Annotated in this window: 38 protein-coding genes (1 of these 38 running past the window's edge); 12 read left to right on the top strand and 26 right to left on the bottom strand. The window is 53.1% G+C overall.

The window, feature by feature from the left end; translation table 11 throughout:
- Nucleotides 1-237: 237 nt before the first annotated feature.
- The 4 genes from C6I21_RS16125 to C6I21_RS00015 form a co-directional block, all read right to left on the bottom strand.
- On the bottom strand, nt 238-441 hold the full coding sequence (locus C6I21_RS16125) for a hypothetical protein (RefSeq protein ID WP_142393186.1): 204 nt from the start codon (nt 439-441) through the stop codon (nt 238-240).
- Nucleotides 442-634: 193 nt separating this feature from the next.
- On the bottom strand, nt 635-2,377 hold the full coding sequence (locus tag C6I21_RS00005; RefSeq protein ID WP_181185995.1) for an N-acetylmuramoyl-L-alanine amidase: 1,743 nt from the start codon (nt 2,375-2,377) through the stop codon (nt 635-637).
- A 219-nt stretch (nt 2,378-2,596) separates the two neighbouring features.
- On the bottom strand, nt 2,597-4,627 hold the full coding sequence (locus C6I21_RS00010) for an S-layer homology domain-containing protein (RefSeq protein ID WP_105957375.1): 2,031 nt from the start codon (nt 4,625-4,627) through the stop codon (nt 2,597-2,599).
- Between the two features lie 30 nt (nt 4,628-4,657).
- Entirely contained in the window at nt 4,658-6,910 is a 2,253-nt protein-coding gene (locus C6I21_RS00015; RefSeq protein WP_105957376.1) for an S-layer homology domain-containing protein, read from the bottom strand.
- A gap of 367 nt (nt 6,911-7,277) precedes the next feature.
- On the opposite strand from C6I21_RS00015, the gene C6I21_RS00020 reads away from it, so the two are divergent.
- Both C6I21_RS00020 and C6I21_RS00025 read left to right on the top strand, forming a co-directional pair.
- Nucleotides 7,278-9,476, top strand: a complete 2,199-nt coding sequence (locus C6I21_RS00020; RefSeq protein WP_105957377.1) for a 5'-nucleotidase C-terminal domain-containing protein — start codon at nt 7,278-7,280, stop codon at nt 9,474-9,476.
- Between the two features lie 384 nt (nt 9,477-9,860).
- Nucleotides 9,861-12,056, top strand: a complete 2,196-nt coding sequence (locus C6I21_RS00025; protein WP_105957378.1) for a 5'-nucleotidase C-terminal domain-containing protein — start codon at nt 9,861-9,863, stop codon at nt 12,054-12,056.
- Between the two features lie 458 nt (nt 12,057-12,514).
- Here the strand turns inward: C6I21_RS00025 and C6I21_RS00030 are convergent, their stop codons facing one another.
- From C6I21_RS00030 to C6I21_RS00070, 8 genes are all read right to left on the bottom strand, one after another.
- The gene (locus tag C6I21_RS00030) at nt 12,515-13,339 is read right to left on the bottom strand and encodes a carbohydrate ABC transporter permease (RefSeq protein WP_105957379.1); all 825 of its coding nucleotides are present in this window, start codon (nt 13,337-13,339) and stop codon (nt 12,515-12,517) included.
- Complete coding sequence (locus C6I21_RS00035) at nt 13,339-14,268, bottom strand: carbohydrate ABC transporter permease (protein ID WP_105957380.1); 930 nt, start codon at nt 14,266-14,268, stop codon at nt 13,339-13,341. The genes C6I21_RS00030 and C6I21_RS00035 overlap by 1 nt, the downstream gene beginning before the upstream one ends.
- 78 nt (nt 14,269-14,346) lie before the next feature.
- Complete coding sequence (locus tag C6I21_RS00040) at nt 14,347-15,762, bottom strand: ABC transporter substrate-binding protein (RefSeq protein ID WP_245411494.1); 1,416 nt, start codon at nt 15,760-15,762, stop codon at nt 14,347-14,349.
- 188 nt (nt 15,763-15,950) lie between these two features.
- On the bottom strand, nt 15,951-17,486 hold the full coding sequence (locus tag C6I21_RS00045) for a response regulator transcription factor (protein ID WP_105957381.1): 1,536 nt from the start codon (nt 17,484-17,486) through the stop codon (nt 15,951-15,953).
- On the bottom strand, nt 17,476-18,969 hold the full coding sequence (locus C6I21_RS00050; protein WP_105957382.1) for a sensor histidine kinase: 1,494 nt from the start codon (nt 18,967-18,969) through the stop codon (nt 17,476-17,478). The genes C6I21_RS00045 and C6I21_RS00050 overlap by 11 nt, the downstream gene beginning before the upstream one ends.
- Before the next feature lie 208 nt (nt 18,970-19,177).
- The gene (locus tag C6I21_RS00055; RefSeq protein WP_105957383.1) at nt 19,178-20,512 is read right to left on the bottom strand and encodes a stalk domain-containing protein; all 1,335 of its coding nucleotides are present in this window, start codon (nt 20,510-20,512) and stop codon (nt 19,178-19,180) included.
- A gap of 1,853 nt (nt 20,513-22,365) precedes the next feature.
- A complete protein-coding gene (locus C6I21_RS00065) occupies nt 22,366-23,727 on the bottom strand; it encodes a stalk domain-containing protein (RefSeq protein WP_105957385.1) in 1,362 nt (453 codons plus the stop codon).
- Nucleotides 23,728-23,854: 127 nt separating this feature from the next.
- The gene (locus tag C6I21_RS00070) at nt 23,855-24,352 is read right to left on the bottom strand and encodes a ComEA family DNA-binding protein (RefSeq protein ID WP_181185996.1); all 498 of its coding nucleotides are present in this window, start codon (nt 24,350-24,352) and stop codon (nt 23,855-23,857) included.
- Between the two features lie 356 nt (nt 24,353-24,708).
- On the opposite strand from C6I21_RS00070, the gene C6I21_RS00075 reads away from it, so the two are divergent.
- Nucleotides 24,709-25,224: a hypothetical protein gene (locus C6I21_RS00075; RefSeq protein ID WP_181185997.1), complete on the top strand. Its 516-nt coding sequence runs from the start codon at nt 24,709-24,711 to the stop codon at nt 25,222-25,224.
- Here the strand turns inward: C6I21_RS00075 and C6I21_RS00080 are convergent.
- A complete protein-coding gene (locus C6I21_RS00080; RefSeq protein ID WP_105957388.1) occupies nt 25,203-26,702 on the bottom strand; it encodes an S-layer homology domain-containing protein in 1,500 nt (499 codons plus the stop codon). The two genes, C6I21_RS00075 and C6I21_RS00080, sit on opposite strands and share 22 nt — an antisense overlap.
- Before the next feature lie 275 nt (nt 26,703-26,977).
- Between C6I21_RS00080 and C6I21_RS00085 the strand changes: the two genes are divergently transcribed.
- The 4 genes from C6I21_RS00085 to C6I21_RS00100 all read left to right on the top strand — a co-directional run bounded on the left by C6I21_RS00085 (nt 26,978) and on the right by C6I21_RS00100 (nt 33,603).
- Nucleotides 26,978-28,156 carry an acyltransferase gene (locus tag C6I21_RS00085; RefSeq protein ID WP_105957389.1) on the top strand — a complete coding sequence of 393 codons (1,179 nt, stop codon included), beginning with the start codon at nt 26,978-26,980 and terminating at the stop codon, nt 28,154-28,156.
- Between the two features lie 145 nt (nt 28,157-28,301).
- Nucleotides 28,302-29,657 carry a M14 family zinc carboxypeptidase gene (locus C6I21_RS00090; protein ID WP_105957390.1) on the top strand — a complete coding sequence of 452 codons (1,356 nt, stop codon included), beginning with the start codon at nt 28,302-28,304 and terminating at the stop codon, nt 29,655-29,657.
- Nucleotides 29,658-29,691: 34 nt separating this feature from the next.
- Nucleotides 29,692-31,272, top strand: a complete 1,581-nt coding sequence (locus C6I21_RS00095) for a stalk domain-containing protein (RefSeq protein ID WP_105957391.1) — start codon at nt 29,692-29,694, stop codon at nt 31,270-31,272.
- A 312-nt stretch (nt 31,273-31,584) separates the two neighbouring features.
- Nucleotides 31,585-33,603 (top strand): putative bifunctional diguanylate cyclase/phosphodiesterase, encoded by a 2,019-nt coding sequence (locus tag C6I21_RS00100; protein ID WP_181185998.1) that lies wholly within the window; start codon nt 31,585-31,587, stop codon nt 33,601-33,603.
- 61 nt (nt 33,604-33,664) lie between these two features.
- Here the strand turns inward: C6I21_RS00100 and C6I21_RS00105 are convergent, their stop codons facing one another.
- From C6I21_RS00105 to C6I21_RS00150, 9 genes are all read right to left on the bottom strand, one after another.
- Complete coding sequence (locus tag C6I21_RS00105) at nt 33,665-35,680, bottom strand: beta-galactosidase (protein ID WP_105957393.1); 2,016 nt, start codon at nt 35,678-35,680, stop codon at nt 33,665-33,667.
- Nucleotides 35,681-35,692: 12 nt separating this feature from the next.
- Nucleotides 35,693-36,535: a carbohydrate ABC transporter permease gene (locus tag C6I21_RS00110; protein WP_181185999.1), complete on the bottom strand. Its 843-nt coding sequence runs from the start codon at nt 36,533-36,535 to the stop codon at nt 35,693-35,695.
- A gap of 23 nt (nt 36,536-36,558) precedes the next feature.
- Nucleotides 36,559-37,449: a carbohydrate ABC transporter permease gene (locus C6I21_RS00115; protein WP_105957394.1), complete on the bottom strand. Its 891-nt coding sequence runs from the start codon at nt 37,447-37,449 to the stop codon at nt 36,559-36,561.
- A gap of 180 nt (nt 37,450-37,629) precedes the next feature.
- Nucleotides 37,630-39,021 (bottom strand): extracellular solute-binding protein, encoded by a 1,392-nt coding sequence (locus C6I21_RS00120; RefSeq protein ID WP_105957395.1) that lies wholly within the window; start codon nt 39,019-39,021, stop codon nt 37,630-37,632.
- A 202-nt stretch (nt 39,022-39,223) separates the two neighbouring features.
- Nucleotides 39,224-40,447: an ROK family transcriptional regulator gene (locus C6I21_RS00125; RefSeq protein WP_105957396.1), complete on the bottom strand. Its 1,224-nt coding sequence runs from the start codon at nt 40,445-40,447 to the stop codon at nt 39,224-39,226.
- A gap of 74 nt (nt 40,448-40,521) precedes the next feature.
- A complete protein-coding gene (locus C6I21_RS00130) occupies nt 40,522-41,004 on the bottom strand; it encodes an MgtC/SapB family protein (RefSeq protein ID WP_105957397.1) in 483 nt (160 codons plus the stop codon).
- Nucleotides 41,005-41,470: 466 nt separating this feature from the next.
- Complete coding sequence (locus C6I21_RS00135; protein WP_105957398.1) at nt 41,471-42,196, bottom strand: ABC transporter ATP-binding protein; 726 nt, start codon at nt 42,194-42,196, stop codon at nt 41,471-41,473.
- Nucleotides 42,197-43,837 carry an ABC transporter permease gene (locus C6I21_RS00140; RefSeq protein WP_105957399.1) on the bottom strand — a complete coding sequence of 547 codons (1,641 nt, stop codon included), beginning with the start codon at nt 43,835-43,837 and terminating at the stop codon, nt 42,197-42,199.
- Between the two features lie 808 nt (nt 43,838-44,645).
- Nucleotides 44,646-45,875, bottom strand: a complete 1,230-nt coding sequence (locus C6I21_RS00150; protein WP_245411495.1) for a Fe(3+) ABC transporter substrate-binding protein — start codon at nt 45,873-45,875, stop codon at nt 44,646-44,648.
- Nucleotides 45,876-46,088: 213 nt separating this feature from the next.
- Here C6I21_RS00150 and C6I21_RS00155 point away from each other — a divergent pair, with 213 nt between their 5' ends.
- The 3 genes from C6I21_RS00155 to C6I21_RS00165 all read left to right on the top strand — a co-directional run bounded on the left by C6I21_RS00155 (nt 46,089) and on the right by C6I21_RS00165 (nt 47,609).
- Nucleotides 46,089-46,424 carry a metal-sulfur cluster assembly factor gene (locus tag C6I21_RS00155; protein ID WP_105957401.1) on the top strand — a complete coding sequence of 112 codons (336 nt, stop codon included), beginning with the start codon at nt 46,089-46,091 and terminating at the stop codon, nt 46,422-46,424.
- A gap of 109 nt (nt 46,425-46,533) precedes the next feature.
- Entirely contained in the window at nt 46,534-46,944 is a 411-nt protein-coding gene (locus C6I21_RS00160; RefSeq protein WP_105957402.1) for a potassium channel family protein, read from the top strand.
- A complete protein-coding gene (locus C6I21_RS00165) occupies nt 46,941-47,609 on the top strand; it encodes a YqjF family protein (RefSeq protein ID WP_105957403.1) in 669 nt (222 codons plus the stop codon). The genes C6I21_RS00160 and C6I21_RS00165 overlap by 4 nt, the downstream gene beginning before the upstream one ends.
- 691 nt (nt 47,610-48,300) lie before the next feature.
- Here the strand turns inward: C6I21_RS00165 and C6I21_RS00170 are convergent.
- A complete protein-coding gene (locus C6I21_RS00170) occupies nt 48,301-49,755 on the bottom strand; it encodes a DASH family cryptochrome (protein ID WP_105957404.1) in 1,455 nt (484 codons plus the stop codon).
- 115 nt (nt 49,756-49,870) lie between these two features.
- Here C6I21_RS00170 and C6I21_RS00175 point away from each other — a divergent pair, with 115 nt between their 5' ends.
- On the top strand, nt 49,871-50,695 hold the full coding sequence (locus tag C6I21_RS00175) for a carbon-nitrogen family hydrolase (RefSeq protein WP_105957405.1): 825 nt from the start codon (nt 49,871-49,873) through the stop codon (nt 50,693-50,695).
- On the opposite strand, the gene C6I21_RS00180 is transcribed toward C6I21_RS00175, so the two are convergent.
- Complete coding sequence (locus tag C6I21_RS00180; protein ID WP_105957406.1) at nt 50,681-51,424, bottom strand: sulfite exporter TauE/SafE family protein; 744 nt, start codon at nt 51,422-51,424, stop codon at nt 50,681-50,683. The genes C6I21_RS00175 and C6I21_RS00180 overlap by 15 nt on opposite strands.
- 101 nt (nt 51,425-51,525) lie before the next feature.
- Between C6I21_RS00180 and C6I21_RS00185 the strand changes: the two genes are divergently transcribed.
- Nucleotides 51,526-52,464, top strand: a complete 939-nt coding sequence (locus C6I21_RS00185) for an AEC family transporter (protein ID WP_105957407.1) — start codon at nt 51,526-51,528, stop codon at nt 52,462-52,464.
- A gap of 74 nt (nt 52,465-52,538) precedes the next feature.
- On the opposite strand, the gene C6I21_RS00190 is transcribed toward C6I21_RS00185, so the two are convergent.
- Together C6I21_RS00190 and C6I21_RS00195 are read right to left on the bottom strand one after the other, a co-directional pair.
- Complete coding sequence (locus tag C6I21_RS00190) at nt 52,539-56,243, bottom strand: chitobiase/beta-hexosaminidase C-terminal domain-containing protein (RefSeq protein ID WP_181186000.1); 3,705 nt, start codon at nt 56,241-56,243, stop codon at nt 52,539-52,541.
- Nucleotides 56,244-56,886: 643 nt separating this feature from the next.
- A protein-coding gene (locus C6I21_RS00195; protein WP_105957409.1) for a 5-oxoprolinase subunit C family protein crosses the window boundary here: on the bottom strand, nt 56,887-57,671 show its 3' portion. 142 nt of this gene lie beyond the right edge of the window; 785 of the gene's 927 nt are visible here — the last part of the coding sequence; its start codon lies off the right edge, out of view — the gene reads right to left on this strand; it ends in the stop codon at nt 56,887-56,889.

Raw genomic sequence — 57,671 nt, forward strand, 5'->3', positions numbered from 1 at the left:
GTGAAATCAGACTGCACTACAGACGGAAGCTTGCCGCGGGCATGGCCTCAGCCTCCTCGAACATCCTTTGGATGTTCTGCGGGGTCTTCACCTCATGCTCTTCCCGCAGGCGTCCCCGTCTTTCGTTCCGTCTGATTGAGCCTGGAATAAAAAGCATGAATATGGTTAAAAGAATTCCTCGACAAAAAAGACGACCAGATTCAAAAATCGGAAATTGGGCGTTTTTTTTCTGGGAGTTTACTTTCGTTCAATTAAAATCTTGAGATTTTCAGTGGCCTCCGACAAGGCGCTGCGCGTTTTTTTGATGTGATCGCCATGGCAGTGGTTGAGACCGCCACACGGCCATTTTAGATCGCCACGGCAGCAGAAAAGACCGCAGCGCCTGGCGCGGATCGCAACAGACATGCCGGACACCGCCATACCAGCTTCAAAGATCGCCATGATATCCCGTCAGGCCGCCACGCGAAGCGCGAAGACCGCAACGGAATCAGCTGAAACGGTGAACAGGTGCAGGTTTCTTCCCGCTGCCCGATCTCTTCCCTATACAATCCAGCGGACACAAAGAAGGCTCCCCGATACCATTAAAGGTACCGGGGAGCCTTTCGTACGCTGTATGTTCGTGACGCTCACGCAATCAGCGCACGTGATAGAAATCTTCCAGACCGATCTTGATCGCGTCTGCGGCATCCCGCGTAAAGCCGGGACGTTTTACAATCGCTGCATCTTCCGCATTGTCAAGGAAGGCAAATTCAATCAGCGTACTCGGCATCGACGAGCGCCGGATGACCGAGAAGTTCTGCTCTGCCACGCGGCGGTAATGAGTTCCGAGTTTCGCTACCATCGCGTCCTGAATCGCGTGTGCAAGCTTCTCTGAATTCGGTCCGCTGCTTGCTCCATGCCAGAACGTTTCTGATCCTTTCGCTGTTCCGTTGAACGCATTTAAATGCACACTGATAAAGGCATCAGCAAATTCATCGTTGGCAATGTCGGCACGCTGCGTTAATTCGAGGAACTCATCCGTAGTTCTCGTCATAATAACGTCTGCACCGGCAGCTTCCAGAATCCGCTCGGCTTCCAGGCTGATGTCAAGCGCCAGTTCTTTTTCTACAAGTCCATTGGCACGGGCACCCGGGTCTTTCGCTCCGTGGCCGGCGTCAATGACAATCCGCTTTCCTTCAAGCCCCGGCGGAAGGAACGTCAGAAAGACCGAGCCGAATGTTTCGCGGTACACGTAGTGATAGCCGTCAGCAACGTCTACGTGAATTCGCTTCGTGGAACCACTCGTCTCTACGCGGACACGTTTAATGGCCCGTTCCGAGCTGCTTGGTGCATCAATGTCTGTCGCATTTGTCGTGATGGTAAAGCCATCCGCACGTTCCGATACATCAACGGTCGTCCCGCCGATTTTGTACAGGTTCAGCATATCCCGGTTATTTGTGCGCTGCCACTGTGGATTACCGAGAATCCGAAGATCGTTGTTAAAATGCTTCATCTGCAGGTAGTACGTGTGTACAAATCCAGTCTGGTTCGATCCGTAACGGACTTTCGCCCATTCGTTACTGAATCCTTCCACCATGACAACATCGCCGCGCTGCAGTGTACCGACAGAACGGCCTCTTGTAGAGCCGCTGTCACGGACATTGAGTCCGTTCGTGTTAACGACCGCTGTCAAGTTCCCGTCAAAGTCGCTGTCGGATAGGACGTCTTCTCCCGGTGTTACACTCTGGCCGTCACTCTCGATAAACACACGGTTTTCGCTATGAACATAATCTACGTCCGCTTCAAATGTTTCCGCAAAAAAACGCAGTGGTACCATCGTTGTGCCGGAAACGATATTCGGACGCGGATTGACACTCACTTCCGAACCGTCTACATAGGAGCGGCGCGGTGTCATTTCAAACAGCACCGTCTTACCGGCACCTTCTGCTGTTACGGTTTTCTGCTGCTGGTTCCACGTAATGTTAATGCCGAGCGCTTCACTGATCGCCCGGTACGGTACGAGAAGCTGGTTGTTTTCGTTACGTGGTGCTACCGGGAACGCAATCGGCTCGCCGTTTACAACGATACTCGTATCTCCGCGTGAGCCGGACTGCTTATCAACGTAGTATTTGGATACGTAGGCCGTTTCGCGTTTAAAGCTGATTTCATAAAAAATGCCGGTTTCTCTTGAAATATGTACAACATCGCCATTACTTAGTTTTCCTATTACTGTTGATTGATCCAGGTCTGCCCGGTCTCTTACGTTCAACGTGTCCCCGCTGTCCAGACCGGATATCACTCCACGTTCGGCTGCCTGCGCTTCATTCGGTGTCCAGAGTACAAATCCCACTGCCAGCAGTGCTGCCACTACACCAAGCTGAATCAATTTCCGCAGCATACACATCCTCCTCGGTTTCTATACGTGATTTAGCCTTAATATAACATATTTTGCCCAGTCTCTGGCAGAATTCCGCGCGATTCTTTGAGATTCCGCCTTTTACAACGGTTTTCCTTTCAAAAATGAGATTTTAGTCCTGGTGGCTTATGCATTGAAATTTCCCCAGAAAACAGCAGAAGCCAGCCCAGCATGTCTCCATGTCTGACTGGCCTGCTTCCTTTACTGCGGGAACTGCTGACGGTCGATAAACGAACTGTGGATATAGGAGCTGCGGTTGAATCTCGGCACTTCCGAGCTCACTTCGTACCAGGTACTTCCGTTTTCTGCTTCCACCTCATCATGCAGAATGACATAATATCCGGCACGGTCATACGTGTAGCGGATGTCATTTTCCGTTCCCGGACCGGTGCGTACGTTCAATCCGGACGTTGTAATCCGGCCGATGTCATATTTGTTCCGGTCTCTGCTTCCGAGGTAGCGGTCCGCGCGGTACATGTGACCGGCGATTTTCTGCCCCCAGAACATGTCGGACGCGTACTTCACGTTAAAGCCGGCTCCTTTATTTCCGAGGAACGCGCCGGTGTAGCGTGTCGGGTGGTCGATGTTCGTGTAGCCGCGGCGGATGTAGTAATCCGCGAAATAGAATACAGCGTCCTGAACCGAGTTAAATTCATCGGCGTTGCCGTATGGATTGTCGTCGGTAGCACGGAGACCGAACAGGTTGTTTTTATCCTGAGCGATCTGACTTGTGCCCCAGCCGCTCTCATGGATGGCCGCCCCGAGAATAAACAGTGCGTTGATGCCGAAACGGTTCTGTGCTTCAATAAAGGCTTCTCCTTCGCCGAGAAGCTTGCTGTTCCGCCCGCTCGGTGCGTTTGCCTCAATATAGCGGTTCAGATCTTCCGCCGTGTAGCTGGACTGTGTTTTCACGCCCATGGTGTTAAAGTACTGCGGCTGCTCGCCGACCATAATACCGGACGTCGTGTAGAACTTTGAACCGTCCCAGCTGTAGTAGCGCGGTCCTTCGCTGAGAAAGTCCGGCGCCGGTCCGTACACATAGGCGGCATAGCTGTCTGCTGTCGGGTTGTAAATGTGATGGCGGAGCGTGCCGTCGGTGACATCATAATAATTACGGTTTCCGCGGACCTGCTGGGTCGGAATAAGATCCACGGTGTCGACGTCGACATAACCGGTAACCCCGGCGAAGTCCACCCGGATAGACGATCCGTTGGAATCAGCGTAGCGGAGCTCCGAGCCGAAACCGGCCGCTTTAGTCGTATACGTCTGCGCATCAGTCAGCCCGCGGTCGGAATAAATGTAGGTGAGCGCGCTCGTCGGATGGTTTGGACGGACAATGCCGCCGCTCATCCGGACGATATCGCCGTTTTTCAATACGATATTCTCATCTCCGGAAAGCGCTGCGGCAGCCTGGTTGTACGTATCGTATTCCCGGCTGCGGACAGTGAGCTCGCCGCTGCTGCTGATCGAGGCTGTCTGGAATGCACGGTCCGGCTCCGGCACCTCCGGCAGTTCCGGCTCTTCCGGTACTTCCGGTGTTTCCGGCTCTTCAGGGTCTTCCACTCCCGGCGGCGGTTCCGGCACTTCTGCCTCTTCTTCCTCATACTCTTCCACCGCATCCTGCATCCGCACGATAAATGCTGCAGACTGGGCGCGTGTCGCATCTTCTTTCGGGGCAAACCGGAACGCGGTTCCCTGCTGTGCCGGGAAGCCTTGAATAATTCCGTAGAACGCGTTGTTTAATACGCCGTTTACATAGGATGGGCGGACGTCGTTAATATCGATAAAGTTTACATCGGACCGCTCCACCGGAAGTCCTTCGGAACGGAGCGCACGGTCGATCATAACGGCCATTTCTTCGCGGGTAATATTTTGATTCGGACGGAACGTGCCGTCCGGATAGCCGCCGACGATGCCGGCTTCCGCTGCGGCATAGACACTGCTTCTCAGGCCGAAGTCACTCCCGACATCGTCAAATCCTGATTCCTGCTGTGCTCTCGGAAGTCCGAGCGCACGGGCTGTGAATGTGGCAAATTCGGCACGGCTGACGGAGCGGTCGGGACGGTACGTCCCCTGGCCGTATCCTGCCAGCACGCCGCGGTCGATCGCTTCAAGCATTTCTTCTTCCAGACTGTGGCCGCTGATATCGGTATGATTATCTGCCGCCGCTCCCCCTGCACCGGTCAGCATAAGAACCGCTGCCAGCAGGAACATCGTCCATTTTTTCAGCATTCGACGTTTCCCCCTTCTTCTTTCGTAAACTTATCTTGCGGTGACGCGGTCCATGAAGACCGAGAATTCGGCACGGCTGACCGGGCGGGATGGCTGGAACGTGCCGTCCGGATATCCACCGGTAATATTGGACGCGGCTAAAATGCCGATATTTTCATAAGCCCAGTGACGTTCGGGGACGTCCGGGAAGGAAGAGGATGCTTCCCCCTCCAGCTGATACGCTCTCGTCAGAATCGCGGCGAGCTCTGCACGCGTCAATTCGCCTGCCGGCTGGAACCCGCCGTCCGAGAACCCGGTCATGAGCCCCTCTTCCGCAACAGCTGCGATATATGGATACAGCTGACGGTTCGTATTCACGTCGGTAAACGACGGATTCTCTCGTCCGGTCGTATCCAGGTTAAGCTCACGGACGAGCATCGTCGCCGCCTGCTCCCGGCTGATACTTCTCGACGGCTGGAACGTGCCGTCCATGTAGCCGGTAATGACACCGCTGTTGTTCAATGCCAGAATGGAGCTTCTCGCCCAATGGGTCGTGCTCACATCCGGGAAGCGGTTCACCTGCTTGTCTTCATACAATACTTCCAGATCAGAGAAAGCGACGGCACCTTGATTCTGCTTGGAAGCATCCGGCTGTGCCAGATAAATTTCATCAAAGGTGAGCGGCTGCGGTACGTTCTGCGGCAGATCCGCTGTCAGCCAGCGCCAGCCCGTGAAATCGACGCCGTTTTCATCCGTGAAGTCGACCGTGTAGCGTTCGCCCTGACTGTCGTACACATAGCCGCGCATCCAGTGACCGGCTCCATCGCCGTACACCCAGATACCGAGCTGTTCTGCGTTGTCGTGAAGCAGAAACGGTTTCGCGCGCTTCATGTACGCCGCTTTCGTGCCGGTTGAAGACGTCGTGAAATCGTAGCTCAGACGCGTGGAATTCTGATCCGCACGACGCGGTTCACTCGCCCGGCTGTTCACGCCGACTTCCGCTTCCGCACGCACGGTACGTGTGTACCATCCGGCGGCGGTCGTCATGTTATCCAGCTTAAGAAACGGTTCACTCACCTGCGGCAGCGGCGAGCTGTCCTTCACCTGAAGGGTTGTTGATACGCGCCGGTTTTCCGTCGGCTGATTCAACAGCGTTGGGAAGCCGAATCCGGGCTTCATCCCCGTCATCTGTGTCGAGCCGCCGCCGTCCAGGTTAATCGCGCGGTCGGCGCCGAGCTCCACGAGGTAGTCTGCGAGCTCGGTGATCGTCATGCCTGCTGCGTAGCCAGGCTGTCTGCCGTCGGCGGTGACGAAAAATACGTCCGATCCGTCAGCGGAAATACCGACCGCGGTGCGTGGTGCCCGCGTGGACGCCTGTCCCGCATCCGGATTCATCGTAATAAACCGCTCACCGTCTTTGACGAGAAACGGGCCGGAGCCGAACACGGCCGCTGCTTCCTGCCACATCGGCTCAATATCCAGTTCGAGGGACACTTCCTCCCCGATCTGAACATCCTCAAGGCCGTCCAGTGCGGTACCGTGCACGGCGACGACGAAGCCGTCATCCGGAATTTCCGAATTCGTGAGCTCCCACCGGTTCGTTTCCGGATTGCGCTCATTCCGGTCGGTGATCACGCCGCTGTATGTTTCGCCAAAGGAAAGGTCCTCCGTGTTCCCGGCCCCTTCCACCGTTAACTCCATGACGCTTCCGGAAGCGTTTGTGCCCGGTGTATCCAGCACGTGGTCCGGAGTGAAAATGGAAACCCCGTCCCCTTCACGGATATTGTTGATGCTTGCTGCCTCCACCGATGTTCCGTTCAATGTCAGGACCGCTTCCGCCGAATGCTCATCGATCATTGCCGTGCCGTCCTGTGCAAGGCCGAAAGCCTGATCGTAAAAGTTGTATCCTGCGGTCGAGCTGGAATTCCGGCCGAACCGGAGAATATCCCCGTCATCGACGAGAAGGTTCGCCGGAAGGCCGACGTTGACTCCTCCTGTTTCAAAGAAAGAAGCGTTGATGGCGCCGACGACCCGTTCAGATTCCGAGTGGGCGGCAAGCGCCTGATTCAGTACTGTCGATGTCTGCCGGAGCGGCTCCGGAATGCTCAGATCCAGCGTTGTATATGTATCGCCTGTATTCACTTTCAACACGTTCAGTGCCTGCTGCTGTCCGTTGCGTTCTCCTGTTTCCTGGCGCCATTCCACGCCGGGTGAAAGCGGCTCTTCTTTCGTCTCTGCTGCGGCTGTCCCTGCCGATGCCAGCACGAAAAAAGCAGCTGCTCCACCGAGTAAGCTGTTTTTCATCTCTCATCGTCTCCCTTACTTTTCGACTGCTGTCCCACATTATACAAGAAATGAGCGGGATTTCAGATTACAATTAGATGAAATTTCTTCTATCTATTGCGTGTCGTTTTCCGGGACAGATTCACACGAATGATTCAGGCAATCTTGATAACTCATTAAGAAACCATTCATTTCTTTCGGATATGCCACGTGAAGCGGTCCGTTTGTCGAATTTTTGTTCATATTTCATTTATAATAATTGAAATATTGTTCATGTAAGCGTTAAAATTTTTTCAAAATTAACTCGATTCGATTGACTTCTCTCCCATAGTTTTTTACACTTAACGGAGAACGGCCATTTTCTTTACCATTACAGGGAGGGTTTCACATGACGGTTCGATCGAAGAAAAGCAAAGCCTTTGGTCTGCTTGCAGCAGCAGCGTTTATTGCAGGCGCACCGATGGCAGCACAGGCAGATGACCACACATTCACAGACGTCGACGATGACGCGTATTACGCAGTACCAGTCAACGCACTGAGCGCCGAGGGCATTATCGGCGGGTATCCGGATGAGACATTCCGTCCGAATATCAGCTTGACAAGAGAACAGGCAGCTGCTTTCCTATCACGCGCTCTTGGCTATGCCGGAGGCTCATTGGAAGCACTGGAACAATATGATGATGTCGATTCCTCCAATTCGTATAGTGGAGCAATTGCTGCACTTACAGATGCAGGTATTTTCTCCGGATATAACGGTCAGTTTAACCCAAAAGAAGAAATTACCCGGGAACAGATGGCTTCTGTGCTTGTAAGAGCTTACGATCTGGAAGCTCAAACACGGATTGATGCTGATGTAAACTTGGATAATGTGCATGAAGCACACGCCTCCGACGTTAAAAAATTAGCTGATTTAAAAATCACGAATGAGCTTGCAGATTTTATGCCTAAAAACGATGTATCCCGTGCTCAATTTGTTACGTTCCTACATAGAACTTGGGGACTTGGCGATGCTTACCTTTCTGTCCTTCACACAAATGACCTTCACGGACGGACGGACGCTTACCCGCAGATCATTTCTGCTGTCGATGAGCTCCGCGCTGAAAACCCGGATGCCCTTCTTCTGGAAGCAGGAGACATTTTCTCCGGTACACTTTACTTCAACGAGTTCCGCGGCCAGGCGTCTGCGGCGTTCATGGAGCTGCTTGAGTACGATGCATTCGTTCCGGGCAACCATGAATTCGACCTCGGCGATGATGATGGCTATCACGAAGATCTGGCTGCGTTCTTTGAAGCCGGCGGATTCCCTGTTGTAGCATCAAACCTTGATTTCTCCGACGATCCGAACTTCGACGGCATGCAGGATAAATCTATCACATCCGACGCGGAAAACGGCATGATCTACGACGGCATTGTGAAGGAAATTGACGGTGAAGAAGTCGGTATTTTCGGTGTCGATACAGAAGATACGATTACCATCTCCAGCACCGGCGTGGTTGAATTCGAACCAGCGATCGAAACCGCTGCACGCATGGTGGAAGAGTTTGAAGAAGCCGGCGTCGACAAGATCATTGCGCTGACGCACATCGGCTATGATACGTCTTCAGATGCCGGCAATGACATTGAGCTTGCACAGACAGTCGACGGCATTGACCTGATCGTCGGCGGTCACAGCCACACCCAGGTCGCTCCACCGGATGTTATCACTGAAGATGCAGAAGGCAACGAAAAAGATCCGACCGTCATTGTTCAGGCAGGAGAATATGGCCAGCTCGTTGGTGAAGTCCACCTGAGCTTTGATGAAGACGGCGTTGTAAATCCTTATTCTGTTACTGGCCAGCTGAATGCGGTTGAAGATTACGAAGCGGATGCTGCCGCTGCAGAACTGCTACTCCCATTCACAGAGGATATTGAAGAGCTGCAGAATGAAGAAACCGGCGTTATTGCAGCAGAAGAATTCCCAAGCCCACGTGTAGATGATCCTGGAAATGACGCTAATATCAGTGTTCGAAACAGTGAAACAGGCCTCGGCAACCTGATTGCCGATGCGTATCTTGCTGAAGCCCGCAATTCGTACGAAGACACGACGATTGCCTTCCAGAACAGCGGAGGTATCCGCGCTCCACTGGATGAAGGACCAGTAACGGTCGGTGACTTGATTCAAATCCAGCCATTTGGTAACCGCCTTGCTGTGATGGAACTGACCGGTGCGGAAGTTCTTGAAGCACTGGAGCATGCCGTAAGCAACGCTCCGGAAGAGAGCGGCGGATTCCTGCAGGTTGCAGGCATGCAGTTCACGTATGACAGCAGCCAGGAAGAAGGCAGCCGTGTACAGTCAGCGGAAGTCATGATGGACGGCGACTACGTGGACCTTGATGAAAACAGCACGTACCGCGTTGCAACGAACAACTTTACCGCTGCCGGCGGCGACGGCTTTGATGTCTTTGCTGCTGCGGATGCGGACGGACGGGTCGACATTGTCGGTAAAACCGACTGGGAGATCCTCCGCGACTATGCGCTGACGCTTGGAGAGTCGATTTCTCCACAGATCGAAGGACGCATTGTTGATACAGCTTCGGACGATAACTAATCGTTAAATAAAAGAGGATCCGGTCGCCTTGTCCGGATCCTCTTTTTGTTTTGATTCGATGTCACTAACAAATATAAAGCTATTCCCCGTTTATCGATGTTTTTCCCTTCCATTTACCTCCCTTTTTATGAATTCTTCCCGTATGATTTCATATCCATGCAATAAATACCATTTATACCCATAAATAAAGGACCCTTTTGTATGCTTAGATTTTGTATAGTTTCTGCCCGAAAGTCTTTTTTTCTGAGGGGTTTTCCCTTTCGAAATTCATGACTTCTACACACACTTTTCTTTTCCTGGGAAAGTGCATTGACTTCTTCCCCTGCCATCCATACTATTGGAATTGTCAGACAATTATTAAACGAGAAAAGGGGAGGGTGTATAATGTCTTTACGTTTTTCGAAAGGCAGCATGGCTGTGCTTCTTGCCGCCGCTGCTGCCATGAGTGCTTCACCGCTGACTGCAGGAGCTGCCGACCATTCATTTAGTGACGTCCGCGATGGTACGTACTACGCCAAGCCTGTGCAGATGCTGCATGAGGACGGAATTATCGGGGGGTATCCCGACAATACATTCCGGCCGAATGAAAGTATTTCCCGTCAGCACGCAGCGGCACTTCTGGCCCGCGCGCTCGGTCTCGGGGGCGGTTCTACATCTGTTCTGGACCGCTATGCCGATGTCGACGGCACGAACCCATTTGCAGCCAACATTGCCGCACTGACAGAAGCGGGCATTATGGAAGGATACGATGGACGCTTTTTCCCGGATAATGAAATCACCCGGGAGCAGATGGCATCCATTATGGTCCGGGCGTATGAGCTTGCTGACAGAGACAACGACGGCACCGTGACGATTAACCTGTCAAACGTCCACACCTCCCACCAGCAGGATGTACAGGTCTTCGCTGACCTTTCACTTACGACAGAGCTCGGCGATTTCATGCCGAAATCGAGCCTCACCCGCGCCCAGTTTGCCACCTTCCTGCAGCGGACGCTCGGCCTCGGGGATGGAACGGAATTTCAGCTGAGCGTTCTGCATACGAATGATCTTCACGGCCGGACAGATACGTATCCGCAGATGATTACCGCAGTCAACGAACTCCGCAGCGACTATCCGGATGCGCTCCTCCTGGAAGCAGGGGACATTTTCTCCGGTACACTCTACTTTAATGAATTCCGCGGGCTGGATGCTGCCGCATTTATGAGCATGATGGAGTACGATGCGTTCGTTCCGGGCAACCATGAGTTTGACCTGGGCGACGACGATGGCTTCCATCCGGATCTCGCGGCGTTCTTTGAAGCAGGGGGCTTCCCGATTGTCGCTTCCAATCTCGACTTCTCTGCCGACCCGAACTTTGACGGCATGCAGCCGGGCGGCATCACCTCGGATCCCGAGGACGGCTCCATCTACGACGGCATTATTAAAGAAGTCGATGGCGAAGAAGTCGGTATTTTCGGTCTCGACACCGAAGATACGGTGAACATTTCCAGCGCCGGCGTGGTGGAATTTGATGATATTTTTGACACCGCTGAGCGGATGGTATCGGAGTTTGAAGACGCGGGTGTCGATAAAATCATCGCCCTCACCCACCTCGGCTACGACACGCGCTCCGACTTCGGAAATGATGTGGAACTCGCGGAAAACGTAGACGGCATTGATATTATCGTCGGCGGCCACAGCCATACGGAAATTGAACCGCCGGATGTCATCACCCGGGATGCGGACGGAAACCTTAAGGAGCCGACCGTCATTGCCCAGGCCGGAGAATACGGTAACAACTTAGGTGAAATCCAGGTACTGTTCGATGATGATGGCGTCGTAAACAAGTACGCCGCACGCGGCGAACTTCATCCGATTGAGGAGTTTGACGCCGATCCGGCAGCTGCGGAGATGCTCGTTCCTTACACGGAAGCGATTGAAGAGCTGCAGAATCAGGAAACCGGCATTACCGCAGGAGAAGCCTTCCCGAACCCGCGCCTCGGCGATGACGGAAATGACGGAACGAGCGTCCGAAACAGCGAGACCGCACTCGGTAACCTGATCTCTGATGCTTATCTCTATGAAGCACGTCAGTTGAATCCGGAAGTCGATATCGCTCTTCAGAACGCAGGCGGTATCCGTACGTCACTTGACGCAGGACCGGTCACTACAGGGGAGCTGATCAGTATCCTGCCGTTTGGAAACCGGCTTTCCATTATGGAGCTCACCGGAGCAGAAATTCTCGCTGCGCTGGAACACTCCGTCCGAAACGTCCCGGATGAAAGCGGCGGCTTCCTTCAGGTTGCAGGTATGTGCTTCACGTTCGACAGCAGCCGCCCTGCCGGAGAGCGTGTACTGGAAGCAGAAATCGACCGCAACGGGGACCATTCGATGATAATGCCGAATGAAACGTACCTCGTTGCAACAAACAACTTTACTGCCGCGGGCGGAGACGGCTTCGACATGTTTGCCCAGGCAAATGAAGACGGCCGCGTCAGCCTGATCGGAAAAACCGACTGGGAGATCCTACGCGACTACGCGCTTCTTTACGAAACCATCACCCCTCAGGTACAGGAACGGATTACGAACATTGCAGAATAACAGCAAAAAGAGCGGGCGCCTTATCCGGGCACCCGCTCTTTTTTGTTGCGGGCAGACAGCTGCAGCAGTCTTTTAGGCACCTTTTTAAAAAACGCCCGCTTCTGACAGAGGCATGTACCACAACCTGCCGCTGAACGTTCGTAACTCATCGGTCGACGTTCGTAAACGGCCGGCGGACGTCCACTTCTTTTAAAAGGTACCACAGCTCTATCCAAAACGTTCATAACTCAACAAAAAGGTCCGCTTCTCCCGAAAAACGTCCACAACGAACAGGAGATGAAAACAGCCTGTAGAAAGAACAAAACGTTCGAAGTTGACGTTCCTCTACTGCCAATAGAAAAGCTGCGTCCGGTATGTTTTCACATCCCGCCGCAGCTTTTCTTCTGCTGAAATGAATTTTCTCCGCCTGCTGGAAACGACGACTGACTCCAGCGATCTGCTGCTTTCCACAGACGTCGTCAGCCTTTGACGGAGCCTGCCAGCAGTCCGCGGACGAAATATTTTCCTACGAAGATGTAGACGAGCAGTGTCGGCAGTGCGGCAAGCAGCGCCCCGGCCATCTGCACGTTCCACTGGACAATCTGGCTGCCGGACAGGTTCTGGAGAGCCACCATGACCGGCTGGGAGCCGGTACTCGTAATACTGACCGCAAACAGAAACTCGTTCCAGATGTTCGTGAACTGCCAGATACAGACAACGACAAAGCCGGAAATCGACAGCGGGAACACGACTTTGGCATAAATGCTCAAAAAGCCGGCGCCGTCCATCCGCGCTGCTTCCATCAGATCGTCGGGAATACTGGCGTAAAAATTACGGAAAATGAGCGTCGTGATCGGCAGCCCGTACACCACGTGCACGAGAACAAGACCGGCTATCGTGTTGTAAAGTCCGATCGACTGCAGAAACTGAATAAGCGGAATAAGAATCGCCTGGTATGGAATGAACATTCCAAACAGAATCGCTGTGAAAATCCAGTCTGAGCCGCGGAACTTCCATTTTGACAGCACGTATCCATTCAATGATCCAAGAAGCGCTGACAAAAGCGTAGCCGGAACGACGAGGTAAATCGTATTCATGAAGTTCGGCGCAAGACGTGAAAAGGCGACAGCATAGGCATCAAACGACACACTCTGCGGCAGTTCCCACATCCGGCTGAGCGAGACATCCTCGAGCGGCTTCAGACTCGTAATCACCATGACGTAAATCGGCATCAGAAAGAAGAGACTCATTCCGATGAGGACCGCGTAGGCCAGCAGCTTTAAAAAGCGGTTTTGTATAACCATCAGGACTCTCCTTTCCGGGCGTTAATCAAATACGGCACGATGATCACTGCTACGAGAACGAGCATAATGATCGCAATCGCCGCACCCTGGGCGAAAAAGTTTCCACGGAACGTCGTTTCAAACATGTAGACACCCGGAACGTCGGTGACAAAGTTCGGCCCCGAACCGGTCATCGCATAGATCAGGTCGAAAATTTTGAGCGACATATGTCCCATAATAATGACGACGCTGACGGTAATCGGCATGAGCATTGGAAAAATGACTTTCCGGTAAATATGAAATTCAGATGCGCCGTCCACACGGGCTGCTTCTTTCACTTCATCCGGAATGCCGCGCAGTCCGGCAAGATACATCGCAAGCGAAAACCCCGTCATCTGCCAGACCGCGGCGATAACGACGGCGAGCATCGCTACCGGAATACCGAATTCAATCCCTCCGAGCGGAAACGGAAAGCCGAAAGCAATCGTCGTACTCGTATACCACTGCGGCACCGACTCAAAGCCGAGCATCGTAAACAGCAGGTTGACGCCGGTGCTCGGGTTCAGCAGCCACTGCCACACGACACCTGTCACAACAAAGGACAGCGCCATCGGGAAGAGGAAAATGTTTCGGAAAAAGAATTCCCCTTTTAAATTGGAATCGATAAACGATGCGAGGAAAAATCCCATCGCAAGCACCCCGAGCAGGAAAAAGAGCGTGAAGAATATCGTATTCCGCATACCGGATAAAAAGCGGTAGTCGTTAAATAAAAAGATGTAGTTACGGAGCCCGGCAAAGCTGAAATCCGGTGTCAGCGTGTTCCAGTTTGTAAGCGACACATACCCGGTCCAGCTGATAAACCCATAGACGAATACTGCGATCGCAATGATCGATGGCAGCAGAAACAAAAACGCGAGCCATTTATCTTTCGATATGCCTTTGGACTGCAAGTCATCTTCCCCCTTTCAATTTCTGCTGAAAAGAAAGCCTGCCCCGCCATCGTACCGGGACAGGCACCTGATTTCTCTCTATTGGATATTTTCTTCCTGAGCGGTCTGAAGCGAATCAATCAGCTGCTCGTGGTTTCTTGATGAAACGAAGATGTTAACTGCCTGATCCGCCTGGGAGACGAATCCGGCCGGTGCTGCCGAGTTGTGAGCGAGACTCGGTGCAAGTGATGCATTCTGGAAATCATCAATCGTTTCCTGGCCGTACTCGTTGTACTGCTCCGGATCCGCGTCCACACGTGCTGGAATGGAACCCTTCAGCGGGTTGAACGTATCCTGTGCTTCCACCGAACCGAGGAAAGTGAGGAAGTCACGGACTGTATCCGGATCATCGACGTCCTGTGGCAGGCCGAATGTGTCAGAGACAATGATGAATTCTCCTTCTGTATCCGGTGTTTCCGCCCAGCCGAAGTCAACGTTAGGCTCGAGCTCCAGGTCTGTGGCAAAATAGCCGGCAGCCCAGTCTCCCATCACGTTCATGGCTGCATCCCCCTGCGCCACCATCTGCGCGGCGTCCTGCCAGTTGCGGGCAGCATGATCATCGTTAATGTATTCAAGCATCCGGTCGAAATGCTCCACCGCTTCAGCTACCTCCGGCGAATCGAATCCGAGCTCGCCGCTCCAGAGCTGATTGTAGCTGTCCGGACCTAATACGCCGAGAAGGATCGTTTCAAACAAATGAAGGGCCGTCCAGCTTTCGGTGTCACCGAGCGCGAGCGGCACGATGCCTTCTGCTTCCAGCTGATCCGCTACATCGTAAAACTCATCAAATGTCGTCGGTGCTTCCAGTCCGTATTCGTCAAAAATAGACTGGTTGAAAAACATCGTATTGGAACGGTGAATGTTGACCGGCACGGAGTAAATTTCACCGTCCGACGTGATCATATCGATCAGATCTTCCGGGAACTTATCCATCCATTCCTCTTCTTCCCAAATATCCGTGATCGGCTCCATTCTGCCCGCTTCCACCCAGCCGGTGTTCAGTGCTGCACCAGCGTGGATCTGAAACGTTCCCGGCGGATCATTTCCCTGCATCCGTGACGCGAGAACGGCCTGCGCATTCGTTCCGGCACCGCCGGCAACTGCTGCGTTAACAACCGATACATCCGGGTTATCGCTTTCAAACTGATCAATAAGTGCAAGCAGTCCGGCTTCTTCCCCGGCTCCGGTCCACCAGCTGAAAATTTCCAGCTCGCCTTCTCCGCCCCCGGAAGCTTCACCGTCTGCATTTTCACCATTTTCTGCTGCTTCATTCTCGTCCGCAGGCTCTTCCGCGTTTCCGCCTGTGTCGTCTGCAGGTTCGTTCTCTGTCTCTGTTCCTGCATTTTCCGGCTCTGCATCCGGATCAATTGATTCCATTTCATTTCCACAGGCTGCCAACGTCACTGCGCCAATCATTGCTGCGGAAACCAATCCGTACCGTTTCCATTTCTTCATAACCAAAAAGCCCCCTTTAAGAAGATATTGAAACCGTTTACATTTTTATCTTAACGGATCCGTCTGCTTCTGTCGGCTGGAAATCCTTTCGACTATCAGCACAAAACAAACTTTCGGACCGCCGGGAAGACGGTCCGCTTTCTGTAGTAGCACAATATGATGAAAACAAGCACAATCGTATAACAGACTTACGTTTCCGGTTCACCATTCTGCCTCTGCCGGTACTGACTCGGGGACAGACCCGTCGTTTTCCGGAACACGCGGCTGAAGTAATTCGGATCTTTATAGCCGACATCGCTTCCAATTTCCTTCAGTGAACGATTCGTCGTCCGCAAATATTCTTTCGCACTGTCCACGCGCAGCTGGGTGATGTAGTCGACGAACGTCCGCCCGCTCGCTTCCTTGAACTGGCGGCTGAAGTAGGCAGGGCTCATGTGCACCGAGGCAGCCGCCTCTTCAAGCGTCATTTCTTCGTCAAAATGCGTTTCGAGGTAGTGCAGAAACCGTTTCATCGTTCCTTCTTTCTGCTGTTCATACTGCTCTTTGAGCTGTGTGAGAAGAAACGTAAGCTGCTTCTCGGCCTGGGCAGCGACCGCTTCTTTCTCTGCGGCTTGAAAAAACATGCCGAGCGGCTGAAGCGGTACCGGCTGCAGGCGCCGGCCGGTCATGACCGACAGTTCAACAGCCTGTGCCCGGGCCTGTTCCGGTGTTACATGGTCTTTTTGCAGTGCTGTTTTCCACTGCGCCATGGAAGCTTCCGCGCCGGCAAAATCCGCGTGGCGGACAGCCTGCAGAAAGGCTTCCCCCGCCTGTTCCAATGCATCATCTGCTCTGCCGGAAGCCGGCTTGTAAAAGTGAAGGACACCCCGATCCGCCTGAGCCGAAGCGGCAGCGGCTTCCTGAAACGCAGCCGGGAGACGGTCCATGCCGCCTGCGGGAGCGGACGCACCGAAAGAAACAGCGCGCGCCCACTCTGTTTCGCGGAGAAGCTGCTTCCATACCGCGCTGACTCTGATGCGGAGCGGCGTCGAGCTTCTTTCCTCCTCATAGCAGAGAAGCGGCAGCTGCTGTCCGGATGCTGCGCCGGCAAGGCAGGGAAGTTTCTGCTTCACGAGCTGCTTGACCTGCTGGTAAAGAACAGCGTCCATCGGCAGCTCCGGGGGAAATGTCATGACGACCGGCAGGGCATCCGTAAACTGAATGCCGAGCATTTCCTGCAGCTGGGTCTTGGAGAAATCGTGGGTATGCGGGTGGACGAGCGCATCGACAAGTTCTTTTTCGACGAGCACCTGCATCTGCCCGGCCTGATCTTTCAGCTGCATCTGCTCCATCCGCTCCCGCTGCTTTTTCTGCCGCCTTTCCGCCACCGTATCGATCGTCTCTATTAACTCCGTTATATCATATGGCTTTAACAGGTAATCCTGCACCCCAAGCGTCATCGCCTGCTTCACATACGTAAACGTGTCATAGGCGGAAATGACAACAAATGAGCTGCCGGGCTCCTGTTCCATAATTGCTTTCATCGTATCAAGTCCGTTCATGCCGGGAAGCTGCATATCCATCGTAATAATATCCGGGTGATACAGATCCGCAAGCTCCACCGCCTGTCTCCCGCTTGAGGCTTCGCCGATGACCTCCATCGTCTTCCACTCTGTCTGGAACAGCTGCTTCAATGCCTCCCGTTCCAGCGGTTCGTCCTCGACAATTAACACTTTATGCTTCACGGATAAACCCTCCTTCCCTGCTTTCCGCCGGAAAACGAATATGCACCGACGTTCCTCTGCCGACGCTGGAATCGATCTCTACCAGACCGCTCCTTCCATAAAACAGCTGCAGCCGCTTCTGCACGTTGACGAGACCAATGCCGGTTAAATGACCTCTGCTGCGTCCCGCAGGTTTGACGTTGTCCGGATGCGTCAGCTCGTCCACCCGTTCTTTCGGTATACCCCGGCCGTTATCCCGCACTTCCGCTGAGACACTTCCATCTGCTTCATCGCGGATTTTCACGGTAATGACACCGCCCTCCTCCACCGATTCCAGCCCGTGAATAAAGGCGTTCTCCACGAGTGGCTGCAGAGTGAGAAGCGGTACCGGAATATTCATGTTTTCCGAATCCACGTCCAGATCCACTCGGATTCTGTCCTGAAAACGGGTTTCCTGAATCTGCACATACCTCGTTAAATGCATCATTTCCTCTTCCAGACTGACCGGCTCTTCCAGCGGCCGGAGCTGATAGCGGAGCATTTTGGAAATCGACACGACGAGACTGCTCGTTTTCGGCGCACCCTCCATATACGCCATGCGGGAAACCGAGTTTAACGTATTAAACAAAAAGTGCGGGTTCATCTGGTTCTGCAGCGACCGGAGCTCCATTTCACGGAGAAGCCGGGTTGTTTCCAGCTGCTGCAGCTCCTGATTTTTCAATTCCCGCTCCAGCCGCGAGCGCTCGCGCATCTCTTCGATCAGCTGGTGCACATCCCGTTTCATCTGGTTGAAAGTGCGGCTCAGTACACCGACCTCATCGTTCGTTACCGGAACATCTTCGACGGTGAAATCGCCCTGGGACAGCGCTTCGGACTGCGTGATCAGTCTCCGGACCGGCTTTAAAATCCGCTTGGACATAAAGAAGGTGACAAACAGGCTGAGACCGAATACTGCGATGGCGCTGTTCACCGCAAGTGTCTGCTGAAACTGCTGTCTCTCCAGCACGCCGGCATGCAGTTCATGATAATCCTCGAGCTCCCGGTTGACGAGCTCCAGGGTCGTCGCTCCGATCCACTCCGACGAGCGGCGCACCTCCTCCCGGTGCAGGAAGTGGGCGCTCTCCATCTGTTCCTCTTTCGTCGAAACCGCCTGCTCCATTTCATGTACGAGGTAGGAAAGCATATAGTAATAATTTTTATGAATGATAGAGTCATCATGTACTGAAATCGTTTGCAAAAATTGATGCTGATTGGCCAGCAGTTCATTTTTTTGAAGGAGGAACTGCTGAAATGTTTCCGGCTCGGTAACAAGCATATAATCGTCAAACGTATCCCGGAGTTCCGACGAGGACTGCGAAATTTCATTCAGGACGAGAAACCGCTGCAGAATATCGTCATACTGTTCCGTTGTCTGCCTGCTGTTATCCTGTATAAACCAGGTTACCGCTCCCATAACGGCAATCATGCCGACGAAAAACAACATAAACTTGTGGTGGATTTTCACGCCGATTCCCCCTTCTTCTTTCCTATGTCTAAGAATACCAGACGCCTGTGCTGCCGCCAATGGGCGGTTTGGGACGATACGCGGGCTGCAGGTATAGCTATGCTTTTTCTCAGGGAAGTCATGAGAGAATGCCGCTTTCAGACAGAGAAAAAGCAGCCGGAGGGGAACCTCTGACTGCTTTTCATTCAGTGGGATATACGTGAAGATGTTACTCGCTCAAGTCATAACCGGTAACGAATTTCTGTGTGAAGTACGGTTCGCTTCCATCAAAGCTGACCCCGATCCCGTTCGTTTCAAATTTCTCATCCAGCATGTTTTCCCGGTGTCCTGCGGAATCGAGAAGGTTGAAATGTGCGTGAACCGGACTGATCTGACGGCGCGCCAGGTTTTCTCCTGCATGCTTCATCAGAATATCATGGTTCCGCATCCGGTCAAACGGCGATTCTCCGTTCAGGTTATCATGGGCAAAATAATCGTTTGCTGCCATATCGTCACTGTGCTCCTGTGCCGGAACGGATGCTTCCTCGTTCCATGTAAGCGGCTCAAGCCCGTTCATTTCCCGTTCCATATTCGTCAGAAGGAACAGCTGGCGCTCGTAGCTTTCACTGAGAGACGCTTCGTTTTCCACCATGCCGTAGAACCCTGGAGAAGCATCTTCTGTCTCCTGCTTCATTACCTGCACGCCGCCGACGCGGTCCTGCTGCCACAGGTCATAAAATACCGTGATGTAATAGCCGTTTGATTCAAACAGATCCCACGTGTCATCGCCGGCATAGTTGTAGTAAAGATCGTCTTTCACGATCCAGCGTTCCGGCGTACCGAGCGCGCTGCGGACATCGGCTTTCGTCAGGCCGTCACCGCCGTTTTCTGCTGTTGCTGCTGCAAAGACAGCCTCCACCTCGGCATCATCGTGGCCGATCATGTAAAAAGAGCTGTTTTCCTGAGTGAAAACGTGCCAGTCAAATGGATACTGGCTGTCCAGCTGTTCCGAGGAAACAAGGGTCTCATCAACGCTTTCCCCCGGCATTGCAGGCATCCAGTCCAGCAGCTGAAGGTCCTGCTCGGAAAGAATATTTTCCCCTTCCGGCTGGGTTACTTCTCTTTCAGTCTCCGGACCGTTGTTCACATAAACACTACCTGCTTCTCCGTCCCAGCGGACTTCAGCTCCGAGTGCTTCCGACACAAAGCGGAGCGGCACGTACGTGCGTCCTTCTTTTACTTCGGGTGTCTGATCCAGCTGATATTCTTCATCATTAATGAATGCATAATCCGCTGTGACATTCATATGTACATGATCCTCACCGCGGACCGCCATAATTTCTTTCGTTTCCTGAACCCACGTCACTTCCGCACCAAGGTCTTCAAAGATTGCACGAAGCGGTACGAGAAGACGGTTGTTTTCCATATATAGCATGTCGCCGACAGTATGGTCAGCTTCTCCGTTGAAATAATACTCGTATGGCGAAGCTGCCTGGAGCGGCTGCGCAATTCCTGCTGTCAGTACAGCTGTCAAAACTCCTGCTTTCATCCATCTGCTCCACATAGTATCCCCACCTGAATGTATGATTTATCGTTCTACTTAATATGACGATTTCTATACAGTAATGTTACCCGTTTGTAACATTCCTAAACTTTTTCTTACAATAGTACGTATTAAATGTAATTATTTGTAATTAATCGTCTGTTTTTGAAGGTTAAATAACAAATTTTGTGGGATAAGATAGATTGGAAACACTGCTTTTTTCTCACGGATCAGGCTGAGGCCAAGTTAATAAAAATATTTAATTTTGTTTTTTGTAAAATAAACCAGGCAGAAACTGCCTGGTTTTAAAAGAAAAGAGAGGTTTGTTTAATAGGTTCCCGCTTTCTGCCTGCACCTGCAGCCGTACGCGTTCCGGAGGGAATCCGAAAAGCGGAAGCACCCTGGTCACGAGCGACCAGTCCTGGAAGCCCTGCCGATGAAAGCCGGTCTTTGCTTTCTTCGGCAGGACTGAAGGAACCTCGAGCGAGTGGGTGCTGGAGCTGGACAATGCTTCTTTTATAAGAAGCGCGGCTCCGCGCGGCCGCGCCGCATGGCAGAAGTTCGCTGCCCTGCGGCTCAAACCAAAGGCCGGCTCCGCTCATGCTATACAGCCGTGCAGACAGCGCCCGACTGAAAGACAAGCCCACGCAGGCTTCTGCCGGGTAGCGGAGAAGCTCCATCAACAGAAACAAACGGTACACGGAACAGAACGTTGAAATGCTATAACCCTTGACATCCCTGCTCGGAAGAGGCTTCGAACTTTATACTTTCTTGTACTTCAAAATAAACCATGCAGAAACCGACTGGTCTTAAAAGAAAAGAGGTCTGTTTAATAGGTTCCCGCTTTCTGCCTGCACCTGCAGCCGTACGCGTTCCGGAGGGAGTTCGAAAAGCGGAAGCACCCTGCTTACGAGCGACCAGTCCTGGAAGCCCTGCCGACGAAACCCGATCTTTGCTTTCTTCGGCAGGGGTGAAGGAACCTCGAGCGAGTGGGCGCTGGAGCTGGACAGTGCTTCGATTTAAGAAGCATGGCTCCACGCGGCCGTGCCGCATGGCAGAAGTTCGCTGCCCTTCGGCTCAAACCATAGGCCGGCTCTGCTCATGCTCTGCAGCCGTGCAAATAGCGCCCCGCTGGAAGACAAGCCCACGGCAAGCTTCTGCCGAGTAGCGGAGAAGCTCCATCAATAGAAAGTAACGATGAATAGAACAACGCTGCAGTCCTTGGTATTCCTACTTGGAAGAGGCTTTGGATTTTATACATTCTTATTAGTCAAAAAAAGACCGCTTCCGGGTGGGAAGTGTCCCAGAATGTAGACAAAGTAATAGCGATTGGTTAAATTACTTCTGCCTTCACCTGTGGCCGTACGTGTTTTGGCGGAAGCTGAAGCCGAGGGAGTGCAGCTGAAGCGGAGTCTTACTTCAAATCAGGTTAGTCTCACAACTGACTCTCCCGCTCCTACAACTGCCCCTTCCAGTCTAACAACGAGGCGCCCCGTTCTCACTCCACTGCAATAGTCTAACTTCTCCCGGCCATATTCCAACTTCTCCGCCTAATAATCCCGCAGCGCACCGGAAAAGTCCAACTTCTCCATGCCGCGTCAAGCGGTTGAAATCATACGGCTCCACGTGGTAGCTAACCCCGCTGCCTTTCTGCTTCGTCAACAAAGGTTCCAGAACTCTTCTTTCAAACAGACCGGACTGGAAATCCGGGCCAGCGATAACGCAGCAGCACTTTGAACAGAAACAAAACCGTTAATGGAAGAAAGTTTTGAAATGCCAAAACACCTGCCATACCTGCTTGGAAAAAGCTTCGAATTTTATCCTTTCTAATTCTGCAAAAAAAGAACGCTCCCGGGTGGGAAGCGTCCTTTTCATTAAGGTGTATAGAAGTTCTGAGTGAAGTAGGGGCGGTTGTCTTCGGCGAAACGAACACCTGTCCCGAGCTCGGTGTATTCTTCACTTAAAATGTTGCGCCGGTGTCCCCAGGAGTTCATGAGACCCTGCTGCGCGTGAACCGCTCCCGGCTGTCCTGAAGCAATGTTTTCACCGGCGCGGGTGTAGCGGAGCCCGGCATCCTTCATGCGGTCAAACGGATTCTGCCCCTCCAGGTTATCGTGGGAGAAGTAATGGTTCGCAGCCATATCCGCACTGTGCATCGCGGCAACTGCTGCCACCTCCTGGTTCCAGTCGAGAGGATCCCGGCCGAATTTCACACGATCTGCATTGACGAGATCAAACAACTGCTCGGCGTAGCCGCTTTCTCTGCCGGCGGAAGCTGTGCCGTAGTAGCCGTTCAGCGCCGTTTCTGTCTCGCCGTCAATCAGCTGTACAGCCGTTGCTTTTCCCTGACGGTGCACATCGTAAAAGACCGTCAAGTAGCCGGCGTCGGTTTCAAACAGGTCATATTCTTCATTCAGCTGCTGTGTATAGCGGGTATTGCCTTTTCGTATTTCCGTGACCGGCTCGCCGAACACTCCCTGCACTTCGTCACTGGTCATGCCGAGACTCAGTTCCTCAAATGGAAGATAGTCTTCCTCATTTGTATACAGAGCGGTGACACGGCCGTCTTCCATCCCGACCATACGGAAGTCTTCATAGTTATCATGGTAGGTCTCCCAGTCAAAATCGTACGGAGACGGGCTGACCGTTTCCGGCTCTCCCCATCCGGAAGTCACTTCTTCTTCTGTCATCCCGGTCGTAATACGTGGACCGGTCTGCGTGCGGACGATGTTTCCTTCCATTTCCGTGCGGACAGTGATTATTTTGCCTTCGTCTTCCACTACCGCTTCTTTCGTATCACTGCGCCACTCCACGTCTGCACCGAATGCTTCTGACACAAAGCGGAGCGGCACGAAGGTGGATGAGGCAAAAATGACGGGCGGCGTATCGAGGGTCGTCTCCCGGCCATCAATCAGCGCTTCACTGGAATCGATCGTCAGTTCAAGCGTGGTGCCGCCGCGGGAAGCCGTCACCGTTTTCGTTTCATTATTCCAGTTTACATCCGCCTCCAGCTCTTCAAACACCGCGCGGAACGGAATCAGGGTCCGCCCTTCCACGATCCGGGCTCCGCCGAGCGTCACTTCCTCCGTCTGCATCGTTTCAGCCGGGGAAGGAGACTCGTCCCGGAGTTCTTCGGTTTTTTCAAATGGATACCAGAACACCAGAGCTGCTGCTGCGCTGAAAAGCAGCACGGAAAAGCCGGGTGTATACATGTGCCGTTTCGTTCTCCGCTTCACTTCATCACCTCATCAGATTCATTTCTGCTTTCCTCATTATAGCTTTTCTTCCTGCTTCTGCACAATCCGGACGACTGCTGAAAGAGTTCTAAAAAACTCCAGGCCGCAGTGACCTGGAGTTACGCTGTCAGGAGGAAGTATCCTCCGCTACGGTCAGATACGGACGGAGCTGCTCGAGCTTCCGGCTGCCGATCCCTTTGACACGTGTAAGATCGTTAAACGCAGCGAACGTTCCCGATTCCTCTCTCTCTTTAACGATATTGGCTGCAAGGTCGCCGCCGATGCCGCTCACCTGAAGCAGCGTCTCTTTATCTGCCTTATTGACATCGACCAGCTGCTCCTCTTCTTCTTCGTCCTCTTCCAGCAGAGAAGGCGAATCCTCATCCGACTCTTCTCCCTCCGTTGTTTCTTCCGCACCATTGTCTTCGTTTTCGTCTTCTTCCTCATCTGTTTCTTCTATATAATCGTCTTCCTCTTCTTCATCATCATAATCCTCTTCCGGTTCATCCTCGTTCTCCATATCCGCAGGGGACGGGGCGTACGCGGTGCGCTCCAGAGAAGGGATCCAGCTTTTCCATTTCGGCCACAGCAGCGCCACTGCTGCAAATGCCGCCAAAACTGTCATGATTCGTCGCATATCGTTGTCCAGCTCCTTTCCAGCCTTTTCTTGTTTCAGTATAGCAGAATCCACTGCTGTGAACGCCCTTTTCCGCAAAATTCCTCGATTCGAAAACGCTTTCCCCATAACGTTTCGTGTGAAACACCATTTTTCTGTCGTTTCAGGCAGGATTTTTTTCATCTATGTCGAATAAAGATACCATACCCATCAGCGCCGTCCGGGAAGCCGCATGAATTCCCCGCGTCTGTAAGCCGCTGCATTACCCGCTTACCCCTTCTGCTTTCCCACGAACGAACGGCCCTCATGACACCTTTTTAAAGGAATGATGCGGCATGACTTTCCCTTCCACCACCCTTATACAAATGACGTTTCCAGAAGAACTGACAGTAACAGAAAGCGATCTTTATACGGCGGCTGAACACAGTACGCTGTTTGCGTACGGAACGCTGCCCGGCGCCGCCTGCATTCTCGTCAAAACGAGCGATGCTCCGCGTTTTCTTCAGCGTTTACCTTTCACCCGGCATTCGATGCAGGTACAGACGGTTTTTGTTCCTTCCAGGCGCGCATTTCTTGAAACGGTGAAATTTCTTCATCTGCTGCCGGATTTCTATCCAGAGATTCCTTCCTCCCGGAAAGCATCCAGCTTCCGCAGTTATTTTGACATGGAACACACCATGATACATACGCAGTTATTTTTCTCTTTTTTCCCATGCAGACAGGTGGCTGGTGCCTTCCACTTCCGTGAACGGCCTGCCCTGCCCGCGGAGCAGAACGCTGTGGTTACTGCGGCCTACCTCCGCCGGCTGCTCCATCTCCCTTACGATGATGAAGGATCTGTACTTCCGCTTACCGCTCCTTATCTGTCTCCCGTCACGTAGTCCGGCTGCTCATCCAGAAGCCAGACCCACTCACTCAGACCGGTAAACAGCTGCTTCAGCGGCGCTTCATCTGCACGCGGCTCCCGGAACGTACGGTTGATTTCCAGCTGTACCGCCGGAACATCATACTCGTTGAATGTGTGGTAGGCAATCGTGTGACGGTAGCCTGCGGTAAACGTATCGTTTTCCCGCACATCCTCCACCCCGTTCCCGCGCATTACTTCCATCAGTGCGTTTACCGGCTGCGGCGGTGTCAGTGTACCGCGGTATGTTCCGGCATCGACATCGAATTCACGTGTCCGGGACGCGCCGTGCAGGTCGATGACGTAGTCAATATCTCCAGAGGAGGCCAGTCTGCCGAGTTCTTCTTTAAAGGCCATATCGCTGTAGTAATTGGGATCCCTTGATTCCCGTGTCAAATAGAGCACATTGACGTCGAGATACTCATGCAGCAGGCGGATGAATGCACCCGTGTAGCCTTCGGCAATTTTCACGTCCCCTTCGCGGATGTGGGAAACCGAATGCGGGGCGGTGACGAGAATCCGTGAGCCGCTGCTGCTCCGGTCGAGCACGTAATCCGGCGCCTCCGGCATGCCGCGGTAGCTGTCTGCAGCGAATGCTTCTTCATACGTAAACACTTTTTCCATAAACGAGCCGCTTTCCATATCGGATTCAATTCTGCTCCCCGGCCCTGCAAGATATGCTTCCTTCCTGGCCGTCCGTAGTTCGCCGGCCGCTTCAGTCAGCGTGCTGGAGGTGAGAAAAGCATGCTCTGTGTTCCCGGAGGACAGAAGATCCCGCTGCTCACGCAGCAGTTTATCTATAACAGGTGCTTCCCACTCCTCTTCCAGCAGGATGGTTTCCCACCAGCCGGTCAGTGCTTCCGCATCTTCCCCGGCAGCTTCCCGCATTTCCGCACGAACGAGCATCGCAGCAAACTCACCGCGGGTGACTGCCCGGTCTGCGCGGAATGTGCCGTCGGGATAGCCGCGTACGATTCCTGCTTCAGCCAGAGCAGAAGCGGCACCTGCTGCAAAATGGCTGCTGCTTACATCAGGGAAGGTCCGCTCCGCCTGAGGAAATGCATACGTTCTCTCCAGCAGGACAGCAAGCTGCCCCCGCGTAACGGCTGCACCTGGTCGGAACGTGCCGTCCGGAAAGCCCTGGATCCGTCCGTTCCCGGCTGCCCGGGCGATCGCATCGGCGGCAAAGGACGTTTCCGCCGTATCAGGAAACTGTTCAGTCTCTGCCTGCGGAAGCGGCTGAACACGCTGAAGAAAGACGGCCGCCTCTGCTCTTGTCACCGGCTGTTCCGGCCTGTACGTTCCATCTTCATAACCTGACGTTAAGTCGTTTTCATAAAGAATACCTGTTTCCGTGTAAAAGAGATCGCCCTCTTCCATATCAGCAAATGGAGCTGCCGCGGCCGTCCCTGCCCCCGAAATAAACATTAAAACGGTCAAAAGGATGTATTTCACTCTGGTCTGCCTCCTCGTTTATTTCCCGGGAAATAATTTCCCATGATTTTTGAAAACTCTTCGGTACCGGCGCGGGAAATCCTCCCGGCATCAGCTGAAACAGGCTTTTTCCTTTCCAAAACCAGCTCTGCTCCGACAGACCTCCTACGAATTCCGGTTGAATCCTTCGGGCGGATGTACTATTCTTAATCGTAGCATTCCTCCCGTCTGTAACGGAAGGAAATGACGGGACGCGATGCTCCCGCCGTACTGTATCGAAAAGGAGTTAACCTGTTATGGCAAAACGTACACAAATCGATGAGCTGTTCGTGGTCCGCGCTCTAGCAATTATCGGAGTGCTCGTCGTTCATTCCACATCCTCGATCGTCTTTCAGCTGGACCAGAGTTCCTCGTTCTGGTCGACGTACAACTTTATGAATACGTTCTTTAAAATCGGAACGACAACATTTATTTTTCTGAGTGCCTTTGTCCTGTTCTATAACTATTATACGCGGCCGGTGACCCGGAAACTGATTACCAACTTTTATAAGCGGCGCCTTCTTTACATTCTCATTCCTTACATCGTCTTTTCCGCCGTCTATTTTTACCTTGTCGCATATTTAAATGGCACGCTGACGTCACCGGCTTCCATGATTCCGGATCTGCTCGCACTGCTTGCGACCGGAAATGCTTATACGCACTTGTATTTCGTCTTTATCAGCGTTCAGTTTTTCCTGATGTTTCCGCTGTTTTTGTGGGCATTCAAGCGCTGGCCGGTGCTTGCAAAAAATATTTTCTGGATCGGTATTCTGCTCCAGTGGATTTTTGTTTTCTACAACAACATGTCGCTTCGGAATACAACGCCTGGAAACCTTTCGATCTGGTACGCGTCGTACTATTTCCTCGGCGCCTGGCTCGGTATGTACTATGACCGGTTCGCCGCTTACTTCAAGGTAAAACGAAGCGAACTCTTTTCAAAGAAAGCCTTTTTCTGGTTCCCGCTCTGGGGGCTGTGGCTTGCCGGTGTCATCGGACACGTCGGTATTTATTACCTGGAACGGACGCAGGGAGCCATATTTGATTCCAAGCTCTATTCCCTCGTCTGGAATATGCACACGCTGCCGACCGCGCTCATTCTGCTGCAGCTTTCCTACTGGATTTATGCCGTATGGCCGCGCTGGAGCGTGAATACGCTGATCCATCTCGGAGTCGTTTCCTTCGGCGTGTATATCTCCCATCCGCTCGTGCTGCTGTTCTACCGGATGACAGAGGTTCCGGGAAATCCGGTTCTGTACCACGCCTGGGTGTTCGGCGGATTTCTTTCCGCGCTTATCATTCCATGGATTATTGTCGGCCTCGTGATGCGCTGGATTCCCGGCGGCTGGGTATTGTTCGGCACCGGACCGAAGCGGATCCCTTATAAAAAGAGCGGGGAACCGTCCTATAATGAAAACAGTGTACGCCGTCATGCCTGACGCATGATCCGCGCGCCGGAAGCGATTCCCGCTTCCGGCGCTTTTTTTTGCGGCAGAAACAGCCCTTTTTCCCTCTATAAATTAGTTGAAATTTTTTGTAAAATGAACAGAGAATCGTCTTTTTTGATAAAAGGAGGAAAATAACATGCCTGTTCTGCGCTGGCTCACCCTTGTTTTACTGCTCCTGCTTCTCGTTCCTGCAGGAGTGTCGGCTCAGTCAATCGTCAACCCGAAACAGACGTACACGTACGAGCAGATGGAGCGTGACCTGGCCGCACTGGAAGCCAGATACCCGGACATTGTCCAGGTCCAGAACATCGGGACGACCGCTTACGGCAGAAATATTTACGCCGTCGGGCTCGGGAAGGGGCTCTCCACTTCCTACATAAACGGCTCCAACCACGCCCGGGAATGGATCACAACGAACCTTACAATGGAAATGATCGACGTCTACGCGGAGGATTACGCCTCGTCGGGAGGCTTGAATATGAAAGCCATTCTGGACCACCATACGATGTGGTTTGTCCCGATGATGAATCCAGACGGCGTCACGCTGCAGCAGCGCGGACTGAGTGCGTTTCCATCCAGTGCACATGCTTCTTTAATCCGCATGAACGGCGGCAGCCGGGATTTCACCCGCTGGAAAGCCAATGCACGCGGCGTGGATTTGAACCGTCAGTTTGACGCCGGATGGTATCAGATACGCAACAACCCCGGGAGCCCGGCACATGAAAATTATCCAGGAACTGCCCCGCATACGGAAAAAGAAGTGCAGGCGGTCGTTGCTTTCACGGAGAAGATTGATCCGCAGATGGCCGTTTCCTACCACAGCAGCGGAGAAATCCTTTTCTGGAACTACAACCAGCGCGGCTATCAGCTGAGCCGGGACCGCCAGCACGCTTCCTGGATCTCCAATGCCACCGGCTACCGGCTCATGGGTGGACATTCCTCTTACTCCGGCGGGGGATACACAGACTGGTTCATCGACCGGTTTAAGCGGCCTGCCTTTACACCGGAGGTCAGTCCTTATGTCGGCGCCCGCCACGTCCCCGTTTCCTACTTCGACCGGATCTGGAATCAGAACCGGCAGGTCGGAAAATACATCGCCCAGCGGAGCCACGATATGTACCGCAATAAGCTGCGGGCATCGATGCGGGACGGTACTCTAATTATTAACGGCACAACGTATACCGCTGACCCGGGAGCGGTTATTCTGGACGGCCGGACGTATGTACCGGTGCGCGGTGTTCTGGAGCAGCTCGGCGCTTCCGTCGGCTGGGATCAGGAATCGAGAACGGCCCTTATCCGGAGCGGCAGCACAGAAATTGCTCTCCCGCTTTATCAGCGTGAAGCCATCGTAAACGGCACCGCCCGGGCACTTGATGCTCCGGTGCAGACGCTGAACGGCAGAACGATGGTCCCGCTCCGCTTCGTCAGTGAAACGATCGGTGCCCGCGTAACATGGGAACAGGCCACACGGACAGTCCGCGTGATTCAGTAATGACACGACATTCGAAGAAGAAAGGAACGATGATATGCTGAAAAAGAACCTGCTGATGCTTCTGGCCGCCGTCCTGTTCATTACGGCGCCCGGAGCTTCTGTCTATGCCGCCCTGCCGGTACAGGCTGACGTGGAAGAGTATTTCCTCCAGTCTGATCAAAAGAAAGCGATGGGGAGCGGGCAGATGCTTACGTTTAACGGCGTAAGCTACCTGCCGGTTCAGGATATTCAGGATTTTCTTAACCGCAGTGCGGCCGACCCTTTTTACGCCGCTTCTCTACCGAAAAAGACGATTAACCTACATAACGATGTATTGTCGTTCTGGACGAATACCAACGGCGTCGGTACGGTCGTCGCCGAAAACACTACAGACAATCTGATGTTTCAAAAAAATGCGGACCGGCGTCTCTATCCGTCCAGCACGACGAAGGTACTGACGCTCTACACAGCACTGAAGCACGGCAATCTGCAGGACACGGTAACGGTGTCGAGCGCTGCTTCCGACATCCCGTGGGACAGCTCAAAATCAGGCGTGAAGCCGGGAGACCGGATGACGCTTGAAACGCTTCTTTATGCGATGATGCTTCCTTCCGGAAATGATGCAGCAATGGCCGTAGCCGACCATATAAGCGGTTCGGTGCCGGCATTTATTCAGCTGATGAATCAGGAAGCCGAATCCCTCGGTGCATCTCAGTCCAACTTTACCAATCCGCACGGCTACCATGACAGCCGTCATTATTCGACGCCGAAAGATATTGCCGCCATTACGTTCGGTGCACTTCAGTATACGAAAGCAGCAGAAATTATGGGAACAGAGCGGTACACGTCCCGATATACCGACCGCTACGGCCGGCCCCAGACGCAGACGTGGCGCTCCACCAATCACCAGATGCGTCCGGATTCCTCCTACTACGCGCCGCAGATTGACGGTGGAAAAACCGGCTATACGAGCGCTTCCCAGCATAATCTCGTCAGTTTCAAGCAGCAGAATGGCAATACGTACGTGTCTGTCGTCTTAAAGGGAAGCCGCTTCCCCCGCTATACGGATACAATGAAAATGATGAATGAAGCCATCCGCCGCGCAGAAGCACGGGATCAGGATAAAACGACGATCACGATCGAGCCGGACTCCTTCCAGCAGGCAGATACTGCCGATTACCGCGCTGTGCGTAATGGGATCCCATCTTTTATGTGGGACGGGGAGCAGTACGCAGCGCTCGAGACGGTTTCCATCCCGCTTGAACGTTCTTCGGACCAGCACCCGCATGTGACCGTGGACCAGGAACTGATTCACTTTAAGAGCCAGGAGCCCGTGATTGAAAGCGGCCGTATGCTTGTACCAGTCCGGGAGCTGTTCGAGCAGCTTGGGGTGCAGGTAACGTATTCAAGTGCCTCCCGCACTATTGATATAACCGGAAATACCGGCAGCGGCGCGCAGCATATTCAGCTGCAGCTCGACTCCACCTCTGCTTCGATCAATGGCACGGAGCACACGCTCGATGTTCCCGCAACGATTAAAAACGGCCGGACGATCGTGCCGGTCCGCTTCATCGCCGAAGCATTCGACCAGCCGGTGGACTGGGGCCGCGGCCGAATTGTCACCGTCCAGCCGTAGTTCGCCCTGAACAGCTGTCATTCAAACTTAGCTCTTTTTCAAGACCAGGCGCACACTGCCTGGTCTTTTCCTATGAGAGGGCCTTCCGTTCAGCGGACTTGAAAACGCAGCCAGGGAACCGCGGCTTTCTTTAGCCCGCTGCCGGTTCCCCGGCACTATACGAGTAGAGGTACCCCACTTAATTAGAAAATTAAGGGTTATTATTGATTCCTTAATCATTGTTTTTCTTCATCTTACTCAATCATACACCCCTTTCCTCCTTCATAAGGTATAATGATATGTACTACGAACGAAGGAAAGAAGGGCCGCCGCATGGAGTCAACGCTGATCATTCTGGATACATTTTATAACTGGCCGCTCGTCCTCCTCTCTCTTTTTGCAGCATCGGCAGGATCCTATGTCGCACTGGAAATTAACGCCCGGATTTCCAAAATACGCTCACGGCGCGGCCGGATCGGCTGGATGCTGATCGGGGCGCTGACGATGGGGTCAGCGATCTGGTCGATGCATTTTATCGGCATGTCCGCGTTTCAGCTCCGCATTCCGTTAACCTACAACTGGGGTCTCACCTTTTTCTCTATTCTGCCTGCATTTGTTGCTTCTTTCCTTGCTTTTTATGTACTGCAGCAGAAAAGGCTTCGCTGGCAGGCCATCACAGCGGCTGGCCTCTTAATGGGGTTCGGTATTTCCGGTATGCACTACACCGGCATGGCTGCGATCACCTTCGCCGGAACCATTAACTACAATGGAACCATGGTCCTTCTCGCTACACTTATCGCTATCGCCGTATCGTTTGCGGCGCTGTTTTTATTTTCATATTCACGCTTCTTAACGTCCATCCCGAAAAAATTGGGCGTTGCCATCATTATGGGTCTGGCTATTTCTTCCATGCACTACACCGGCATCGGCGGTTCCTCGTTCTGCCTCCCCGAGCAGTGGGGGTTTCTCGTGCAGCCCGATCCGGTAACGACCAATAATGTTCTCGGCATGACAACTCTCGCTGCCATAACGATGATGTTCACGTCGGTCCAGTTTATCCTGCGCCACGAAGAAAAATGGGACAGCCGGATGAACTTCGTCGATCCGGTCACCGAGCTCCCGAACCGCCGGAGTTTTAACACGATGTCTGAAAAAGAATTTACCCGCTACGGTTTACTAATAACGCTTGAGAGCACGCTGCTGCGTACGTATGACGAAACGTGGGGCGTGAAAGAAGCAGACTGGCTCGTGGAGATGATTTCCCGGGAAATAAAAGTGCGTACACCTGCCGAGTCTGCGCTCTACCATGTGGACGGTCACCGCTTTTCTGTGCTTCTGCCCCAGGCGGAGGAGGCACTGCTCCGCAGACAGGCGAAGTTCATCTCTGATGCGTACACCATCGCAGAAGAAGGGCGGGAAGAAGATATGTATGTGCCTGTTTCCGCGGGAGCCTCGTTTATCACAGCAGATAAATCGAAATCCCAGACCATTCAGGAAGCAGAAACGGCTCTAAGAAATACCCGGAAGCATACAGAACCTCTTTCCTTTTTTGACCGGGAAAAAGACGATATCGACCGGGAAAATCAGCTCATTCAGGCCCTCGGCAGAGCACTGAAAGAAAAAGAACTGCAGACGCATTATCAGGTGAAAGTCTGCCTGCAGACCGGCTCTGCCGACGATGCTGAGGCACTGGTGCGCTGGTACCACCCGGATTACGGCATGATTTCCCCGGGGGAATTTATTCCCGTAGCTGAGCGCCACGGCCTGATCATGCCAATCACCGAGTACATGCTCTACGAAGTGTGCCGGCAGCTTCAGAAATGGGATCAGGAAGGGATGAGAAGCATGAAAGCAGCCGTCAATCTGTCCGCCCGGCATTTTCACCTCGTCGGAGCCAACCGCCGGCTCATAAACATTGTGGAGAGCATGCATATCGATCCGTCCCGAATCGAATTTGAAGTGACCGAAACAGCTGCCGTGGCCGACCTGGATCAGGCTGTCCGGCTGCTCGAGGAACTCCGCCGTGCAGGCTTTACCATCGCGCTGGATGATTTCGGCACCGGGCTGTCATCACTGACGTACCTGCAGAAACTGCCGGCAGATACGTTGAAAATTGATAAATCATTTATCGATACAATCACCTCATCTGAAAAGAATCAGGCGGTTGTTAAACTGATGATCGACTTCGCAGAGAATGCCGGAATGAAAACAGTCGGTGAAGGAGTGGAGACGAAAGAGCAGGCAGAAATTCTGACGGAACTCGGCTGCCACTATGGCCAGGGATATTTCTTTCAGAAACCCGTTCACCCGTCCCAGCTGCAGACCCTCTTTTCCATCCGGCAGCAGGCCTGACAAAAGTGCATATACGAAACGATCCTCCCGCAGAGTGCAGGAGGATCGTTTTTATCATGAATTATTCTTTATCCCGGACAAAAATCCGGCTTTCCAGCGGCTTTAACGCCATCTGGCCTTCTGCGGTTCCTTCTTTACCGGATTCAGCATTCGTCCAGCGTCCTTCCGGCAGCAGGACCGTCCGCTCTTTGGAAACGTCATGGTTGAGTACAATCAAGTACTCGTGCGTCCCGGATGTCCGGCGCACCGTTTCAATACCCGGCTGCTGTTTCTGCATTCGGCAGCCTGCCTCTTCAAAAATCGATGCATAGAGCGGCTCCAGCATATCCTCTTCAAGTCCGGTGCCGATGTAATACACCCGGCCATTCCCGTACTCGTTTCTCGTCACTGCTGCACGGCCGTCAAACCATTCATCTTCATACTCCGCCAGCACCTCCGCAGAAAGCGGCTCGAGAAAATCGCACCAGACGTGCGAGCGTCCTTCCCGTCCGGCAAGCGCTCCACCGGTCCCGCGGATGGAGGCCGTCCGCTCTGCCCGGAGGGAATCATACTCATGTACTTCCACTCCGCACAGCTCTCTCATCGCACCGGGAAGCGTTTCTTCTGTCACGATATTGTCCTCGTCCTTCACGCCTGTACGGTACGTGAAAATGATCGTCCCGCCGTTTTCAGCAAACGCACGCAGCCTGTCATTGACGTCCTTTTTCGTCAGGAAATACACCGGAACGATGAGCACTTTATACGAGGAAAGATCCTCCTGCCCGCGGAAAATATCCGTCTGCACCTGCAGATCAAACGCCGGTTTGAAAAAGCGCATCACTTCCCCGACATAGGAAAACTGGTCCGACTGCGGCTGAATCTGCCACGCCCATTCATTTTCCGGATCGTGATACAGCCCGGCCTCCGCCGGATAATCAGCGTGGATCAGGTCTTCTTTATCCTGAAGCGATGCGATCACTTCTTTCACTTCCTGATACTTCCGCCGCGGAACGCCGTCATGATCGAGAATTCCATGGCAGAACTGCTCCGTTCCAAACCGTGCCGCACGCCAGCGGAAGTAGACGATCGCCTCCGCCCCGTGCGCAATGGCCTGGTACGTCCACAGCTTCAAATGCCCCGGACGCGGCAGGTAGCCGATCTGGCTCCATCCCTGCGCCCCCGACAGTTCCTCCATCACCCAGTACGTCCTGCCCTGCTTCGTCCCGCGGCACAAATGGTGCTGACGGGCAATCGCAGCCGGCGCGACCGGCTCAGCCAGCCCGCCCCAGACAGGGTAGTTATCGAACGAAATAAAATCGAGATCTTCCGCAATCGCATTCTGATCCTGAGCAAGTCCGGTATAGACAAAATTGTGCGTAATAAACTGACGTTTTTCCACGTGTCTGCGTAAAATGTCCGTCTGCAGCCGATTGTACTTCGTGTACGCCTCTGCACAGAAGCGGTCGAACTCGAGAAGCAGCGATGGGTTATGCTCCTGATACACCGTTTTCGGCACCGGTATCTGGGACCAGTCGGTATACGTCTGGCTCCAGAATACCGTTCCGAAGCGTTCGTTCAGTTCGTCGAGCGAGCTGTATTTTTCCTGGAGCCACGCCTGAAAGGCCCGCTCATCTTCCGTTCCATAGCTCCGGTCTGATTTCTCATGACCGTATTCATTGTCCGTCTGCCAGCCGATTACATTTGGATGTTTTCCGTAGCGCTTGGCCATCGCCTGGACGATATGCTTCGACAGCTCCTGATACTTCCGGCTGTTTACCGTATAGTGCCTTCTGGCACCGAAGGAGATCGTCTCTCCGCTTTTCGTGACCGGCAGTACTTCCGGATAGGCCTGCGTCAGCCAGGCCGGAGGTGTTGCCGTCGGTGTTCCGAGAACAATGTCAAAGCCGCGGGCGCTGATTTTCTCCACCGCCTCATCGAGCCAGGAAAAGTCAAAATGACCTTCTTCCGGTTCAAGAAGCCCCCAGGAAAATTCAGCGAGCCGGATAACATTGATGCCAAGCTCCTCCATTAAATCCAGATCGGTGTCCCAGCGTTCTCTCGGCCACTGCTCCGGATAGTAGTCTACTCCAATATACATAAGTGCTGCCTCCTATTCTTTGACGGATCCTCCGAGAATCCCGGATATAAACTGTTTCTGCAGGATTAAGAAGAAAATCATAATCGGCAGTGTGGAGAGTGTGGTTCCCATCATAATCTGTCCGTAGTCAATCCGGGACATACCGACGAGGCTGGAAAGTGCCACCGGCAGCGTATGCATGTCGCTGTCACCGAGGACAACGAGCGGCCAGAGGAAGTTGTTCCACTGGAACATGAACAGAAAGATAGCTACTGCCGCAATGGCCGGACGCATGGTCGGCAGAACGACGGTAAAGAAAATACGGAATTCACCGGCCCCATCGACACGGGACGCTTCAAGAAGCGAATCCGGTATGGAGCGCATATTCTGACGCATCAGGAAAATGGCAAATGGGTACGCCAGGTTCGGCAGGATGACGGCGTAGTACGTGTTCAGCCAGTCAAGCGATGCCATTAGCTGGAACAATGGAATGAGCGTAACGTGGTACGGGATCATGATCGCAAGCAGAAGCATGAAGAAGATCGGGTCCCGTCCTTTAAATTTATATTTTGCAAACGCATAGCCGGCAGCGGAACAGATCATGACACTGAGTATGGTAAACGTCAGCGTGATGAACACCGAGTTGAAAATAACGCGCCAGATACCGACTGATTCATTCAGATTCTGCAGGTTTTCCATGAAATGATCCCCCGGAGTCAAGTTCGGCGGGATACTGAAAATTTCACCGGAAGGGTTCGTCGCCCCGATAAACATCCAGTAAAACGGAAACATGGATAACAGAACGCCGACCAGAAGCAGCGCGTACAGTCCGATTTTTTTCAGGATCACAGTCCCTTTGCTCTGTTGTTTATTCATGGGTATCACTTTCCCTTCGCTGCTTATTCATCCCGGTCACCTGCTACACGGAACTGCAGCCAGGACAGAATCGCAATGATAATAACGAGTACATAAGCAATCGCGGATGCATAGTTAAAATCAAAGAACTGGAAGCCGTTCTGATAGAGGAACAGAGAAATCGTCAATGTCGCATTGTTCGGACCGCCGTCGGTTAAAATAAACGGCTCATCAAAGAGCTGCAGCGTACCGATCGTCGACAGAACGAATGTAAATAACAGGATCGGGCGCAGCTGCGGCAGTGTGATGGAGAAGAACTGACGGACTTTTCCGGCACCGTCAATACTTGCTGCCTCGTAAAGATCATTGGAAATGTTCTGCAGCCCGGCAAGCAGAATGACCATGTTATAACCGGTCCAGCGCCACGTGACGGCAATCATCAGGGACACTTTTGCCCACAGCGGGTCATTCAGCCACGATACCGGCTCGATCCCGACAACGGAGAGAACATAGTTTACAAGTCCATAGTTTTCATCAAGCATAATCATAAACACAATCGCATAGGCGACAAGTGCTGTAATCGCCGGCATGAAGAAAGCGATCCGGAAAAACGAACGAAGCCGGAGCAGTGCTGAGTTCATTAATACTGCAAGCAGCACCGCAAGCATCAGCATGACCGGAACCTGCACGATCAGGATAATAAAGGTGTTGCTTAATGCTTTGTAGAACAGTGGATCATTAAACAGGCGGATGTAGTTGTCCAGGAAGACAAATTCTGATTCACCGCCGCTTGACGTTTGAAAGCTGAGAAGCAGTGATGATATAACCGGATATACCGTAAATATGATAAAGAGCAGTACGGCCGGAGCAATAAATAAGTACGGGGCTGTTTTCGGCGTCAGCCAGCGTCGTTTTTTCTTCGTCGTTGTCGCCATTCTAAATCTCCTCTCCCTGTGAACCAAGCTTCTTTTTTCACCCGAGACTAACTTAATTAAATTGTTTAAGTTACTTTCGCGTAAAAAAGGTGGCAAAAAAGAAAGCCGTGCTTTCTTTTTCACCATTTCTGGGGAGTCGTGCCGGAAGGGTCTCACTTCCGGCACGCTTCCTCCGATACCTTAGTTGATTTCGCGTCCTGTTTCATTCGCCAGCTGCTCCGCGGCAGTCTGCAGTGCTTCTGCTACATCCGTATCCTGAAGCAGAGCATCTGCCTGGGCGTCGGAAGAGTAGCGGAAGGCCCGTGCGTAGTCACTCGTGTAGTTTGCAGCCGGGATTCCTTCGGAAATTTCTGCGAACATTTCCCAGATCGGCTGGTTGTTGAAAAATTCGTCTTCTTCTGCAAAGAATTCATTCTCATATGCCTCTGTCAGAGATGGGAAGATCCCGTACTCATCGAGTGCCGCTACCTGTGCTTCTTCGTCAGTCGTGAAGTACTCAACGAACGCCACGGCCGCCTCAGGATTGTCACTGCTGCTAAGTGCCGCAAGGTCTGATCCCCCGAGGTTGGCATTTCGGTTGCCGCCTTCTTCAAAGGCTGGAAGTTTGAAGACACCCCAGTCACCGGACTGGTCCGGAGCCTGGTCCATGATCGTACCGGAGTACCATACACCGAATGGAACGGTTGCTACCGTCTGGTTGACAGTCGCTGTTACCGTGCCGTCCCAGCCGTCTGTGTTCTGAACCAGTCCGCGGTCTTCCATTTCCTGAATCGCGCTCATTGCCTGAACCGCTTCGTCGGATGTCAGGTCAATGTTTCCTTCTTCATCGAAGTAGTATGCACCCTGCTGGTTCAGCATCATCCGGAACAGTGCATCGTCCGCTGCGATATCGACCGGAACCATCTGAGAATCGGTTGCGGAGAGAATTTCTTCCCCTGCATCCATGTAATCATCCCATGTTTCAATCGACTCCGGATCAACGCCGGCTTCTTCAAATGTCGGTACGTGATAGAAGACAGCGGCTGGACCGATATCCCACGGAGCATAAATGAAATCGCCGTCGTCGTTTTTCATGGCTTCTACTTTGGAATCAACAAATTTATCTTCATGCTCATCAAATCCGTGTTCAGACAGGTTTACAAAGCCGTCCGGGAATTCTGCTGCATAGTTGTCGAGGCGGTCTGTTTCAACAAGCGTCACGTCCGGCAGCCCGGAGCCTCCTGCTGCAAGTCCTACAGTCAGACGGTCGTACACATCTTCGCGGCCGATATCTTCAACAGTGACGTTGACGTCCGGATACTGCTCCTGAAAGCCTTCAACAGCCAGCTCCATGGATGCGGCAGCTACGTTCCAGCCCCAGATCGTAATATCACCGGAAACGTCTCCTTCTCCACCGCCGTTGTTCCCACTGTTTCCTTCATTGCTGTTTCCGCTGTTGTTCTCAGCAGTTTCATTCGTGTTTCCGCCGTTGTTGTTTCCTGAAGCAGCTTCGTTTCCATCATCTCCACCGCCGCAGGCAGCCAAAACCGACACCGACATTGCACCAGCAACCATTGTTTTCCAAGCTTTCATGAGTAAATCCCCCTTTGATTTGAATGCGCTTTCAGGCGCGGTATTTAGAAAAGCGGCTGTCCAACCTGCTCCCCAGCTCAGTCGGTCAATCGCTCGTCTCCAGAAGTTTGTGAAGTTCTGATCTAACTTTTTTAATTTAAATTATTAACTTGGCTTTAATTTATCACAAACGCTTACATTTGAAAAGCCTTTTTCTGAAAATTTATCTTTCCTGCTTTTGGTAATCATATAACTCAGACAGCACAAGCGTTGCTGCGCCTCGGATTGCAGCCGTGTCCCCAAGTTTGGAAAGTTCAATTTCGGTCTTTTTTGCCGCATCCGTTACCGCTCTTGTTCCCACTACTTTTTGAAGTGGTTTAAAAATGTAGTCTCCCGCTTTCGACACACCGCCGCCGATAATGATTTTGTCCGGGTTCAGTGCGTGAATCAGGTTCGTAATGCCGACTCCAAGAAAACGGCCGACCTCCGCAAGTACCTCCTGCGCATAATAATCGCCTTTCATCGCAGCGCGGTGAACCGTTTCACCGTCGATACGTTCTTTCTCTCCGTCCACTTCATCCAGCACTGCCGTTTTTCTTCCAAGCGTGATCTCCTGAATAACGCGTTCACGAATTCGTATGCCGCTTGCCACCGTATGAAGACAGCCGTAGCCGCCGCACGTGCACTGTCTTCCGTTTAAATCGACGATCATATGACCGATTTCACCGGCAATGTGATGCCTCCCCCGGTAAATACGGCCGTTGACGATGCAGCCGGCACCGATGCCGTGACCGACATTGATGACGAGGAGATCCTCTGAGTTCCTGCCGCCGCCGAACCACAATTCAGCAAGCGCCATCGAGCGGACGTCATTTTCCACATGGACGGGCAGCTGAAATGCTTCTTCCAGCGGCACTTTAATCGGCATATTTTGAAAACCGAAGTGCGGGGCGTAGATGCTCTCCCCTTTGGTGTGGTCGACAATTCCGTGCATACCGACACCGATGCCGATCACATGCGCTCCGTCTGCCGCTTTTTCTTCCAGCATCGACTGAACTAGTCCGATGACAATCGAGAGAAATTCTTCTTCATTCATTCCGGGTACGAGCTGCTTTTTCTTTACAGCCAGTACATCGGCATTCAGGTTGGTCAGCGCCGCCCGGACTTCTTCTGTACCGACATCGACGCCGATGACGTAGCGGCTGTTATGGTTAATCGACAGCAGAATCGGCTTCCGTCCTCCGCTGGATACACCCGTCTGCCCTTCGCGGATAAGTCCTTCTTCCAAAAGCTCGGACACGATCGTCGATACGGTCGGTGGTGTGAGCCCCGCTTTTTTCGCGGTTTCGGTACGGGAAATAGCCCCCTCCGTCCGGATTATATTCAGAACGAGGGAGCGGTTAAGTGATTTCATCAGCTGAAAACTGCCGGTCATGTTTGATACCATGTGCCTCTCCTCCAATTATGAGAACGTATACATGGTACCATTATAGGCATGAAACCGGACTTTTTAAAAGTAATTTACGAAGACTTTTCGTTTTCGTCCATTTTATCTTCAATAAAATTACCGACACGCGCCAGAATGATCGTCGCAATGACCGCTGTAACAGTAAGTATATAAAACCCGGCTGCGATGCCGATGCCGACCCCGCCGACAAAGAAGATCATCGCTGCCGAAGTCAGCCCGGTGACGCTGAAACCATCTTTCAATATGACTCCCGCGCCTAAGAAACCGAGCCCGGATACAATCTGTGCCGCCAGACGCATCGGATCCATCATAATATTGTCGGATGTCTCTGCAAAATGTGTAACACTGTGTATCGACACAAGTGTAATCAGGCAGCAGGAAGCACAGACATACATGTACGTTTTTATTCCTGCCGGCTTGCTTTTTGAATACCGGTCCCACCCGATCAAAAAACCGATAACGGCACTTGCCGCAATTTGAATGAGCATTTCCCAGTAGGACGTGGTGTACTCCACACCGCTCAAAAACGCCGTCATACTCTCACTCCCCCTTCTCTGTTTCTTTACCACATTTCCTTGCGCAGTAAGCTTCTCCATCTCCTGTAATTTCCCCGTGCAGACGGTATACAGGCAGCAGAGCGTTGATGCTCCCCCCAGGTTGGGAGCGTTTGAAAAGGGAAACTGCACAGCGGTCGAAAAACGTTCACTTCTAACCAGACAATGTATCACAACTCCCCTCTGCACGTCAGTAAGTGTAGGTGCGGCGTCCGTAACTCAGGGACGGACGTCCACTTCTTCAAAAATGTACCACTTCTCCATACAAAACGTCCGTATCTCCTGCAAAAGGTCCGCTTCCTCAGAAAAACGTCCACTGCATTCAGCAGCTTCCCTCTAAGGAAAACGAACCTCCATATTTCAGAGCAATTTTTAGGCACACTACAAAAAAGCTGCCTGCAGTCAGTTTCCGACCGCAGACAGCTCTTTCTTTATAAACGTACCCTTATTACGCACGCACCGTTTCCGTATCCCGCTGACGCAGCGATTCTTTCAGCAGGTCGCACGGGCGTCCAATGTTCTGAACCGTTCCCTCTTCCACAAGTACAACACGGTCAGCCAGGACGCGCGCGTCCTCCTGATCGTGTGTGACAAAGATCGTTGTCGTACCGGTATGCTTGATCGTCTCGCGGAGCTCATCACGGATGCGCTGCTGCAGATGCGCATCGAGGTTACTGAACGGCTCGTCGAGCAGAAGCAGCGACGGCTTTGGAGCAAGCGCACGTGCAAGAGCGATCCGCTGCTGCTGTCCGCCGCTCAGTTCGTGCGGATAGCGCTTTTTATAATCCAGCATATTGACGAGATCGAGCATTTCCTGCAGGCGGGCATAGCGGTCGGCCCGTTTCCATTTCTTCAGTCCGTAGAGAATATTTGCTTCCACTGTCATATGAGGAAACAGTGCATAGTCCTGAAACACCATGCCGAGCCCCCGTTTTTCGACCGGCAGCCCGTACCCTTTCGTCTGATCGACATACGTATCTCCGCCGACCAGCACGCGGCCTTTCGACGGGTGCTCCAAACCTGCAATCAAGCGGAGAATCGTACTTTTGCCGCTTCCGCTTTCGCCGAGGATCGAAACGATCTCCCCTTCCTGCATATGAAGCTGGAAATCCTGCACTACTGCTTCTGACGAACGTCCATAGGAAAATTCAAGATCGGAAATCTGCACGTGCATTTAATTCGGCTCCTTTTCGATGAGAATATGAAAGACATACATCGCAATGCCGCTGACAAGAATGATGAAGAGAGACGGCACTGCTGTTTCCTGAATGCGCTCATCACTGGCGTACCGGTACGCCGTGGACGCAAGTGTTTCAAAGTTAAACGGCCGGAGAATCAACGTGAGCGGCAGTTCCTTTAAAATATCGACAAAGACGAGGATAAATCCGCTGAAAATCGCTGCCCGCATCATCGGCAGATCAACTTTCAAAAACGTCTGAGTCCAGCTCATGCCGAGCGTACGTGATGCCTCGGAGTAGCGCCGGCCGATTTTCTCAAAACCGGATTCGATCGAATTGTAGCCGACCGCCATAAACCGGATCACATAGGCAAAGACGAGCATGATCAAGCTTGTGCTTAATACAAGTGCTGTTGATGCGCCGGACGCTTCATAAACCGGCTGCAGCTGCTCATCTGTAAAGATGAACAGGCTGATGACACCGACGGCTATGACTGCACCTGGAATCGAGTAGCCGAGTACTGTAAAGCGCGCTGTTATCGTAGAGAACCACCCCGGTGAGACGCGGGTGAAATTCGCAATAATCACCGCAAAAATGACGACGAGTGTCGCACTGATGCCGGCTGCAAGCGTGGAATTTCGTATGAGTGCCAGAAACTGCGCTGAGAAAATGGCTTCATAAGTGAGCACGCCCCAGTACAGAAGCTGCAGAATCGGCAGAATAAATCCGAGCAGAAAAACGGTCCCGGTAAACCCAAGCGCCGTCCATTTTTTCCATCCCTTCAGCACCTGCGGCGTAAGCGGAGACACTTTAGCGGTGCTGTAGCTGTACTGCCTTCTTCCCCGGAGCACTTTCTCCAGAAGGAGGAACGTGAGGACAAGCCCCATCAGAATGCCGGCCAGACGGATCGCTGAATCGAGATCATCAAATGCATACCACGTCTGGAAAATGGCGGTGCTGAACGTCTGGATGCCGAAATAGCTGACGACACCGTAATCATTCAATACTTCCAGCATCACGAGCGTCACACCACCGACGATTGCGGCTCTTGATACCGGCAGCACGATACGGAAAAACGTCCGCACCGGACCGCTGCCGAGCACCCGGGCGTTTTCAATCAGCGTCGTTGCCTGCCGCGCAAAAAACGCGCGGGTAATCGCATAAACGTACGGATACAAAAAGATAGTAAAGATAAATACGGCGCCCGGCATGTTCATGATGTCGAAATATTGCTGATTGACATCCACGTCGAACGTATTGCGAAACGTCCGCTGCACGATTCCTGTATAGTTCAGCATGCCGTGATACGCATAAGCTCCGATATAGGGAGGAATAGCGAGCGGCATTAAGAGTGCCCATTTCAGCGTATTCCGGAACGGAAATTCATACGCAGAGACGAGCCAGGCAAGCGTCGTACCGACGGCGATCGAGAAAACACCTGTAAAAAAGGCCAGTGTCAGTGTATCCACTGTATAGCCGAGCAGCATATATTCCTGAATATGCGCCCAGTTTTCACTGGCGGGCTGAAACAGCCGGATAAGAAGAAAGCTGAGCGGCAGGAGAAGCAGGACAACGAAGCCGACAGCTCCAATCCCCCAGCCGACTGCCGCCCGGGAAGGTCGTTTTAAAAAAGTCATGGAGGAACCTGTCCTTTAACAATTGAGAATGCTTATCATAATCACCTACAAGTATGCCAGAGAACTTTCCGCTTGTCACGGGAAATCTCTGACAATTCAGCCGCTGAGGTCGTTTTTTTTCGACGTTTTTGTTCCAGAGCGTCGGTGAAGCAGCTGCAGCCGTATGTGCGAAACATGGAGCCGAAGCTGCGGCGGAGTCTTACTTCAGAACAGATTTGTCTTATAACGGACGCTTCCGCTCCAACAACTGCCCCTTCCAGTCTCACAACTCGGCGGCGCATTCTCACTTCCCTGCCATAGTCTAACTTCCCCCGTCTATATTCCAACTTCTCCGCCCAATAATCCAGCAGCGTACCAGTAAAGTCCAGCTTCTCCATGCTGCGGCAGGAGGTTGAAAGCAGAGGCGGGCGCCTCTCCGCCCGCGGTCTTCCGGTTCCATATGACGACCAGGACGACCGGCCGCCACCACCCGGCGGCCCTCTGCTTCCGGACCGCTCACCGTTCGGGAGCGGAGCCGGCCTTTGGTTTAAGGCACAGAACAGCGGTCTTCTGTCATGCGGCGCGGCCGCGCGGAGCTGTGCTTCTTTTCGTAAAAGGATGACCAGCTGAAGCAGCCCGGCTTTTCTCCGGAAGGCGTACGGCTCCACCGGCAGCCAACCCCGCTGCCCTTCTGCCTGCAGACGTTCCACCGGAAGCGCAGTGCAGCCGGCTTGGAAGAGGCTTCGAATTCTATGCTTTCCTGAACTGCAGGAAAAAAACTCCTCTCTTCCGGATGCTTCCGGAAAAGAGGAGCGTTGTTTTGATTCATTTACTGCCAGCCGACCTCGTTCATGAGCATCAGCGCCTGTGCGTTGTTTTCGCCGAGGATGGTCAGGTCAATGTCCTGCTCCTCAAAGTCACCCCAGGACTGCAAAAGCTCGGATGGTTCTACGTTAGGGTTGACCGGGTACTCATAGTTCGCTTCAGAGAAGTCACCCTGTGCTTCTTCGCTGGAAAGGAATTCAACAAACTCAATGGCTTCTTCATTGTTCGGTCCGTTGGCTGTGACACCGGCACCGCTGACATTCACGTGCGTGCCGTCACCGTCCTGATCCGGGAAGAACACTTCCAGGCTTTCTGCTGCATCTACTTCCTCCTGCTCGGAAGAATTGAGCATCTGGCCGAAGTAGTAGGAGTTCATAATAGCAACGTCGCCTTCACCGGCTGCGACACCAAACGCCTGGTCACGGTCGCCGCCCTGCGGGTCACGCGCCATGTTGTTGACGATACCTTCTGCCCAGTTACGTGCTTCTTCTTCGCCCTTCAGCTCGATGAAGGAAGCCATAAGCGACTGGTTGTAGATGTTTTCGGAAGAACGGATAAGCACGCGGTCCGCCCACTCTTCTTCTGTCAGTGCATCATAGGTGGAAAGCTCCGACTCATCGACGCGCTCCGGATCGTAAATCAGGACACGGGCACGCTTTGTCAGACCGAACCATTCGCTGTCCGCATCACGGTAGTTTTCCGGAATGTTCTCATTGAGAACTTCCGAGTCGACAGACTGAAGGACTCCTGCTTCTTTAGCACGGTGCAGGCGTCCGGCATCAGCGGTGATGAAAACGTCCCCTTCCGTTGCTTCTCCTTCACGCTCCAGGCGCTGGATCAGCTCATCGGCATCTCCGGAAACGACGTTGACTTCGATTCCCGTCTCTTCGGTAAACTGCTCGTACAGTGCTTCGTCCGTGTCATAGTGACGGCTCGTATAAAGGTTTACTTCTCCGCCTTCTCCATCTGCATCGGCTTCTTCACTGCCGTTTTCATTCTCAGCATCCGCATTTTCTTCTTCATTTCCCATATTGTTTTCTTCTGTATTTTCAGCTTCATTCTCTTCAGGTGCTTCTTCCTCTTCCGGCTCTTCGTTCGTTTCTGCTGTGTTTTCCGTCTCTGCGGCGTTATTTCCCGCATTGGTTTCTTCTGCGTTGTCGCCGCCGCAGGCAGCCAGTGCAAACAGCGATACCGCTGGAATAAGTGCTGTTACCATTGATGAACGTTTTTTCATGATGTAATTCCCTCCAAAGATAAAATATGTAGTTGAGAATAAATCTCATTATCACTTTCCCATGTCCTATTCTCATTGAAAATCATTCTCAAGTCAAGCAGTTTTTTGTCTTTTAATTGTATTTTTTTCTGTATACCTTCTCTTGAATGAGCATCCTCCTTTTCGTCACGCCCAATATTTAGTAAGATAGCATGTAGAGGAGGTGTCGGTAAGATGAGTAATGAACAACAGGAACTGAAAGAACGCGTCCTTGCTGAACTGGAGCAGAAAGTGATTGACCCGGAACTCGGCGTGGATATCGTCAATCTCGGGCTCGTCTATGAAATTCATCTGGATCACGAAAACAATGTGACCGTGGAAATGACGCTCACTGCCATGGGATGCCCGCTTGCCGGAACCATCGTAAATGACGTGAAAAATTCCCTTTCGGAGCTTCAGGAAATCGGCGAAATTAAAGATGTTGAAGTAGACATCGTCTGGAACCCGCCTTGGGAAAAATCACGGATGTCCCGTTACGCAAAGCTCGCACTCGGCGTCGCAGACAACTAAACAGCAGGATGCATGAAGCCGTTCCGGACAATACCGGAGCGGCTTTTTTCTGTCTGTCTGCTTCATATCGAAAACAGCCGGGTATAGAAAGACGAAAGGAGGAGATGAAATGCTGCACCTCATTCTAACGGGAGCCGGCGTGGCGGTCATCGCCGCCAACCTGATCTATTACATCCGCTATAAGCGTTTCCGGGAAAGCAGTCTCCACACCGGTCTTTTCTTACATATGTTCTTTCTGCTGACGGCAGTAACGTTCGGCTTTGCGCTTCTTTACTGGGGTATGTCGCTTGGCGGGCCGGTGTTAAAAGTGAACGACCCGACGGATATCATCGTGAACGTCAGCTTTATGGAGGCACTTTATTTCAGCGGCGTGACGATGCTTTCGGTCGGGTACGGTGATTTTGTTCCTGTCGGCGCAGTCCGCTTCTTTGCCCTCATTCAGGCGGGGCTTGGGCTTCTCATTCCAAGCGCCTTTTTTCTGACAGCTCTCGGTCAGAAGCAGCAGGAGAACGAGGAATGAAACGGCCGCTTTTAACGATGACGTGGGAGCATGTGTTGTTTATGCACTGGGAAGCAGATGCGGAATGGCTCCGGAGACAGCTGCCGCCGGGTGTGGAACTGGATCTTTATAACGGACGGGCGTATATCGGCCTGATCCCGTTTTTTATGACCGGGATTGCACTCACATCGCTTCCCCGGCTGACGAAGCTCCGCTTTCCGGAGCTGAACGTACGGACGTATGTGAAAACACCTTCGGGCCGGGGCATCTACTTCTTTTCGCTCGATGCCTCCCATCCGCTCGCCAATATCGCAGCCAACACGCTGTTCCAGCTGCCGTACCGGAAAGCGTCGTTCAACGTTTCCACGGACGGCCCGGTCCACTTTCAGGCTTCGCGCCGTCTGGAAAAAATGGATGCCGTCTATGCACCTTGCTCCCCGGTTTTCCTCCCGGATAAAACGTCGTTTGCGCACTGGGCCGTCGAACGATACCGGTTTTACACGTTCGGCTTCCGCCGCTGGTGGGCCGGGGATATTTCTCATGCGCCGTGGCATCTGCAGGAAGCATCGGTGTCGCTCCGTCATAATTCGATGCTCGATGCCTATCCGGCAGCCGGGCGGATGCCGGATTTTTACGGACGTGCAGCCTCCGTCACCGCGAAGTCCATCCGGCCTTTCCGTACGTGAAATAAACTAGGCAGAAACCGCCTGGTTTTAAAAGATAAGAGAGGTTTGTTGAATAGGTTCCCGCTTCCTGCCTGCACCTGCATCCGTATGCGTTCCGGAGGGAAATCAAACTGCTATAGCTTGCTTCCTTTTATTTATAAGAAGCACGGCTTCGCGCGGCCGCGCCGCATGACAGAAAACCGCTGTCCTGCGGCTCAAACCATAGGCCGGCTCCGCTCGCGCTTTCAGCCGCTTGATGCGGCATGGATTTTCGCCTCGTTCGGATCCTCCCGGAGTCGACGGCCTCCGGTTTCGGCAGCTAGAAAAGAAACGCTTGATAGGAGCGGCCCTTTCTGTATAGAAATTGCTGCCTTCCAGTTGCGTAGTAAGGGGCATTAGTGCCTTATACATTTCGTTCCTGCTACGGAGCCTCTGTATTTCATCTCTATTTTACTACGCTTCGAAGCGTTCGGCAGGGACGCCGGTGGGATTTAAGCGCAGTCTGAAGATCCTTTCTCAGGGCGCAGGCCATGAGAAATAGCTGAAGACAAGCCCACGGCAAGCTTCTGCCGGGTAGCGGAGAATCTCTACCAACAGAAGCAAATAGTTAATGTAACAACGCTTTGAAATGCCAAAACCCTTGGCATCCCTGCTCGGAAGAGGCTTCGAATTTTATACTTTCTTGTACTCTGAACAAGGAGCAGCCTCCAATTCAGGAGATTGCTCCTTTTTTCTGTTTCCGTGCCGCTTCAAATACCGTTTTCTGTTTATCTAGGGATTCTTCCAGCGGAACGACCGGGTATGGATAATCGCTTCCAAGTTCAAGCGCCGCTTCGCCACGCTCAGATTCGCTCATCAAATACGGCTCATAAATGTACTTATCCGGAACGAACTGCAGTGCCGGCAGCCAGCGGCGCACAAAGTTTCCTTTCGCATCATAGCGCTTTCCCTGTTTGACGACGTGAAAGGCGCGGAATTCCCGCATATCGGTGCCGATACCAGCGACGTACTGCCAGTTTCCATAATTGCTTGCCGGATCGTAATCAATCAGGTGGCTCTCAAACCAGGCAGCTCCCCACCGCCAGTCAATGCCGAGATTTTTCGTTAAAAAGCTCGCTGTATTCTGACGGGCCCGGTTGGACATATAGCCGGTCGCCTGAAGCTCTTTCATTGCCGCATCCACAAGCGGATAGCCCGTTTCCCCGTCGCACCAGACGTGAAACAGCTCTGCTTCCCGGCTCCATTCGACGGGAAGAGACTGGATTCCGGAAGCCGCGAACAGACGGGAGCCGTGCTCCTTCAGAAGGAAATGGAAGTAGTCCCGCCACAGCAGCTCAAACCAGAGCCAGTAGGTCGATTCATTCGCCTCCACTTCCTCCTCAAACCGCTTCAGCTCCCGGTACAGCCTCCGCGGCGAAAGCGACCCCTGGGCGAGCCAGGGGGAGAGCTTCGAGCTGTCATTGAAAACGAGCATGCCGTTCCGGCGCTCTTTGTATTCGAGGACGTCTCTTGATTCAAATAAGTACTGACGCAGTCTGCGGAGCGCTTCCACCTCGCCGCCGCGCACGAGCGTTTCGGACCGGTTATCACGGTACCGGCGCATCAGTTCCTCTCCAGAATCTGCGTGCTCTTCAAGAAACATCGGCGCCTGTTCCTGCGGAAATTCCGCTTCCGGAGCGGGCTGCAGGTCGGCCTGCTCCACTTTCTTCCGGAAACCCGTAAAGCTTTTCGGCAGACTGGAAAACGGCAGATCTTCTGAATAAAGAAGCGTCTCACCTTCGTACCAAGTCACCTGCACGCCCATTTCTTCCGCCAGCTGCTGCACGGCCTTCTCATCGTCGGTTTCTTCCGTGCCGGACAGCCGGTAGGCCCGGATGTGTTTCACCGGATATTCCTGACACCATGTTCTTATTTCCTGGACCGGATCACCGGAGGATAAAAGAAGCGGAACTCCGATACGTCCGGCCTGCTGATGCATTTCCAGAAGCCCTTCGACAAGGAAGCGCTCGCGTTTTTCATCCATGCGGATAAATCCGGCCTCGGTCCGCTCTTCCTGACGGCGGTCGAAGACAAACGCAGCCGCGGCAGGATCTCCCGAGGCGAGCGCAGCCTGAAGGGGTGCATGATCGTGTATACGCAGGTCTTTCCGGAGCCAGATCAGTTCCATCGCCGCATCCCTCCTCCATTGTTTAACCCTCTATTCCCCGGGACTCGCCATAAAAAACACTCATCCTGTATACTGGAAGGAGATACGTTCTGATTTTTGAGAAGGAGGAATGGATATGTTACTGAAAACTGCATTGATTCAAATGGACGTCGCTTTCGGCGATCCGGAAAAAAACAAAGAGGTCGTGGAGAAGCGGACAGAAGAAGCTGTAGAAGCTGGTGCGGACGTCGTCGTACTTCCGGAAATGTGGACGACGGGATACGATTTTAACTATATCGCCTCCAGCCCGGATGAAGAGGCATCCGCTGCGGTGACGTTTCTTTCCGAACTGGCACGGAAGCTGCGCGTGAATCTCGTCGCAGGATCGGTGCCGAAAACGACCAGCGGGGAAACGACGAATACGCTGCTCGTCTTCAACCGGCACGGAGCCTTCGTGAAAGAATACAGCAAAGCGCATCTCTTTCGTCTGATGGAGGAGGAGAAACATCTCGTCGAAGGGCATGAGGGCGGGCTGTTTAAGCTGGAGCACGGCTATGCAGCCGGATTCATCTGCTACGACATCCGCTTTCCGGAATGGATGAAAACGCATATGCTCCACCCCGCCTATACGCCGGACATTTTCTACGTCGTGGCGGAATGGCCGGAGCAGCGGATCGAGCAGTGGCGCGCCCTGCTGATCGCCCGCGCCATCGAAAATCAGGCGTTTGTCGTCGCCTGCAACCGTGTCGGAAGCGACCCGAACAACACGTTCGGCGGCCGCTCGCTTGTCATTGATCCGATTGGAAATGTCCTCGCGGAAGGCGGCACCCGCGAGGAGATCCTTTACGCGTCGTTTGAAACCGGTGATACGAAAGACATCCGTCACGGCATGACTGTCATGGAAGACCGGCGCCCTGATCTGTACCGGCTCGGCACGGAAGATTCGTCAGATAAAGCTTGATACGAGCAGATTGACCGCTGCCAGGAATACGACGGTGCCGGCAATCCGCCGCATGTTCACCGGGGATAAAAAACGGAAGCAGTATACACCGAGTCTTGTTCCAAGCAGGACGGCAAAAATACCGGCTGCAAAATAGACGAAAAAGTCCGTGGAAATATCCCCGGTGCTTCCGTGCAGCAGAACCGTCATGCCGTTGGTCATGAGAAACGTCATCTGCAGTCCGGCGCTGTAGGCATATTTGTTATCCCGGAAAACAAGCAGGAGGTAGACGACAAAAAACGGGCCGCCGACGGCGAATACACCGCCGATAAATCCGCCGCCCAGCCCGAGCAGCACAGGAATCCACCGGGACGTCGACTGAATATGCGACGCTTTATCCGCGATGAAAAACAAATAGATGACCACACAGAGAAGAAACAGACCGAGATACACCTGCATCACCTCCAGCTCCCCATAGCGGCTCAGCACGAAATACGCCCCGATCCGGGCAAAAAACGCAGCGATCAGCATCGGCACGAGCGGTTTCCACTGCACGTGCTTCCACAGCTGCATAAAGATGCTTGCAGCAACGACGAGGGAGAGCGACATGACGAGCAGCGTACTGTCTTTAATCGTGAACAAGAGCGGCAGAAAGCTCATTGCAATCAGCCCGAACCCGAATCCACTGACGCCTTGAATAAAACTGCCTGCCAGTAAAACGGCAAGCACGAACAGTAATTCCATGATCATACTAAAACCAGCTTTCTACTATGTATGTATATTGTTTAGTATAGCTTACGAAAGCGGACGCTTCCATAAACTTCCGCTTTTTTCTGAAAGGAGGCTTCTGCATGGAGGCAGGCGCGGTTGCCACCGCCATTGCGGTCATGGGAATTATCACGCTTTTCGGCGCCGGACTCAGCCGGTGGACAACTATCACCCCGGAAGCAAAACATCTCATGATCCAGATCGTCTTACATATTGCTGTACCGTCGGTTATCCTGAACGGCGTCTTCAATACGTCATTTTCCGATGAGCTGCTGTCGGAAATCGGCCTGATTATTATCGCATCGCTTATTTTCCACGGCTGTGCGCTGCTTGGAGCCCTTCTCCTTGCCAGAGCAGCAGGGTTTACGACCACCCGCGGCAAACAGCTTACGATTCTCGCAGCTCTCGGCAATACCGGTTTTATCGGGATTCCGCTGGCCGCGGCTGTTTTCGGACCAGTCGGCGGACTGCTTGCGGCCATTTTTGATGCCGGACTCGACTTTTTTATTTTCACTGTCGTGTTATACATGCTGCAGCCCGGACGGGGCTTTCATTTACGCCAGCTGAAAACGCTCGTGAACGCTCCGCTCATCGCCGTGATTGTCGGGCTGACATCCGCCGGGCTGAACCTGGAACCGCCGGTGGTTCTCCGCCAGCTTGTAGAACTGCTGGCAGGGCTCGCTGCGCCGCTTGCGATGCTCTATATCGGCATCCTTCTTCAGCAGCTGTTTGCACGTACAGGCTTCACCGTGTACAAAGAACTCTGGTTTCCGCTTTCCGTGAAGCTGCTGCTCATCCCGGGCATCATGCTCGCTGTACTGCCGTTTACACCGCTTGCCGTGTCGACACAGCACTTGCTGCTTCTGCTGTCGGGCATGCCGACGTTTATGCTTGCTGCCATTCTGTTCTCCCGCTATACGGAAGATGAAGATACGGCTGTACTCACGATTGCTTTCTCCACGGTGCTGTCTCTGGCCACCATCCCGCTTCTTGCCTGGGCCGGTGCGGTTTACCTCGGTTGAGAAAAAAAGAAAGGGCAGTCCATGACCGGCGATCGGCCACGGACTGCCCTTCTGTTCTGCAGAGGCATTCTGCTTTAGTTGCTCGTTTTCGTAATTTCGACGTTGTCGACGAGAATTCCGTCCGCATCTGTATTCCGCAGGGAGATAATGAGCTCCGCTTCAGTGCTTCCCGGTGCTTCATATTCCCACGTAATTTCTGTCCAGTCTCCGCCTGTCAGCGTCGTGTAGGCAGAGTAACCGCTGTAGTTGTTTCCGTGGAGACCCTCAGCAAACATCGCGTTTCGGATTTCGCCGTTCCCTTTCGCCTGGAACGTCACTTCGTACGTCGCGCCTTCTTCAATCGAATACCGTTGTGTTGTAAAACGATTATGCGACGTGCTCTCGTTCACGAGCTGTGCCGCATATTCTCCGTCAAAGGCATCACTGGACTGAATTGTGCGGGATTGTGCAATGTTTGTCGCTCCTCCAAACCAGTTGTCCGGAAGTCCGTCAGTCCACGCTTCAAAGCCTGCGTTTTCCAGCTCAGCGATGTCTGTTCCTTCAAACAGCACTTCCACCGTCAGGTTTTTCACAGCAGTGTTGCCGGAGCTGTCCGTTACTTCATAGCGGACTGTATACGTTCCGCTCTTATTCGTGTCGAAGTCGTCTCCTGATACGGTGACCTGATCCGTCAGATCGCCGTCCACGTTATCCTCTGCTGTCACGGCAGGGGCTGTGAAGTCATCCCCCTGGTTGATCGTGACAGTTGGATCGCTGTTCAGCGCGTCGTCTTCAAACGTGATTTCCGGTGCGGTAACGTCCCCCATGTCATAGTCCGGGTCGATATCCGGAATGACGAGCTGCACCATCGCCGGATCGTGGTCACTCGCGCGGCCGTGGACTTCCATGAATTCGGAGTTGATGTTCATGAAATCAACGTCCAGTCCGTCCTGCAGGTGCTCGGAGATGAGGATCGAGTCGAGCGACTGGGAGTTGCCGTTGTAGTTGTACGTGTACTGCTCGTTTCTAGGCAGTTCAAAGATCGTGTTGTACATGCCGCCGAGGTCTGCGAGTGTTTCCACCGGCTCCGACCACGGGAAGTCGTTGAAGTCCCCGAGGGCAACGACGTTCGGCTGTTCGTTGGCTTCATTCAAGTCTGCAACAAATCCGCCGACGACTTCGGCAATCGCCTGACGCTGGTCCCGGCTTCCCTGCAGGGCCGGCTGTTCCATGCCGTAGGCCGCGAGGTCGCCGCGCTTCGAGTTCCAGTGGTTACCGATGACGTACACCGGCTCACCTTTAAAAGAGAACTCGGTAACGACCGGTTTCCGGGAGCTCTGGAACGCGTCGTTCTGCGGATCGATAAACCCGGTGCCGTGGCTCAGGCTGCCGTCGGCTTCGATCGTGACGCCTTCACCGCTCGGTGCCACGCTCGTGTCCGGAAGCTCCACGCGGTCCGTGCGGTACATGTGGCCGACGCGGATGTTACCACCCGGAATCCCGCCGTCCAGACCGTCAATCGGTGCTGATTCGGTGTAGGCATAATTCGGTCCGCCGAGATCGGCGATCGCTTCTGCGAGCGCTTCGTAGTTTTCATCGGCAGAGGTCACGCCGTCATCGGATTCCCCGCTGTTGTCCATCACTTCCACAAGCGTCATGATGTCCGGTGCGTTCAGCTCATCCGCCATCGATGCGGCGAGTTTCTGCGTCTTTTCCGTCTGCGACTGGTCGTAATTCTCGACGTTGTACGTCGCGACCGTCAATTCATCTTCGTTAAATTCGATCGTTGTCTCATCACGGCGTTCGTTGCCGCCGTCCATCAGCTCCGGCAGTTCTTCGGTCGGCTCTACCTTGAAGTTGCCGAAGTTGTAGCTCATGACACCGGTCACACCTTCGTCAAAGTAGTCGCCGGTTTTTGCCACGGTGCCGTATGGAACGTTCACAAACATGATTTCCGTATTCAGCTCCGGTCCGGCTTCCGGGTTTTCCTCGAGGTAGACCCCGCCGGTCGGCGTGCGGTTTTCCAGATCCCATTCTTCCGACACCACCGTCAGCTCCTGATATTTCTGTGGGCCGGTGACCGTCACCTGGCCGGGAATTTCAATGCGCATGTTCTCAAGGCTTTCGTAGAAATCAATCGCATTCGTTTCGGCGTTGAACCCTTCGCCGGTCTCGATGTCATACTCGTCGATGTTCGCGATCAGCTCTTCCGGAATCTCGCGGTCGACGCCGATGACAATCGGTGCCGGCAGCTCGTTCCCCGAGGAGATCACGTCGGCATTTGAGCCGCTGATCTGGGTCGTACGCAGATCGTCGTTGTCGTCGTAGCCGTCCTGTTCCCACTCGGCAACGGTTCCGTCGACGTGTACTTCATCGCCGACTTCCACGTCATGGCCGGAAAGGTAGACGAACATGCCTTCCGACGTGTTCAGGTTGCCGTCGGATTCCGCCATCTGCATGTAGAAGGCGTTGTTTTCCGTGTGGGTGACAATACCCGGTACATCGCGGACCGTCTGGCCTTCATACGGAGAAACGTGGCCTTCGCCCTGAATGTCAGCGATCGTTGCTTCGCCTGCTTCCAGTGCGATGCCGTACGTGTACGTCAGCACTTCACTTTCGCTGAGGCCGTCTGCCACCGCCATCGTTTTCAGCGTCGTTTCTTCGGTAATGGTAATCGGTCCGTCATACACGGCGCTGCCGATCGTCGGATCGCTTCCGTCCAGCGTGTAGTAAATAACGGCATCCTCACTCGGAGAGGAAAGCGTCACTTCCGTTCCGGATGGAATCGTCCCGGACGGCTCGGAGGCCTGTGCCGGACGTGTGAGCGTCGCATCTTTGACAACATCCAGCTCATCGCGCGGCATCAGTTTGTTCTCATAGAAGTGGTAGTTCACGACGCCGGTCATCTCATCGTAGGTCGTCTCTTCCAGATCCACAAGCGAGCCGAGCACACGCATCGCGCCCGCCGGCGTTTCCGCATCATAATCGTTAAAATCATCGTACGTAAGCGTCAGATCCTCCACGGTGATCAGCTTTGCTTCAATATCGTCCTGTCCGCCGTCAAAGAACGTGGCATCCACAAGCTCCGGTTCAATCTCACCGGCATCTTCCTCCAGCATTTCGGAGTCGTCGACGAGAATCTGCAGCATGTCGCGGAACTGATTCAATTCCCCTTCAAATTCCACGAGGTCGCCGCGGTCATACTGATCGCCGAGGCCCGCCCCGCGCACGAGAATCGCAGCGCTGTCATCCTGAATGTACATGTTCGTCTGGCCGCCCGCTTCCTCTGCGGCTGTAACTATACCGCTCACGGTCTGGTCGGTACCAATCGCCTCCTGGCGGACATCCAGAATGGAAGGTCCGGTGTCTTCTTCCTCCTCCGCGAAATCAAACGGCGCTTCGTAACCGTTAATAATTAATGTACCCTCTGTCGTCAGTTCCCCGCTCAAGTGAACGGTAACGAGTGACTTGTCATCAGAATCGTATGTCCGGTTAACGACTTCCGGAGCGTCTCCGTCAAGCTGAAATGAAATATCTGCATAACGTTCCAGCGGCAGTCCCGGAGGCGCCGTTTTATCAAAATCAATAATAAATGTCGAGGCATCGATCCATTCCAGTCCTTCTACTTCCCGTTTCGGTCCCTGGGCATGATCCGGTGGTCCTCCTGCCTGAGCATGCGCCGGCGGCCCCCCATTTTTAGCGTGTGCAGGCGGTCCACCCTGCGCTGCGGCCGGTGCAGCTGCGGAAAAGAGCAGCGCAGCGGATAATAATCCTGCGGTAGTTCTGCGAAAACGTGCCACGTAACATTCCTCCCCTGGGATAATGTAATTCAACGTGAGCATAGCACGCTTTTACGGAGCCGCCAAATAGTTGTCTGACAACTTCAATTACTTTCTCACAGGGAAGAAGTCCTTCTTCCTGGAAGATTATCTTTCCGTAAAAAAGATGAACAAATTGGACTTTCTGCCGCTGTAAACATATTTTCACTTCTTTTCCTTTCCACTGGTTATGAAATCGACGCTTTTTACCACTTCATTATGTAAGCGTTATCATTTTGTTGAACATCTGCTCAATTTCCCGTTTTATCGATGATAGGATGAAAAATATGGAATAATGTGGTTTTATTTTTCCTTTGTTTCGACCATCCGAGGAGAATACGTGTATAGTCTCTGAAAACAAGAAGGAGGATAGACCTAAAATCCTGCTCGTTTTATGCTGTTCATACAAATCTGGAGAAAGGTCCTGCATCCTGAAACCGTACAGTAACCGGGAAACGTTCATCCGGACAGGACGTTTGAACCGAAAACGTTGTTTAAAATGAAGGCGGAAATGGGGGAAGTATGCTGGACATTTCCCTGTTTTTTGTCTATGCACCGGGCTGTAGAACGCCGAAAGCAGCTGCAGCCGGACAGAGTACCCGGCTGCAGCTGCTTATTTATGTCACTATGCATGAAATCCGGCGAGACACCGGAGCCGGCGCTCCCACTTCCGCCGCAGTTCTCTTGCTTCTTCCACGGTCAAGACCTCAAACGTCAGCTGATCCCCAGGCACCAGCTGCGCAAACCTGGGCAGGTCTTCATAGACGATGTGCCCCGCCCGTGGATAGCCGCCTGTCGTCTGACGGTCTGCCATCAGCACGATCGGCTGTCCATCGGGAGGAACTTGGATCGTACCGTGATCAGCCGCCCTGGAAAGCATGGTTCCTCCGGAAGAAAGCATTCCTTTATCTCCCTCAAGCCGAAAGCCCATGCGGTCAGCAGCATTCGTAAGCGTAAACGACTGATTGAGCAGCAGCTCCAGCGCCTCCTCTGCCTCCGGTCCGGGCAGAATACGAAACGGCGCCGCAGCAGCCAGTTCCGGAAGCATATCCGGATGCAGACGACGCCGGTTCAGCCGCCTTCCCGCTTCACCAGTATGAATCCGGTCTCCTGCCTGCAGCTCTCTTCCTTCGATTCCGCCAAGGCGCGCATGAAGGTGGGTTGCCCGGCTTCCAGCAGAAGGGACCGTCTGAATTCCGCCGCTCACGGCAAGGTAGGCTCTTGCACCTTCCTGCGGTGCACCGAACGTCAGCAACTGGCCGGCTCTCACCTGACAGGCCGTCCACCGCGGCACATTTTTTCCATCCAGCGCGGCAGAAAGGTCCGCCCCGCCGATGACGATCCAATGCTCTTTTTCAAACACGATTTCCGGCCCCATCATCGTTATTTCCAATCCAGCCGCTTCCGGTG

Source organism: Alkalicoccus urumqiensis (genome assembly GCF_002993335.1).
In the GTDB taxonomy this organism is placed as follows: Bacteria; Bacillota; Bacilli; order Bacillales; family Salisediminibacteriaceae; genus Alkalicoccus; species Alkalicoccus urumqiensis.

What these genes read in the sequence shown, in the direction of transcription:
- C6I21_RS16125 (WP_142393186.1), bottom strand. Translation starts at nt 441, where the DNA reads ATGGCGATCTTTGAAGCTGGTATGGCGGTGTCCGGCATGTCTGTTGCG.
- C6I21_RS00005 (WP_181185995.1), bottom strand. Translation starts at nt 2,377, where the DNA reads ATGCTGCGGAAATTGATTCAGCTTGGTGTAGTGGCAGCACTGCTGGCA.
- C6I21_RS00010 (WP_105957375.1), bottom strand. Translation starts at nt 4,627, where the DNA reads ATGCTGAAAAAATGGACGATGTTCCTGCTGGCAGCGGTTCTTATGCTG.
- C6I21_RS00015 (WP_105957376.1), bottom strand. Translation starts at nt 6,910, where the DNA reads ATGAAAAACAGCTTACTCGGTGGAGCAGCTGCTTTTTTCGTGCTGGCA.
- C6I21_RS00020 (WP_105957377.1), top strand. Translation starts at nt 7,278, where the DNA reads ATGACGGTTCGATCGAAGAAAAGCAAAGCCTTTGGTCTGCTTGCAGCA.
- C6I21_RS00025 (WP_105957378.1), top strand. Translation starts at nt 9,861, where the DNA reads ATGTCTTTACGTTTTTCGAAAGGCAGCATGGCTGTGCTTCTTGCCGCC.
- C6I21_RS00030 (WP_105957379.1), bottom strand. Translation starts at nt 13,339, where the DNA reads ATGGTTATACAAAACCGCTTTTTAAAGCTGCTGGCCTACGCGGTCCTC.
- C6I21_RS00040 (WP_245411494.1), bottom strand. Translation starts at nt 15,762, where the DNA reads ATGAAGAAATGGAAACGGTACGGATTGGTTTCCGCAGCAATGATTGGC.
- C6I21_RS00055 (WP_105957383.1), bottom strand. Translation starts at nt 20,512, where the DNA reads ATGTGGAGCAGATGGATGAAAGCAGGAGTTTTGACAGCTGTACTGACA.
- C6I21_RS00070 (WP_181185996.1), bottom strand. Translation starts at nt 24,352, where the DNA reads ATGACAGTTTTGGCGGCATTTGCAGCAGTGGCGCTGCTGTGGCCGAAA.
- C6I21_RS00075 (WP_181185997.1), top strand. Translation starts at nt 24,709, where the DNA reads ATGACGTTTCCAGAAGAACTGACAGTAACAGAAAGCGATCTTTATACG.
- C6I21_RS00085 (WP_105957389.1), top strand. Translation starts at nt 26,978, where the DNA reads ATGGCAAAACGTACACAAATCGATGAGCTGTTCGTGGTCCGCGCTCTA.
- C6I21_RS00090 (WP_105957390.1), top strand. Translation starts at nt 28,302, where the DNA reads ATGCCTGTTCTGCGCTGGCTCACCCTTGTTTTACTGCTCCTGCTTCTC.
- C6I21_RS00095 (WP_105957391.1), top strand. Translation starts at nt 29,692, where the DNA reads ATGCTGAAAAAGAACCTGCTGATGCTTCTGGCCGCCGTCCTGTTCATT.
- C6I21_RS00100 (WP_181185998.1), top strand. Translation starts at nt 31,585, where the DNA reads ATGGAGTCAACGCTGATCATTCTGGATACATTTTATAACTGGCCGCTC.
- C6I21_RS00105 (WP_105957393.1), bottom strand. Translation starts at nt 35,680, where the DNA reads ATGTATATTGGAGTAGACTACTATCCGGAGCAGTGGCCGAGAGAACGC.
- C6I21_RS00110 (WP_181185999.1), bottom strand. Translation starts at nt 36,535, where the DNA reads ATGAATAAACAACAGAGCAAAGGGACTGTGATCCTGAAAAAAATCGGA.
- C6I21_RS00115 (WP_105957394.1), bottom strand. Translation starts at nt 37,449, where the DNA reads ATGGCGACAACGACGAAGAAAAAACGACGCTGGCTGACGCCGAAAACA.
- C6I21_RS00120 (WP_105957395.1), bottom strand. Translation starts at nt 39,021, where the DNA reads ATGAAAGCTTGGAAAACAATGGTTGCTGGTGCAATGTCGGTGTCGGTT.
- C6I21_RS00125 (WP_105957396.1), bottom strand. Translation starts at nt 40,447, where the DNA reads ATGGTATCAAACATGACCGGCAGTTTTCAGCTGATGAAATCACTTAAC.
- C6I21_RS00130 (WP_105957397.1), bottom strand. Translation starts at nt 41,004, where the DNA reads ATGACGGCGTTTTTGAGCGGTGTGGAGTACACCACGTCCTACTGGGAA.
- C6I21_RS00135 (WP_105957398.1), bottom strand. Translation starts at nt 42,196, where the DNA reads ATGCACGTGCAGATTTCCGATCTTGAATTTTCCTATGGACGTTCGTCA.
- C6I21_RS00140 (WP_105957399.1), bottom strand. Translation starts at nt 43,837, where the DNA reads ATGACTTTTTTAAAACGACCTTCCCGGGCGGCAGTCGGCTGGGGGATT.
- C6I21_RS00150 (WP_245411495.1), bottom strand. Translation starts at nt 45,875, where the DNA reads ATGAAAAAACGTTCATCAATGGTAACAGCACTTATTCCAGCGGTATCG.
- C6I21_RS00155 (WP_105957401.1), top strand. Translation starts at nt 46,089, where the DNA reads ATGAGTAATGAACAACAGGAACTGAAAGAACGCGTCCTTGCTGAACTG.
- C6I21_RS00160 (WP_105957402.1), top strand. Translation starts at nt 46,534, where the DNA reads ATGCTGCACCTCATTCTAACGGGAGCCGGCGTGGCGGTCATCGCCGCC.
- C6I21_RS00165 (WP_105957403.1), top strand. Translation starts at nt 46,941, where the DNA reads ATGAAACGGCCGCTTTTAACGATGACGTGGGAGCATGTGTTGTTTATG.
- C6I21_RS00170 (WP_105957404.1), bottom strand. Translation starts at nt 49,755, where the DNA reads ATGGAACTGATCTGGCTCCGGAAAGACCTGCGTATACACGATCATGCA.
- C6I21_RS00175 (WP_105957405.1), top strand. Translation starts at nt 49,871, where the DNA reads ATGTTACTGAAAACTGCATTGATTCAAATGGACGTCGCTTTCGGCGAT.
- C6I21_RS00180 (WP_105957406.1), bottom strand. Translation starts at nt 51,424, where the DNA reads ATGATCATGGAATTACTGTTCGTGCTTGCCGTTTTACTGGCAGGCAGT.
- C6I21_RS00185 (WP_105957407.1), top strand. Translation starts at nt 51,526, where the DNA reads ATGGAGGCAGGCGCGGTTGCCACCGCCATTGCGGTCATGGGAATTATC.